The sequence below is a fragment of the Mycobacterium sp. 134 genome (assembly GCF_048282715.1).
GTDB lineage: Bacteria > Actinomycetota > Actinomycetes > Mycobacteriales > Mycobacteriaceae > Mycobacterium > Mycobacterium septicum.
The window spans coordinates 4819507-4875886 of sequence record NZ_JBLVUN010000008.1 but is presented as its reverse complement, the minus strand read 5'-3'; the positions used below and the strand labels follow the sequence as shown (position 1 = coordinate 4875886).

Sequence of the window (56380 nt, the reverse complement as noted above, 5' to 3'; positions counted from 1 at the left end):
ATCGGAGAGGTCGACGGCGGGGTCTCGATCGCGATGCACCTCCTGTACGACGACCAGCTGTTCGACCGCCCCGAGGCCGGGGGTGAACGCGAAGACGGCGCCACGCCCGGAGACCAGCACCGGATGGCAGTCCTGTGCTGTTCGCTCGATGTCGTTGGGGTAGTAGTTGCCGCCGCGGATGACGACGAGGTCCTTACAGCGTCCGGTGATGAACAGCTCGCCCGAGCGCAGGAAACCCAGATCGCCGGTACGCAGGAACGGACCGGCCGGGGTGTCCGGCAGCGCCGCCGCGAACGTCTCTTCGGTCTCCTCCGGCCTGGCCCAATATCCCCAGCCCACGCTGGGGCCCGCGATCCAGATTTCTCCCACCTCGTCGGTCCCGCATGGCCGGTGGGTGACCGGATCGACGATCACGATCTGTTGACCGCCCCTGGGCCGGCCGCACCCCACCAGCGCCACGGCGGAGGGATCTCCGGGTTCGGCGTCGACGACGCGGTCTGCTTGCAGCCCGGCGCGATCGATGCGCTCGACCACCGGCAGCGCCGAGTCCGAGCCGCCGGAGACCAGCAGGGTTGCTTCCGCGAGCCCGTACACCGGACAGAACGCCTCCGGCCGGAACCCGGCCGGGGCGAACGCGTCGGCGAAGCGTTCCAGCGTGGCGGCCTGTACCGGCTCGGCACCGTTCATGGCGGTGGCCAGGCTCGACAGATCGAGTGCCGCACGCTCCTGCGCGGTGCTGTCTTCCACGCAACGGTCGTAGGCGAAGTTCGGTGCGGCGGTGAAGGTCGCGCGATGCCGGGATATCGCCTCCAGCCATCCCATCGGGCGTTTGACGAAGGACGACGGCGACATGAGATGGGTGGTGCACCCGACGTGGAGCATCGAGAGGATCGCACCGATCAGACCCATGTCGTGATGGGACGGCAGCCAGAACACGCTGGTCGCGGTGTCGTCGCCGTGCCACACCTGACGGATCGACTCCATGTTGTGGAGCAGGTTCCGGTGCGTCAGTGCGACGCCCTTCGGCGTGGTGGTGGACCCGGACGTGTACTGCACCATGGCGATCGCGTCGGCGGACAGATCGGGTGCCGCCCAGCTCTCCGCCCGTCCGGCGCCTTCATCTTCTTCTCGGTCGGTGCGGATCCATCGCAGGTCGCGACCTTCGGCAAGCTCGTCGATCGCGGCCTTGATCTTCGACTGTGTCTCGGCGGTGGCCAGGGCGAAGCGGGCGTGCGCGTCGGGCACGACCGAGGACAGGCGCGGAGCCAGTCGCTCGTGTACCGGTATGGCGACAGCGCCCGCGTAGATGCAGCCGAAGAAACCGGCGATGGAGTCAAGGCCCGGCCGGCACAGCACCAGGACGCGTTCACCGGCGGCGCCCTGTTGGTACAGGTCCGACGCGATCGCCCGGGCCCGGGCGTCCAGCTCCCGGTAGGTCAGTTGCGTGAGGTTCTCGCCGTCGCCGTTGTAGGAGAAGCTGAACGCGACCTTGTCCCCGTAGGTCTCGGCTCGCTGCCGCAGCAGGTCCATCAAGGTGTACATCCCACTACCTCGTCCGTCGGCGATCTCGGGCACCGGGCGACGGTACCGGAAGAAAATGCTAAGCATGGCTATCTTTGCGGGAACGTACGCCGGCGTTAGGCTGCCCGCGTGCTCATAGCGATTGAGGGTGTCGACGGCGCAGGCAAACGTACGTTGACCAACGGACTCCGGGCGGCGTTCGAGGCCGACCACAAGTCCGTCGGCAGCCTGGCGTTCCCGCGCTATCACCACTCGGTGCCCGCCGATCTGGCCGCCGAGGCGCTGCACGGGTCGCACGGGGACCTGGCCGATTCGATCTACGCGATGGCCACCCTGTTCGCGCTCGACCGGGCCGGCGCGCGTGAGGAGATCGAACACCTGCAGGGCGCCTACGACGTCGTCATCCTGGACCGCTACGTCGCCTCGAATGCCGCCTACAGCGCGGCCCGGTCGCACCAGGGTGCCGACGGTGAGGTGGTTGCCTGGGTGCGCGAGCTCGAGTTCGACCGCCTCAAACTCCCCAGGCCGGATTGGCAGGTGCTGCTCGACGTCCCGACCGAGCTGGCCGCGCAGCGGGCCGAGCAGCGGGCCAACACCGAGGCCGATCGCGCCAGAGACGCGTACGAGCGCGACGGCGGGCTGCAACAGCGCACCGGTGAGGTCTACGCCGGGCTGGCCGCGGCCGACTGGTGCGGGCGATGGGCCATCGCGGGCCCGGATGTGGACCCGGACGCCCTCGCGGGTCGGCTAAGCAGCAGATAAAGCCGAGAAACCCGCGTGTGGTAGCCCGGTTTTGTCGCGATCGGGTGACACCATGGACACCATGAGGCAAAGGATCCTTGTCGTCGACGACGACCCATCGCTGGCCGAGATGCTCACCATCGTCTTGCGTGGTGAGGGATTCGACACGGCGGTCATCGGAGATGGCAGCCAGGCACTCACCGCGGTCCGCGAACTGCGGCCCGATCTGGTCCTGCTGGACCTGATGCTGCCCGGCATGAACGGGATCGACGTGTGCCGGGTGCTCCGTGCCGACTCGGGCGTGCCGATCGTGATGCTGACGGCGAAGACCGACACCGTCGACGTGGTGCTGGGCCTGGAATCCGGCGCCGACGACTACGTGATGAAGCCGTTCAAGCCGAAGGAGCTGGTCGCCCGCGTGCGTGCGCGGCTGCGCCGCAACGAGGACGAGCCTGCCGAGCTGCTGTCGATCAACGATGTCGAGATCGATGTGCCGGCCCACAAGGTGACCCGTCAGGGCGAGCAGATTTCGCTGACACCGCTGGAGTTCGACCTGCTCGTGGCGCTGGCACGCAAACCACGCCAGGTGTTTACTCGTGATGTGCTGCTCGAACAGGTGTGGGGATATCGCCACCCCGCTGACACCCGTTTGGTGAACGTGCATGTCCAGCGGTTGCGGGCCAAGGTTGAGAAAGACCCGGAGAACCCGCAGGTGGTGTTGACCGTTCGAGGAGTGGGATACAAGGCCGGACCCCCGTGATCTTCAGCTCCAGACGGCGCATCCGTGGTCGCTGGGGAGGATCCGGCCCACTGTTGCGCGGATTGGGGACGCTCGGCAGAGCGCTGAGCATGGTGTGGCGCCGTTCGCTGCAACTGCGGGTGGTCACCCTGACACTGGGGTTGTCGCTCGCCGTCATCCTGGTTCTCGGTTTCGTGCTGACCAGCCAGATCACCGACCGCATTCTCGAGGTGAAGGTCAAGGCTGCCACCGAGGAGGTCGAACGCGCCCGCATCACAGTCGGCGGCATCGTCGGCGGTGAGGAGAGCCGCTCGCTCGACAGCAGCCTGCAGTTGGCCCGCAACACCCTGATCGATCGCAAGGCCGACGCCCGTGCGGATGTGGCGGGGGCGTTCGACGCGGTGCTCATCGTTCCCGGCGACGGCCCGCGCGAAGCCGCCGCGGCCGGGCCGGTGCAGCAGGTGCCGAAGGCGTTGCGGGACTTCGTCAAAGCGGGGCAGGTCAGTTACCAGTACGCCACGGTGCACACCGATGCGTTCTCCGGACCGGCGTTGATCGTCGGCAGCCCGGCGTCCTCGTCGGTGCCCAATCTTGAGCTCTACCTGATCTTTCCGCTGAACAACGAGGAAAGCACCATCTCGCTGGTACGCGGCACCATGGCGACCGGCGGCGTGGTGCTGTTGGGTCTGCTGGCCGCCATCGCCCTGGTGGTGGCCCGGCAGATCGTGCAGCCGGTGCGCTCGGCCTCGCGGATCGCCGAGCGGTTCGCCGAAGGCCACCTGACCGAGCGGATGCCGGTGCGCGGTGAGGACGACATGGCCCGGCTGGCGGTGTCGTTCAACGACATGGCCGAGAGCCTGTCGCGCCAGATCCAGCAGCTCGAGGAATTCGGTAACCTGCAGCGCCGCTTCACCTCTGACGTCAGCCACGAACTGCGCACCCCGCTGACCACGGTGCGCATGGCGGCCGACCTGATCCACGACCACAGTGAGGATCTGGACCCCGCCTTGCGCCGGTCCACCGAACTGATGGTCAACGAACTGGACCGCTTCGAGACCCTGCTGGCCGATCTGCTGGAGATCTCCCGCCACGATGCCGGTGTCGCCGAGCTGTCGGTGGAGTCGGTCGATCTGCGCTCCACGGTGCAGAGCGCGCTGGACAACGTCGGGCACCTGGCGGCCGACGCCGAGGTCGAGCTCGACGTCAACATGCCCGAGGGCGAGGTGATCGCCGAGGTGGATCCTCGCCGGGTGGAACGGATCCTGCGCAACCTCATCGCCAACGCCATCGACCACGCCGAACGCAAACCGGTGCGAATCCGGATGGCCGCCGACGAGGACACCGTCGCGGTCACCGTCCGCGACTACGGCGTCGGCCTGCGTCCTGGCGAGGAGAAGCTGGTGTTCAGCCGCTTCTGGCGGTCGGATCCGTCGCGTGTCCGGCGCTCCGGTGGCACCGGGCTGGGCCTGGCCATCAGCATCGAGGATGCGCGCCTGCACCAGGGCCGGTTGGAGGCCTGGGGTGAGCCGGGCAAGGGCGCCTGCTTCCGCCTGACGCTTCCGCTGGTGCGTGGCCACAAGGTGACCACCAGCCCGCTGCCTCTCAAACCCGTTGCACCGCAGCAGAAGCAGCGGCAGCGTCCCAACCATGACCGGGAGCATGCGGAGGAGAACGTGTGAAGCGCCTGCTGACGGTGATGATCGTCGGTCTGGTAGTTCTGGTGTCCGGGTGTGCGGGAATTCCGAATTCGTCTTCCCCGCAGGCGATCGGCACGGTCGACAAGCCGGCACCACCGAATCTGCCCAAACCGGCGCCGGGGATGGACCCCGACGTGCTCCTGCGTGAATTCCTCAAGGCCACTGCCGATCCCGCGAACCGCCATCTGGCGGCCCGGCAGTTCCTCACCGAGTCGGCGTCCAGCTCATGGGACGACGCCGGCAGCGCGCTGCTGCTCGACCGGGTGGTGTTCGTCGAAACCCGTGGCTCAGACCGGGTTTCGGTGAACATGCGGGCGGACATCCTCGGGTCGCTGTCCGATATGGGAGTGTTCGAGACAGGGGAGGGGGCACTGCCCGACCCCGGTCCCATCGAGCTCGTCCAGACCCCGGGCGGCTGGCGCATCGACAAGCTGCCCAACGGAGTTTTCCTCGACTGGCAGCAGTTTCAGTCGACCTACAAGCGCAACACGCTCTACTTCGTCGACCCGACCGGAACCACCGTCGTGCCCGACCCGCGCTACGTCGCGGTGTCCGATCCCGACCAGTTGGCGACCGAGCTGATCTCCAAACTGGTGGCCGGGCCACGTCCGGAGATGTCCAGGGCGGTGCGCAACCTGCTCGAACCGCCGCTGCAGCTACGCGGTCCGGTAACCCGGGCCGACGGTGGCAAGACCGGGGTGGGCCGCGGTTACGGTGGTGCCCGGATCGATCTCCAGAACCTCTCGACCACCGATCCGCACAGTCGTCAACTGCTTGCCGCACAGGTCATCTGGACCCTGTCGCGGGCCGGGATCAGCGGGCCCTACGTGATCAACGCGGACGGCGCACCGCTGGACGACCGGTTCGCCGACGGATGGGAAACCTCCGACGTCGCGGCCACGGATCCGGGCGCGGTGCCCGGTGCCGCCGCGGGCCTGCATGCGCTGGTGGGCGGCTCACTGGTGGCGCTGGACGGGCAGAGCACCAGCCGGGTGCCCGGGGCCTTCGGTTCGGCGCCCAATCAGAAGTCGGCCGCGGTATCGCGCAACGGTCAGAACGCGGCGTCGGTGGTCGTGCTGCCCGATGCCCCGGAGGCGACCGCCGCCTCGCTGTGGATGGGACCGCTGGGCGGACCCACCGCCATGGCCATCGAGGGCCGCACCCTGACCCGGCCCAGTTGGTCGCTCGACGAAGCGGTATGGGTGGTGGTCGACGATGCCAACGTGGTGCGTGCCATCCGTGACGCATCCGGTGTGCCGGCCCGCATTCCGGTCGACGTGGCCGCGGTGGCCACCCGCTTTCCGGGCCCGATCACCGAACTGCAGCTCTCCCGCGACGGCACCCGTGCGGCGATGGTGATCGGCGGACAGGTGATCCTGGCCGGGGTCGAGCGGACCCCCGAGGGACAGTTCCTGCTGACCTACCCGCGGCGCCTCGGCTACGGCCTGGGCAACACCGTGGTGTCGCTGTCCTGGCGCACCGGCGATGACATCGTGGTCAGCCGGACCGATCCCGCGCACCCGGTGTCCTACGTCAATCTCGACGGGGTGAATTCGGACGGGCCCAGCCGCAATCTGGTGGCCCCGGTGGGCACGGTGGCCGCCAATCCGTCGACGGTGTACGTCGCCGACCAACGCGGTGTGATGCAGCTTTCCGCGTCGGTCAGTGAGGACAACCCCGGGTGGGTCGAGGTGCGCCCGCTGATGGTTCCCGGCTCGCTACCCGTGCTGCCGGGCTGAGGCGCCGGGCCAAATCGGCTGAGGCTCTGAGGCTCTGCACAAAAGAGGTGTCGCTACCCGCTCACGGTCGGACATAGGCTGGGGGTCGACCGAGGGGGGCGGCATGGCAGAAGATCGTGACGACGCGTATCCGGTGATGACGGCCGACGAGATGGCGCATGTTCGGCGCCTCACGCTGGAGGTGCTGGCGGCGCGCCGGGTCGAGGCGGTGTTCGACGCGGACGGTGCCACGGTGAAGTGTTCGGACGGGTCGAGTTACGGTCTCGACAACCTGGTCCGCTCGTGTCGCAATGCCGGGCAACAGGATTGGCCCGCACTGGTGGACAAGCACTTCGCGGACATGCTCGCCGCCCGGGACCGTCCCAGGGTCGAGGACATGGACTTCTCCGAACTGCTCGAACGGGTGCGGGCCAGGGTGCTGTCGACCGAACAGGTCGAGTCCTCACCAGGGGACATGCTGTCGTACGGGTGGCCTGTCGCCGACGGCCTGACCGAGGTGCTGTGCATCGACTACCCGGACGTCGTCGCCTATCTCAACACCGACCAGGTCTCGGCCCGGGACGCAGGCAGGTTGCGCGAGGCGGGTCGGCGCAACACCGTCGCCGAGCCGATCGACGAGGTCATCCGCCGCAGTGACGATGATGCGGAATTCTCGATCCTGGCCGGCGAATCGGTGTTCGTCGGCTCGAAGATCCTCGACATCGGGTCCTTGGTGCCCGATTACCTGCCGGTGACACCGCACGGGGTGATCGTCGGCGCGCCGTCGCGAAACCTGCTCATGGTCCATCCGATACACGCCGCGGGTCCGGTGCTCGCGGCAGTGAACGCCATGGCGCACCTGTGCCAGACGCTCAGTGCAGGCAACCCGGGCCCGATCAGCGGCGACCTCTATCACTGGAACGGTGACCTGCAACGGATCACCTCGCTGGACCCCCAGACCCGAACCATCTCGGTACTGGCCCAGGGGGCGTTCGGCGATGTGCTCACCGCACTGACGCGCTGAGCGCCGTGGCATGTTCGACCTCGTCCTGCCGCGGGAATGCGGCGGCTGTGGCGCGCCGTCGACCAGATGGTGCGCGTCGTGCGCCGGACAATTCCGGGTCGGCGACGACGAGCCGCACCTGTTCACCCCGCGAGCCGATCCGGGAGTCCCGGTGTTCGCGCTGGGGCGCCACGCCGGGGCCCGCAGGCGCGCCATCGTGGCGGTCAAGGAGCACGGTCGGACCGACCTCATCACCCCGCTGGCCTGCGCGCTGAGTACGGGCCTGCGGAACCTGCTGACCTGGGGGATCATCGGCACTCCGGTGACCGTCGTACCGGCTCCCACCCGGCGCGCCGCAGCACGTCGGCGCGGTGGTGATCCGGTCGGCCGGATCGCGACCTCGGCGGCGGCGGGGCTGCCCGGCGTTCACGTCGTGGCGGCCCTGCGCCTGCGGCCGTGGGTGCGTGATTCGGTGGGCCTGTCGGGCGCCGCACGCCAACGCAACATCTCCGGCCGGGTCCGCCTGATCAGACCGATCGCGGGCGAGGTGGTGTTGGTCGACGACATCGTCACCACCGGGGCGACGGCGGCCGAATCGGTGCGGATGCTCACCCGCGCCGGGGCGCAGGTGTCTGCTGTGCTGGCGATTTCGCACGCCTGACGCGTCTGTCATTTCGGTGGGATCAAACCCACATGAAGAACTGAAAACACGTATTTGAAATTGGTGGCACGAGTGGGTGAACACGGACTACCGTCGGCAGCAACCACCCGTGAATGACTCACGGCGGCGCTCCCGCAACGCTGCGCCACTTCACCGCCAAACGGTAGGAGGTGAGTACCCGACACCTTTCGCCGCTGGGTGGAGCAAATTATTCGGCCCATCGGCACCATCACGATTCGTTGAGAAGTAGGGCACGCGCAACGCGTGTGACAACTGAGAGAAACGAGTTGCCGAGTATGTCAACCCATTCCCCGGAAACAAGCGCCACCATGGTGGTCGACCCCGACGAGCAGGTCGGCGACGCCACCCCGGAGCCGAACGCAGAGGTTGTGGTCAAGGGTCGAAACGTCGAAGTCCCGGACCACTTCCGTATCTACGTCTCGGAGAAGTTGTCGCGCCTCGAGCGGTTCGACCGCACCATCTACCTGTTCGACGTCGAGCTCGACCACGAACGCAACCGCCGTCAGCGCAAGAACTGCCAGCACGTCGAGATCACGGCCCGCGGCCGCGGACCGGTGGTGCGCGGCGAGGCCTGCGCCGACAGCTTCTACGCCGCTTTGGAGTCAGCGGCCGGCAAACTCGAGAGCAGGCTGCGCAAGAGCAAGGACCGCCGCAAGATCCACTACGGCGACAAAACCCCGGTCTCGCTGGCCGAAGCGACGGCACACGAGACTCTTTTCGAGAACCAGCCGACGGCGACGGCCGACGCCGGACTGGCCGACGGCCTGGACGACCATGAGCCGGGCCGGATCGTGCGGACCAAGGAACACACGGCGAAGCCGATGACCGTCGACGACGCCCTCTACGAGATGGAGCTGGTGGGGCACGATTTCTTCCTGTTCCAGGACAAGGAGAGTGACCGGCCGTCGGTGGTGTATCGCCGCCACGCCTATGACTACGGGCTGATCCGCCTGGCTTAGCGCCTCTCGGCCAGAGACCAAGAAACAAAACCGCACCTCGGAGCATTCCGGGGTGCGTTTTTGTTTCTTCGCGCCAGCAGAACCAGCGACTTCGACCGGTCACCTACGATGGAGGCCAACAAGCCCGACCGATCCCACCCACGGGATCCATCGAACCCACAGGGGAAATAGCGTGCTGTCGAAGTTGCTCCGTCTCGGTGAAGGCCGCATGGTCAAGCGCCTCAAGAAGGTGGCCGACTATGTCGACACCTTGTCCGACGACATGGAGAAGCTCTCGGACGCCGAGCTGCGAGCCAAGACCGACGAGTTCAAGAAGCGGATCGCCGACGGTGAAGACCTCGATGACCTGCTGCCCGAAGCGTTCGCAGTCGCTCGTGAAGCCGCATGGCGGGTGCTGAGCCAGAAGCACTTCGAGGTCCAGATCATGGGTGGCGCGGCCCTGCACTTCGGCAACGTCGCCGAGATGAAGACCGGTGAGGGCAAGACCCTGACCGCGGTGCTGCCCGCCTACCTCAACGCGCTGGGCGGCGAGGGCGTGCACGTCGTCACGGTCAACGACTACCTGGCCAAACGCGACAGCGAGTGGATGGGCCGTGTGCACCGGTTCCTGGGCTTGGACGTGGGCGTCATCCTGTCCGGACTCACCCCCGAAGAGCGCCGCACGGCGTACGCCGCCGACATCACCTACGGCACCAACAACGAGTTCGGCTTCGACTATCTGCGTGACAACATGGCGCACTCGGTCGAGGACATGGTTCAGCGCGGCCACAACTTCGCGATCGTGGACGAGGTCGACTCGATCCTCATCGACGAGGCCCGTACCCCGTTGATCATCTCGGGCCCCGCCGACGGCGCGTCCAACTGGTACAGCGAGTTTGCCGGCTGGCCCCGCTGATGGAGAAGGACACCCACTACGAGGTCGACATCCGCAAGCGCACCATCGGTGTGCACGAGCTGGGTGTGGAGTTCGTCGAGGACCAGCTGGGCATCGAGAACCTCTACGAGGCCGCCAACTCGCCGCTGGTCAGCTACCTCAACAACGCCATCAAGGCCAAGGAGCTGTTCCAGCGCGACAAGGACTACATCGTCCGCGACGGCGAGGTGCTCATCGTCGACGAGTTCACCGGCCGCGTGCTGCTGGGCCGGCGCTACAACGAGGGCATGCACCAGGCCATCGAGGCCAAGGAGCACGTCGAGATCAAGGCCGAGAACCAGACTCTGGCCACCATCACGCTGCAGAACTACTTCCGCCTCTACAACAAGCTCTCGGGCATGACCGGTACGGCCGAGACCGAGGCCGCCGAGCTGCACGAGATCTACAAGCTGGGTGTGGTGCCGATCCCGACCAACCGGCCGATGGTCCGCCAGGATCAGTCCGACCTGATCTACAAGACCGAGGAAGCCAAGTACATCGCGGTCGTCGACGACGTGTCCGAGCGCTATGAAAAGGGGCAGCCGGTCCTGATCGGTACCACCAGCGTCGAGCGTTCGGAGTACCTGTCGCGCCAGTTCACCAAGCGCAAGATTCCGCACAACGTGCTCAACGCGAAGTACCACGAGCAAGAGGCGAACATCATCGCCGAGGCCGGCCGGCTCGGCGCCATCACCGTCGCCACCAACATGGCCGGTCGCGGTACGGACATCGTGCTCGGCGGCAACGCCGACTTCCTGGCCGACAAGCGGCTGCGCGAAAAGGGCCTGGATCCGGTGGAGACCCCCGAGGAGTACGAGGCCGCCTGGGACGACACCCTCACGACCATCAAGGACGAGGCAGAGAAGGAAGCCGAGAAGGTCGTCGACGCCGGTGGGCTGTACGTGCTGGGCACCGAGCGCCATGAGTCCCGGCGTATCGACAACCAGCTGCGCGGCCGCTCGGGCCGCCAGGGCGACCCGGGCGAGTCCCGGTTCTACCTGTCGCTGGGTGACGAGTTGATGCGACGGTTCAACGGCGCGACGCTTGAGTCGCTGCTGACCAGGCTCAACCTGCCCGATGATGTGCCGATCGAGGCCAAGATGGTCACCCGCGCCATCAAGAGCGCCCAGACGCAGGTCGAGCAGCAGAACTTCGAGGTCCGCAAGAACGTCCTCAAGTACGACGAGGTGATGAACCAGCAGCGCAAGGTCATCTACAAGGAGCGCCGGATGCTGTTGGAGGGTGAGAACCTCCAGGAGCAGGCCCACGACATGCTGGTCGACGTGATCACCGCGTACGTCGACGGTGCCACCGCTGAGGGCTACGCCGAGGACTGGGACCTGGCCAAGCTGTGGGAGGCGCTCAAGACGCTGTACCCGGTCGGTATCGATCACCATGACCTGGTCGACACCGATGCGGTGGGCGAGCCCGGCGAGCTGACGCGTGAGGAACTGCTCGACGCGTTGATCAAGGATGCCGACCGCGCCTACGCCGAGCGTGAGAAGCAGCTCGAAGAACTGGCAGGCGAGGGCGCCATGCGTCAGTTGGAGCGCAACGTCCTGCTCAACGTGATCGACCGCAAGTGGCGCGAGCACCTCTACGAGATGGACTACCTCAAGGAGGGCATCGGCCTGCGGGCGATGGCGCAGCGCGATCCGCTGGTCGAGTACCAGCGCGAGGGCTACGACATGTTCGTCGGCATGCTCGATGCGCTGAAGGAGGAGTCGGTCGGATTCCTGTTCAACGTTCAGGTCGAGGCCGCGCCGGCACCTGCTGTCGCACCGGTGGCCGCGCCCAGTGGTCTGGCCGAGTTCGCCGCGGCCGCCGCGGCGAAGGCCGGTGAGGCCACGGCAGCTGATGCGGATTCGGGTGCGGTGGCCACCAAGGAACGGCCGGCGCCTGCGTTGCGTGCCAAGGGCATCGAGAACGACGCACCCCCGCTGACCTACACCGGACCGTCCGAAGACGGCACCGCAGAGGTGCAGCGCTCGGGCGGAAGTGGACGGCATTCCGCTTCGTCAGGTGGCACCCGGCGCGAGCGTCGCGAAGCCGCCCGCAAGCAGGCCAAGACCGGTCGGCCGGCGAAATCGCACCGTAAGAGCTAGCCCAGCTGTAGCGCAGTGAGTTGCCAACGGCCACTGCGCAATTCGATACGCCCGGCGATGGCGCGCACCCGCGCCCCCCGGGTGTAGGTGGCGAACAGCTCGGCAGCCTCGGCCGAGGCTGCCGGGCGTAGCCCCACCCGGCGCAGGCTCGCCGTGGTCCGGTGGCGTGCCCCGGCAGCGGCGACGACCGCATCGACCAGCAGTTGGCTCATCAACGACCTCAGCTGGGCCGGAGGCCTGCGCCGGTCGACGACTTCGAGGACCCGGCGCAGTGCCATGTCGGCGAACTGCGCGGCACCGGGCTGCAGTTGCCGGTCCGGGTCGGGCACGACCAGGCGCAACCGGCGCGGGGTATGCCCGTGCAGAACGGTCGGTGCCTGGCAGGCGGCCGGCGGTGCTCCCAGCGGCAGCGCGGGCGGCTCGCAGTCGATGACCGGGGAGGTCAGCGCGGCGGGTTTCGGGATGGGCACAGGCAACCTCCAGCGGTCGGCATTGCGGACGACATCTGCTGGAGAGGTGCAGACCTCCTCATGATCGCACGGGTTCGGCGTGCCGGAAGCACGGATCATCGGGCACCCAGTTTCGCCGGTTAGCGTGGCGAGAGTCGTCGAACCAGGGGGACAGATGGTTCAGCCCAGCATCGATTGGCCGACGGAGCCGCTGCGCTCGCTGATGTGGACGTTGCAGGCCTGGGTGATCACGCTCGTGGTGTTCCTCGCCGTGGCGGTGTTCATCGCGAGGTTCACCCGGTGGGGACGGCAGTTCTGGCGGGTCAACGCACCGTTCTTCAGCGGCCGGGGCAGTTGGCGCACCTGGGTGCTGCTGGCATTCATGCTGTGGCACACCGTGTATGCGGCACGGGTGGTGGTGATCTTCACCTACCAATACGCGGATCTGATGAACGCGGTGCAGGCCGGTTCGGAGGCGCTGGCGACCCACGACCCGGCCAAACTGGATGCCGCGCGAAGCGCGTTCATGACGTCGTTCGCGATCAGCGGGATCCTGGTGGCGCTCACGGTGATCTATACGGTGGTCGACCTGTTCCTGCGCCGGGTCTTCTCGATCCGTTGGCGGGTCTGGCTCAACACCCGACTCGTCGACGACTGGATGGCCGGCGACGCGTTCTACCGCAACCGCTTTCTCGACCCACCGGTGGAGAACCCCGATCAGCGCATCCAGACCGACGTCGAGACTTTCACCACCAAGTCGGTCGACCTGAGCATCGGGGCAGTGAGCAAGTCACTGCTGATCGTGATGTTCACCGGCGTGCTGTGGCAACTTTCAGGCCCATTGCAGTTGGGCGGCTGGGTGATCCCGCGGGCGATGGTGTTCGTGGCGTTCATCTTCTCGATCACGGTGACCGTCATCGCCTTCTGGATCGGCCGCCCGCTCGTGCGGCTGAACTTCCTCAACGAACGGTTCAGCGCCAGTTTCCGCTATGCGCTGGTGCGGCTGCGGGACAACGCCGAACGGGTGGCCTTCTACCGGGGCTCCGAGCGGGAACGGCAACTGCTGCACTCCCGGTTCGCCGAGGTGATCGCCAACATGTGGCGCATCGTGTTCGCCCAGCTCCGGCTCAACGGCTGGAACCGCGGCGTCGGCGACGTGACGACCGGAATGATCCCCTACATCGTGCAGGCCCCCAGGTTCTTCACCGGCCAGATCACTCTCGGCGGTCTGCTGCAGACCGTCGCGGCGTTCGGAAATGTCTGTGCCGCAATGGCGTTCTTCCGTGACAGCTATGACGAGTTCACGGTGTACCGGGCCGCTCTGATGCGCATCGATCAGATGCTCGACAGCGATCACCGGGCCAGGGAACTGCCCCGCATCTCGGTGGACACCACGCGAGATTCGCTCGGGCTGACCGATGTGCACGTCGGTGACCTGCGGGGTCGCCCGCTGATCACCGACCTCACGATGATGCTGAACCCGGGGGACAGCGTGGTGGTGAAGGGTCCGTCGGGGTGCGGCAAGACCACCCTGTTGCGGAGCCTTGCCGAGTTGTGGCCGCGAACATCGGGACTGGTGGAGTATCCACCCGGATGGGCGACGCTGTTCCTGCCCCAGCTGCCGTACCTGCCGCTCGGCGATCTGCGCGCCGCGGTGGTGTACCCGCTTCCGATAGCCGACGTGAGCGACAGCGAACTCCGGGAAACGTTGCGCGCGGTGGCCCTCGGACATCTGACGCAACGGCTGGAGGAAGAGGCCGACTGGGCATCGGTGCTGTCGCTGGGCGAACAACAGCGCGTATCGATCGCGCGGGTGCTGCTGGTGCGTCCGCGGGTGGTGTTCCTCGACGAGTCGACGTCCGCGTTGGACGAGGGACTTGAGGACGCCATGTATGAGTTGATGCGTGAGCGGTTACCCGGGTGTGTGGTCGTCAGTGTGGGACACAGGTCCACGATCGATCGTCATCACCGGTCCCGGCTGAGCCTGGAGGGCGATGGGCGATGGGAGCTCTCGGCGATTTCGGCATGAACGATCGGGACCTCCGGCATGAACGCCTGCGGGAAATTGACGCGCGGTAGCACCCGTGATGCGCGGTGGCCGAATCGCCGGTTAACGTGACGGGGTTCAGGGGGAGTGAGAAGGGGAGGTTGGCGCCGCATGGTGAACAGACTGTCGGCGTCTGACGCAGCGTTCTACCACTTGGAGAACACTGCGACGCCGATGTACGTCGGGTCTTTGTCGATCCTGCGCAAGCCGCGTGCCGGTTTGAGCTACGAGAGCCTGCTGGAGACCGTCGAGCGCCGTCTGCCGCAGATTCCGCGTTACCGGCAGAAGGTGCGCGAGGTGACGCTGGGACTGGCTCGGCCGGTGTGGGTGGACGACCGGGATTTCGACATCACGTATCACATCCGGCGCTCGGCGCTGCCGTCTCCGGGCAGCGACGCTCAGCTGCACGACCTGATCGCCCGGCTCGGATCGCGGCCGTTGGACCGGACCCGGCCGCTGTGGGAGATGTACCTGGTCGAAGGGCTGACCAAGAACCGCCTCGCGATCTACACCAAGACGCACCAGGCCCTGGTCAACGGCATGACCGCACTCGAGATCGGGCATGTGATCGTCGACCGCGCGCAGAAGCCGCCGGAGTTCGGCGAGGACATCTGGATTCCGGCGCGCGAACCCAGCGACCGCCAGCTGGTGCTCGGCGCGATCGGCGAGTGGATCGCCCGGCCGACCAGCCAGCTGGCCGCCCTGCGGGACACGGTGACCGAGGTGGCCACCAGTGCCAGCGAACTGGCCGCGGTGGGCCGGCGGGTTGCCGATGTGGCCCGCACGGTGGCCCGTGGCACCGCGCCCAGCAGCCCGCTGAACACGACCGTCTCGCGCAACCGCAGATTCTCGGTGGACCAGCATCGGTTGGAGGACTACCGGCTGGTGCGGGCCCGCTACAACTGCGACATCAACGACGTCGTGCTGGCTGTGGTGGCCGGCGCGCTGCGCAACTGGCTGCTGTCACGTGGCGAGCCGGTGACCCCGACCACCACGGTGCGGGCGATGGCGCCGATGTCGGTGTATCCGGACGCCGAACTGGACTCGTCGGGCCCGGGGCAGGCCATCAGCGAGGTCTCGCCTTTCCTCGTGGATCTCCCGGTCGGTGAGGGCAATCCGGTGGTGCGGTTGTCGCAGATCGCCCATGCCACCGAATCGCATTCCACCGCGGCCAGCCTGGTCGACGCGCGCACGATCGTGACGCTGTCCGGATTCGCCCCGCCGACGTTGCACGCCATGGGTATTCGCGTCGCGACAGGTTTCTCGGCGCGGCTGTTCAACCTGTTGATCACCAACGTGCCCGGCGCCCAGAAGCAGATGTACATCGCGGGCACCAAGTTGCTGGAAACCTATGCGGTGCCGCCGCTGCTGCAGAACCAGGTTCTGGCCATCGGGGTCACCTCGTACGACGGCATGTTGTATTTCGGGATCAACGCCGACCGGGACGCGATGAGCGACGTCGACGTGCTGCCGAGCCTGTTCCGTGAATCTCTTGAGGAGTTGCTCGAGGCCGCCAGGTAACCCTGGCAAAACTCGTGACGTGTTTGACCTGAGCTGCAATTCGCGGTCTGATGAATTGATCATGCCAGCTGAGATACGAAAAAGTAGATCCGACGAGAACACGCAAGAAGCCGACGAAACCGCAGTAAAGAAAACACAACGCGCGCTCACGCCGCGCGTCACCGATGTCGTGCCCCACCATCCGGCGCTCGACATTCCGGTGGAGCAGAAGGCCTATACCCGCCGGGCAGGTGTGGACTGGGTGGTCTTCGGAGTCACCGCCGCCATCGCTCTGGCATTCCTGGTCTGGGGATTCGTCAGCACCGATTCGCTTGCCACGGCGTCGTCGAACGCACTCAGTTGGGTGATGGCCGACGTCGGTTGGCTGTTCGTCCTGACCGCGTCCGGGTTCGTGGTCTTCGTGATCTGGCTGGCCATGAGCCGTTACGGCAACATCCCCCTGGGCCGTGACGACGATGAGCCGGAGTTCCGCACCGTGTCCTGGGTGGCGATGATGTTCAGCGCCGGCATGGGCATCGGTCTGATGTTCTTCGGGGTCTCCGAGCCCCTGTCACATTTCGCCTCCCCGCCGCCGGGCACCGGCGAACCCGGCAATCCCGAGGCCGCGCAGACCGCGATGGCGACCACGATGTTCCACTGGACCCTGCACCCGTGGGCGATCTATGCCGTCGTCGGCCTGACCATCGCCTACGGGGTCTACCGCAAGGGCCGACTGCAGCTGGTCAGTGCGGCGTTCGAGCCCCTGCTGGGCAAGCATGCCAACGGGCCGTGGGGCAAGGTGATCGACATGCTGGCGATCTTCGCCACGCTGTTCGGGTCGGCCGCCTCGCTGGGGCTGGGCGCGCTGCAGATCCGCAGCGGGTTGCACATCGTCGCCGGGATCGGTGACACCGGCAATGCCATCTTGGTCGTCATCATCGCGGTCCTGACCGTCGCGTTCGTCGTATCGGCGGTGTCCGGGGTCGCGCGCGGAATCCAGTGGCTGTCCAACACCAACATGGTGCTGGCGGTCGGGATGGCCCTGTTCATCTTTCTGGTCGGACCGACGATGTTCATGCTGAACATGATCCCGACGGCGATCGGAAGCTACGTGGGAGACCTGCCGCAGATGGCGGCCCGGACCGGAGCCGAAGGCCCCGAGGTCAGCGCGTGGCTCCAGGACTGGACCATCTTCTACTGGGCGTGGTGGATCTCCTGGACCCCGTTCGTCGGCATGTTCATCGCCCGGATCTCGCGGGGCCGCACCATCCGGCAATTCGTCACCGGGGTGCTGCTGGTGCCCAGCGTGGTGTCAGTGGTCTGGTTCTGTGTGTTCGGCGGTGCGGCCATCTTCGAGCAGCAGAACGGTGTTGACCTCGCGGGAATGGGCAGCCAGGAACGGCAGCTGTTCAGCCTGCTCGGTGAATATCCGATCGCGACGGTCACCAGCGTCGTGGTGATGGTGCTGGTCGCCATCTTCTTCGTGTCGGGTGCCGACGCCGCGTCGATCGTGATGGGCTCGCTGTCCGAGCGCGGCACCATCAAACCGACGCGCCCGACGGTGATCTTCTGGGGTGTCGCCACCGGTGCGGTCGCGGCGGTGATGCTGCTGGTCGGTGGTGCAGACGCCCTCAACGGTCTGCAGTCGATCACCATCATTGTCGCGGTGCCGTTCGTGCTGGTGATGGTCGGTCTTGCGGTGGCCCTGGTCCGCGACCTCCGGCAGGATCCGTTGGTGGTCCGTCGGCAGTACGCGGTGGAGGCGGTGAGCAGCGCTGTGGTCAGCGGTGTCATCCAGCACGGCGACGACTTCGTGATCTCGGTGGAGAAAGACCCGCAAGCCGACGAGAAACAGGCCGACGCCGAAAAGGACGCCGAAGCCGATTAATGTCGCGGTGTGCGCGTCTACATCCCGACGACTCTGGTCGCCCTGCAGCAGCTTGTCGCCGACCGCCACCTGCTCGTCGTGAACGGGACCGCGTTCGCGGTCACCCCGACGCTGCGGGAGGCCTACGCCGAGGGCGACGACGACGAACTCGCCGAGGTGGCGTTGCGGGAGGCCGCGCTGGCCTCGCTGCGCTTGATCGGGGGTACGGATTTGCAGCCGGGTTCCGGCCTGCCGCCGCGCCGTGCCGTGGTGGTGGCCGATACGGGGGCCGATGTGGAGGTGACGGTCCGGCCCGACCTCGACGACTCCGTCGTGCGGTTGTCGGGGCCGTTGCCGATCGACACGGTCGTCGCGGTGTACGTCGACAACGCCGACGCGGAGCCGGCGGTCCTGGCCGCTGTCGACGCCATCGACGACGCGGATCTGGGGGACGAGGACGCCGAACTCACAGTGGGCGACGCCCAGGATCACGACCTCGCGTGGTACGCCCCGCAGGAGTTGCCGTTCCTACTCGAACTGCTCTGACCGACCGGACAAGGATCTTGATGCGCGCATTCGGGCTGTTGGCGTCGTTGGCCGTGATCCTGGCCAGTGTGTCGTGTTCGGCCGGTGACGGAGACACCTCATCGGCCGGATCGTCAGAGCCCGGCCGCCCCGCGGACTCCGCGCAGGCTCCGCCGCCTCCGGCGCCTCCCGCCGGCGCGGTGGCCACCACGGACTTCCGCAACGTCAAAATCTTTGACGGGCACAGCGATCGGCTGTCGGCGCCCTCGAACGTGCGGGTCAAGGGCAACCGGATCGAGCGGATCTCCACCGAGGCGTTGCCGGACGAGCCGGGGGCCACGGTGATCGACGGCGGCGGCCGGACGTTGATGCCGGGGCTGATCGACAACCACTGGCACACAATGCTGGTGAGGCCGCCGGTGACACAGTTGACGACCTTGGATCCGGGGTACCTCAACCTGTTGGCCGGCGCCGAGGCCGGCGACACCCTGATGCGCGGGTTCACCACGGTCCGCGATCTCGGCGGCCCGAGCTTCGGTCTCAAGCAGGCCATCGACGAAGGCGTCATCGACGGACCGCGCATCTACCCGTCCGGCGCGATCATCACGGTGACCAGCGGCCACGGTGACTTCCGCACGCCCGCGGACCTCCCGCGCAATCCGGGTGGCCCGCCGTCGCGCCAGGAGGAACTCGGCGCCGCCATGGTCGCCGACAGCCCCGACGAGGTGCGGATGCGCGCCCGCGAGCAGTTGTTCCAGGGCGCGTCGCAGATCAAGCTGACCGCCGGGGGCGGGGTGTCGTCCCCGCACAGCCCGCTCGACGTCACCACCTTCACCGAACCCGAATTGCGGGCGGCCACCGAGGCCGCGGGCAACTGGGGCACGTACGTGACGGTGCATGCCTACACCCCGCAGACCATCCAGCAGGCGATCCGCGCCGGCGTCACGTGTATCGAGCACGCTCATCTGATGGATGAGGCGACGGCAAAGGAGATGGCGGACAAGAACATCTGGCTGAGCACGCAGCCCATCCCAGCCGAGATGATCGGTGCGTTCCCGCCGGGCTCCGACGAGGCCGCCAAGGCCAAGGAGATCGTCGACGGTGTCGACAACGTCTACCGGTTGGCCCGCAAGTACAAGCTCAAGACGGCCTTCGGCACGGACATACTGTTCTCGCCGCAACTGGCGCCGAAACAGGGGGCGTTGCTGGCGGGGCTCGGCAAGTGGTTCTCGCCGGCCGAGACGTTGACGATGGCCACCGGAACCAATGCCGAACTGCTGGCGATGTCGGGCAAGCGCAACCCGTACGCCGGCAAGCTGGGTGTGGTTCAGGAGGGTGCTCTGGCGGATCTGCTGCTGGTCGACGGCGATCCGTTGGCACGGCTGGACCTGGTCGCCGATCCGGAACGAAACTTCAAAGTGATCATGAAGGACGGGAAAACTTTCAAGAACACTTTGGCTTCCTGACCTGCGATAGCGGTCCTGCGACTAGCTACGCGGCAGTAACCTACGGTACCGTAGGTTCATGGCCAAGAACTCGATCAAGGTCTCGGCCAATGTGGCCGACACGCTCCGTCCCGCCGTTGCCGGCGCCGAACGGCGTCCCGCGTGGAATGTGGTCCGCCGAATCGTCGGGCAGGTGACCACGCCGCTGCTGCCCGACGACTACCTCAAACTGGCCAACCCGTTGTGGTCGGCGCGGGAACTGCGTGGCCGGGTCGTCGAGGTGCGCCGCGAGACTGCCGATTCGGCGACTTTGGTGATCAAACCGGGCTGGGGATTCTCGTTCGACTACGAGCCCGGCCAGTACGTCGGCATCGGGGTGCTGATCGACGGGCGCTGGCGCTGGCGGTCGTACTCGCTGACATCGAGTCCGGTCACCGGAGCGGCGACAGGGCGGGGTGCGCGCACCATCGCGATCACGGTCAAGGCGATGCCCGAGGGGTTCTTGTCGACGCACCTGGTCGATGGTCTGCGGCCGGGCACCGTGGTGCGGCTGGCCGCCCCGCAGGGCAACTTCGTCATGCCCGATCCGGCGCCGGCCACGGTGTTGTTCGTGACGGCGGGTTCTGGCATCACCCCGGTGATGTCGATGCTGCGCACCCTGGTGCGCCGCGACCAGATCACCGACATCGTGCATGTGCATTCCGCGCCAACGGAATCCGACGTGATGTTCGGCCAGGAGCTGGCCGAGCTGCACGATGCGCATCCCGGCTACCGGCTGCTGTTGCGCAGTACCCGGACCGAAGGCAGGCTGGATCTGGCGCACATCGGCGACGTCGTCCCGGACTGGCGTGACCGTCAAACCTGGGCGTGCGGGCCGGAAGGCATGCTCGATGACGCCGAACGGGTGTGGGCGGGCGCGGGTATCGCCGACAGCCTGCACCTGGAACGGTTCGCGGTGTCGCGGGCTGCCCCGCACGGTGCCGGGGGCACGGTGACATTCGAGCGCAGTGGCAAGGAGGTCACTATCGACGGCGCGACGCCGTTGATGGACGCGGGCGAGCAGGCCGGGATCCAGATGCCGTTCGGTTGCCGGATGGGGATCTGTCAGTCGTGTGTGGTGGGCCTGGTCGAAGGGCACGTGCGGGACTTGCGCACCGGCGTCGAACACGACCCCGGCACCCGGATCCAGACGTGTGTCTCGGCAGCTTCCGGCGACTGTGTCCTGGACGTATAGACTTTACTGGCTAGTAACCTACGGGATCGTAGGTTACGCTACCGTAGGTAATTGAGAGGAGGCTGACGATGGCAGTAACCGACGTGCCCGCATTCGCGCATCTGACCGATGCCGACATCGAGAACCTGGGCATAGAACTCGACGCGATCCGGCAGGACATCGAAGACTCCCGCGGTGAGCGCGATGCGCGCTACATCCGCCGCACCATCGCGGCACAGCGTGCGCTCGACGTCGCCGGCCGCGTCATGCTCGCGGCGAGCTCCAAGCGTTCCGCGTGGTGGGCAGGCACCGTAACCCTGGGCGTGGCCAAGATCATCGAGAACATGGAGATCGGCCACAACGTCATGCACGGCCAGTGGGACTGGATGAACGATCCCGAGATTCACTCCTCGTCGTGGGAGTGGGACATGAGCGGGGCGTCCAAGCACTGGCGGTTCACCCACAACTTCATGCACCACAAGTACACGAACATCCTCGGCATGGACGACGACGTGGGCTACGGCGTCATCCGCGTGACCCGGGATGCCAGGTGGAAGCCGTTCAACCTCTACGGCAACCTGCTGTTCAACACCCTCCTCGCGATCGGCTTCGAGTGGGGCGTGGGACTGCAGCACCTGGAGCTCGGCAAGATCTTCAAGGGCCGCGACAACCGCAACGCCACCCTCGTCCGCGTCCGCGAGTTCGGTGTCAAAGCCGGGCATCAGCTGGCCAAGGACTACGTGGTGTGGCCGGCGCTGACTTCGCTGTCGCCCGGTGCGACCTTCAAGTCCACCTTGAAGGCCAATGCGGTGGCCAACGTCATCCGCAACGTCTGGGCCAACGCGGTGATCTTCTGCGGCCACTTCCCCGATGGCGCAGAGAAATTCACCAAGACCGACATGGTCGGTGAGAGCCGCGGGCAGTGGTACCTACGGCAGATGCTGGGCAGCGCGAACTTCAACTCGGGTCCGGCGCTGGCCTTCATGAGCGGCAACCTGAGCTACCAGATCGAGCATCACCTGTTCCCGGATCTGCCGAGCAATCGGTACGCCGATATCGCGGTCCGGGTGCGGGCGCTGTGCGACAAGTACGACCTGCCCTACACCACGGGACCGTTCCTGGTGCAGTACGGCAAGACGTGGCGCACCATCGCCAAGCTGTCGCTGCCTGACAAGTTCCTGAAGGACACGGCCGACAACGCACCCGAGACCCGCAGCGAGCGGATGTTCACCGAGCTCGAAGGGTACGGGGTCACCGATCCCGCGACCGGGCGTCGTCGTGGCCTGAAGACGGCCATCGAGACGGTGCGGGGCTGGCGCCGCAAGTAGTTTCATCTGGCTTTTCATCGAATGTGGGCTTGTGTCCGAGGATCCGCCGAGATCTGAGGACACAAGCCCACATTCGTTCGTGGGCCGATTGCCCAAACTCCAAGCAACCACCCGCCGTACTCCCAGGGTCCTCGCAGACGCTGCCAATAACCTTCTGCCTCACAGGGCGGGGACAGGCGAATCGGAGGTTGTTATGAGGATGCTGCTCGCGGCTGCCATGGTGCTCGGCGCTTCCGCCGTCCCGGTCGGTGCGCTGGCCACCGGGGTCGCCGCGGCCGACGACTACGCCGGCCAGAAGTACTCCGATGCGCAATCGGCACTGGCCGACGCCGGGATGACGGGTGTGGTCGCGACCCGCTCAGGTGACTCGGAGGCCGACGACGACTGCGTCGTCACCAGTTCCGAGAAGGCGCCGTGGCTCAAGGGTGACAACTTCTCGCCGGTCACCGACACCGTGCTGCTCAACCTCAACTGCAGCGCGGGTGTGGCGTCGGCGAAGACGCCGGGCAATTCGGCGGCCAGCCCTGAGGGCCGCGCCGCCATCGCGGCGGCCAAGCAGCAGGCCGAGGAAGAGCAACAGCAGGCGGAGGCCGATCAAGCCAAGGCCAAGCACTGACGCGAAGCGTCACATGTTCAGCTCCCAGACCTTCGGCCAGTCCCTGCCGCGGACCGCGGCGTCGATGCCGCCGTCGACGAAGATGACCGACCCGACGAAATAGCTCGCCTCGGGACCCAGCAGGAACGCCACCAGTGCGGACACCTCTTCGGGCCGCCCGCCGCGCCCGGCCGGAATGGTCTTGAGGAATTGCTCCATCCCCGCACCGGTCAACGGATCCTTGCGGCCCTCCTGGGTCATCGGGGTATCGATGAGCCCCGGTGCGATCGCGTTGAGCCGGATGCCCTCGGCGATGTACTCCGCGGACTTCGTGCGCGCGTAGTACGCCAGCGCCGCCTTGGTCGCCGGGTAGGCCTGCAGAGCCGCGTAATCGCCGTAGGTGGAGGCGACGGTGTTGGCGCCCACCTCGTCGCCGGCCAGGCACGCGTCCGCCAGCTCGACCGGCCAATTGGGCTGAGTGGTGGTCGAATTCGAGCTGATCAGAACCACCGACGCGTTCTCGCGGTTGGCCAGCAGCGGGCGCAGGCCCTCCAGCAGCTCGATCGCGGCGAAGTAGTTGACGGCGATCAGCAGATGCGCGGGACGGCCGGTCGCGGCGGCCAGCCCGGCGAACGGGACGAAACCGTCGATGCCACCGTCGGCCAGCTCGGTGACCTTCGCGATCGCCTCGGCCCGCCCGTCCGGGGTGCTCAGGTCCACGTTCACGTCGGCATCGCGCAGGTCGACGCCGATAACCCGATGTCCGTCGGACTCCAGCCGTTTCTTGGTCGCAGCACCGAGTCCCGAGGCGCTGCCGGTGAGAACATACGTAGCCATAATCAGCGACCCTAGTGCCGCGCGGTCACCGATCGACGCGATGTGCCGCCCAGCGGTACGCGGGATACGGTCAGCCCTCGTTCAGGACCGCCAACAGGTGCCGAGCCGCGCCGACACGGCCGGCCGCCGGGCCGGACAACCTGTCCAGGGCGCACTCCGGGTCGGCGGGCGGGCCCATGTGGCCGCAGCCGCGCGGACAGTCGTCGATGGTCTCCGCGAGATCCGAGAACGCCAGGATCACGTCGTCCGGTTGGATATGGGCCAGGCCGAACGAGCGGATCCCGGGAGTGTCGATCACCCAGCCGGTTCCGTCGAGCGGCAGCGCCACCGACTGGGTGGAGGTGTGCTTGCCCTTGCCCACCCCGGAGACCTCACCTGTTGCCCGGTCCGCCTCTGGGACAAGACGATTCACCAGGGTGGACTTGCCGACTCCGGAATGGCCGAGGAAAACGGTGACCTGATCGCTCAGCATGGGTGCGACCACGTCGAGCGGATCCTCGCGGCCGGCGGTCACGATGGTCAGGTCGAGATCCGCGAACTGTGCGGCGAACGGCTCGGGGTCGGCCAGATCGGATTTCGTCAGGCACAGCACCGGTTTCAGCCCGCCGGCGTACGCGGCGATCAGTGCGCGTTCGACGAACCCGGTGCGCGGGGGCGGGTCGGCCAGCGCCACCACGATCAACAGCTGATCGGCGTTGGCGACCACGACGCGTTCGGTCGGATCGGTGTCGTCGGCGGTGCGGCGCAACACGGTTCGGCGATCGCCCCGGCGCACGATGCGGGCCAGGGTGTCGGGCCGCCCGGAAAGGTCGCCGACGATGTCGACGTCGTCGCCGACCACGATCGGGGTGCGGCCCAGTTCGCGGGCCCGCATCGCGACCACGCGGTGATGCGGGTCGCGGTCGAGCGCACAGCCCCAGCGGCCGCGGTCGACGGTCACCACCATCGCCGACTGGGCGTCGGCGTGGTCGGGGCGGGTCTTGGTGCGCGGACGCGAGCCTTTGCCCGGCCTGATCCGGACGTCGGACTCGTCGTACTCCCGCGCTCCCAAGGTGGTTTACTTCCCCCTCGCCTGGGCGTCGCCCGCCAGCATCTGCACCCACATCAGCGGGAAATCGGGCAGGGTCTTGGCGGTGGTCTCGATGTTCTCCACCTCCACACCGGGCACTCGCAGACCGATGATCGCCCCGGCCGTGGCCATCCGATGATCGGCGTACGAGCGCCAGGTCCCGCCGTGCAGCGGCCGCGCCGTGATGAGCAGGCCGTCCTCGGTTTCGGCGCAATCGCCGCCGAGCCCGTTGATCTCGGTGGTCAGCGCCGCCAGCCGGTCGGTCTCGTGCCCGCGCAGATGCGCGATGCCCCGCAGCCGCGATGTCGCGCCGTCGCGAGCCAGCGCGGCCAGCGCCGCGACCGTGGGGGCCAGCTCGCCCACATCGTGCAGGTCGGCGTCAAACCCGTCGTAGCCTTCGGCGCCACTGACTTCCAGATGTGAATCACGCTGGTGGACAGTCGCATTCACCTTCGCGAGCAGGTCGAGGATGGTGTCGGCCGGTTGGATGCTCACGGTCGGCCAGCCGGCGATCCGCACCGTTCCGCCGGTGACGATCGCGGCGGCCAGAAACGGCGTGGAGTTGGACAGGTCCGGTTCGATGTCCCAGTCCCGTGCGGCGACCGGGCCGGGGGACACCCGCCAGCGATTGGGGACCGAGTCGTCCACCTGCACGCCGGCGTCCCGCAACATCGCCACCGTCATCGCCACGTGCGGGGCCGAGGGTACCGAGGTGCCGGCGTGCACGATGGTGAGCCCGTCGGCGAATGTCGCACCGGACAGCAGCAGCCCGGAGACGAACTGCGAGGAACCCGACGCGTCGATCTCGACCGTGCCGCCGGCCACGGCGCCGCGGCCGCGCACCGCGAACGGCAGCGCGTCACCGTCGACATCCACGCCCAGACCGCGCAGCCCGTCGAGCAGCGGGGCGATGGGCCGGGACCGGGCCTGCTCGTCCCCGTCGAACGTCACCGAGGTGGTACTCAGCGCGGCGACCGGCGGTACGAACCGCAGCACAGTGCCTGCCAGTCCGCAATCGATCCGGGCATCGGGGGCCGGAGCGACGGCGCCGCTGACCGTCAACTCGGTGTCGTCGTGTTCGGCCGGTTGCACGGTGACGCCCAGGGTGCGGATCGCGTCGATCATCAGATCGGTGTCGCGGCTGCGCAACGCACCGCGGACAGTCGAGGTGCCTTGCGGGGTGGCCAGCGCGGCCAGCACGAGCGCGCGGTTGGTCAGAGACTTCGAACCGGGCACCGTCACCGTGGCATCGACCGGGGTTGTCGCCGACGGCGCCGGCCAGTGCTCCATTTGCTCCTGACGTCCGCTCACGCTGTACATCCTGCCTTGTCCGCGGACTCTGCAACCATGGGCACTATGTGTGGACGTTTCGCGGTGACCACCGATCCGGCGCTGCTGGCGCAGAAAATCCAGGCCATTGACGAGAGCGCGTCGAGCACGGCGAGCTCAGGGGACAAGGATGTCGCGGGCGGTAACTCCGCCGCGAACTACAACGTGGCTCCCACCACGACCATCAGCAGCGTGGTCAAACGGCACACCGACCCCGAGGACGAGTCGACGCGCCGGGTCCGATCGATGCGCTGGGGACTGATCCCGCCGTGGGTGAAAACCGCCGAGGGCGGCGGCCCTGACACCAAGGGCCCGCTGTTGATCAATGCGCGCGCCGAAAAGGTCACCACCTCGCCGGCATTCCGCAACTCCGCCAAGAACAAGCGCTGCCTGATCCCGATGGACGGCTGGTACGAGTGGAAGCCGAACCCCGGTGGCGACGGAAAGAAGACTGCCAAGACCCCGTTCTACATGTACGGCGCCGACGGTGAGCTGCTGTTCATGGCCGGATTGTGGACCACGTGGCGCCCCCAGGGCGCGCCGAAGGACGCCGCGCCGCTGCTCAGTTGCACCATCATCACCACCGACGCGGCCGGTCCACTCGCCGACATCCACGACCGGATGCCGCTGACCATCAGCGCGCCGGACTGGGACCGCTGGATGGATCCCGACGCCCCGATGGACGAGGGCCTGCTGCGCGGTCACGGCGATCTGGACCGGATCGCGGTTCGCGAGGTGTCGCGTTTGGTCAACAGCGTCCGCAACAACGGCCCGGAGCTCATCGAGCCGGCCGAACCCGAAGAGATGGGGCTGTTTTGAGCGGGATCGACGGAGCCGTCGGCGCTGTCGATGACGACGTCGTCGACGCGATCGGTGCCGACCTTCGTTCGGCCGGATTCACCACCGACGGCGTGGCCGAACTCCTGGGCGCCGATGCCGACGCCGCGCTGAGCCGGGGTGTGTGGTGGCCGGCCCTGCGGGCGACCCACGCCGCGCAGGCCGATCGTCAGCGGCTGGGCGTGCTGGTGCGTCTGCTGCTGTTGGGTACCGAGGAGACGGCGGAGTCGGTCGAGGCGGCGTTCCCGTCGGTCGGCCTGCAGACCCTGGCCGCCAACGGGGTTCTCGAATCCACCGGGGACCGGGTGCGTGCTGCCCTGGACATCCGTCCGCACAGTGACGGGGTCCGGGAGTTCTACGTGGTGTCCGATCAGGACGCCGCGGTGCGGCGTGGGCCGTTGCGCCCCGATCACGTGCTGGGCATCGGCGGGGCGTCGGTGTCGCTGGCCCGCGCGGTCACGCGCAACCCGGTCGGCCGCGCCCTGGACCTCGGTACCGGATGCGGTATCCAGGCACTGCACCTGAACGCGCACTGCGACGAGATCGTCGCGACCGACACCAACGAGCGGGCGCTGGCACTGGCCGCCATGACCGCGCGGCTCAACGGCATGTCGTGGGATCTGCGGTACGGCAGCCTGTTCGAGCCGGTGGCCGGTGAACGTTTCGACCTGATCGTGTCGAACCCGCCCTTCGTGGTGGGATCGGGTGCCCGTGACTACATCTACCGCGACTCGGGTCTTGCCGGAGATGCGTTGTGCCAGAGCCTCATCGAGCAGGTCGGCGATCACCTGCTGCCGGGCGGCACCGCGCACATCATGGCCAACTGGATCGTGCGGGGCGGCCCAGAAGGCGAGGTCTGGCGGCAACGCGTTTCGGGCTGGCTGGCCGGCACCGGTCTGCACGCCTGGGTGGTGCAGCGCGAACTGGCCGACCCGGTCAGCTATGTGTCGCTGTGGCTGGCCGATGCGGGCGAGGATCTCGAACGGCAGGCGCAGCGGGGCGGGCAATGGCTCGACTGGTTCACCGAGGAGGGCATCGCCGGTATCGGCATGGGCATGATCTCGCTGCGGGTCCCGCGCGACGGGGAACCGCCCGAGCAGATCCTCGAGGAGATCACCGGCGCCGACGAGGCGCTCACCGGCTCGGAAGTGGACGCCTTCTTCGCCCGGCGGGCCTACCTGCGCAACACTTCCGACGACGCACTGCTGGCGGCCCGGCTGTCCACGGCGCCGGTTTTCCTGGAGGAGCAGTCGCTGCCCGGACCAGAGGGCTGGCAGGAGGTCGGGGCCGCGGTGCGCCGCCCGGGCGGCCCGGCCGCGGTGATCGGAGTCGACGAGGTGCTGCGGGCGCTGCTGGCCGGTTGTCGCGGTGAGGTGCCGCTGGGCACGTTGATCCAGCTGCTCGCCGCCCACCACGGGGTGGATTCCGATGCCCTGGCGCAGGCCGCGCTGCCAGAGGTCCGTGAGGCGATCGGTCGCGGAATCCTCTATCAGGCGGAGTGACAGGCCCTAGAGGATTCCTCGGTTCTGCTAGAGTAATTCTCGTGCCACCGTCCAGGGCAAGAGGTGCGCGAGACCGGTTGATATCGGTTGCGCGTCGTCGTTTCGCGGCCGAGGGGACCATCGCTCCGACGCTGGACCAGGTGCGGCGCGAGGCCGAGGTGAGCGTCGGATCGCTCTACCATCACTTCCCCGACAAACCCGCGCTGGCGGCGGCGGTCTACGCGCAGCTCATGGCGGAATACCAGGCAGGTTTCCTGGCCATGCTGCGCGAACAGGCCACCGCCGAAGACGGGATCCGTGGCGGTGTCCGCAACCACCTGAACTGGGTTGCGGCCCACCGCGGTGAGGCGGCACTTCTGCTGGGCGATCGGCTGGACAGCCCGGAGCTGCGTGCTGCCAACCAGAACTTCTTCGCGACCATCCGGGACTGGTGGCGCCCGCACCACACCTACGGGGCACTGGTGGACATGCGGCCGGGTATCACGGCCGCACTGTGGCTCGGTCCCGCGCAGGAGTACGCCCGCTACTGGGTAGCCGGCGATACCGCCGACATGGACAGCGATGTCATCGAGACATTCGCCGATGCGGCATGGAAAGCACTGCAGGCCAGACCAGTTGAGGAGGTCTCGTGATGGACAAGCCCTTGTATCGCCGCATGGTGGCCGACGGGGACGACCCGGACGCTCCACAACGGATTCTCGTAGACCGCCGCGGTGATCGCGCCGTGGTGACTCTTGATGAACCCGACCGGCTGAACGTACTGTCCGCACCACTGGTCCGGCAGTTGCGCCGGGCTCTGGAAGATCTGGCTGCCGACAACGACATTCGCGCCGTGGTGCTGACCGGCGCCGATCCGGGCTTCAGCGCGGGCGGCGATCTGCGCATGATGCGGGCAGCCATCGAGAGCCGGTACGAGGGCGAGGGCACCGCGGACGTATGGCGCTGGATACGGCGCGAATTCGGTGGTATCGCCCGGCTAATCGCTGGTTCGGACACCATCTTCGTTGCCGCCCTCAACGGGCCCGCGGCAGGCGTCGGGCTGGCCTGGGCGCTCACCTGTGATCTGGCCATCGCTAGTGAGAAGGCCGTCATCGTGCCCGCTTTCGCGCGCCTCGGATTGATCCCGGAGGTCGGCACCAGCTGGGCGCTGACCCGGCGGCTCGGCTATCAGGGTGCGCTTGCCTACTACCTCAAGGGCGAGCACATCGACGCCGAAACCGCGCAGCGGCTGGGGCTGGTGCACGAGGTCGTCGCCCACGAGAAGCTGCTCGAAACCGCGGATGCGTGGTGCTCGCGTGTCGCCGCGCTGCCGCCGCATGCGGTCGCGATGGCCAAACCCCTTTTGCGCGCCGCGGCCGACGCCAGTTGGAACGATGCGCTCACGCTCGAGGAGTTCGCCGAACCGACCTGCTTCACCACCGCGGCCTTCGCCGACAGTGTCGAGACCATGCTGTCCGGCGGGACGCGTCCGAGCTAGCCAGGCGTCTCGGACGAAAGCTGTTGCAGGACAGCGTAGGCCGCGGTGATGCGGGCGGGTATCGGATAGTTCTTGTTCGCGAGCATCACCAGGCCGATCCGTTTGTCCGGTACGAACACGGCATAGGCGCCGAAACCATCTGTAGAGCCGGTCTTGTTGAACAGCTTCGGAGTTGGGGTCGGTTGGGGAGTGACCGGCGTAACCGGGTTCGGCTCCATGGCCATGGTGGTCGAGTTGCCGGCCAACAGCCGGTCGAGGCTGACCGGGTAGGAATACTGTTCCCAGCCGAGCCCTTGGGTCATGTCCCCGGTTCTGAAATATCCGACGTGCGTTCCCTGGACAGCATCGCGCATCGGTGCCTCAAGGTCATTCGGCGCGATGTTGGTCTCGACGAAACGCAGTAAGTCAGCCGCAGAGGATTTGACGCCGTAGGCTTCGGCATCGAAAACGCCTGGGTTCACCCGGATCGGCTCGTTGTCGGCGTTGTAGCCCCACGCGTAATCGCCCATCTGGGATTGCGGCACTCGGATGTAGCTGTGGTGGAGCTGCAGCTTCGGGAAGATCTCCCCTTCGATCAGGTCGCCGAAGTCACGGTTCATCGCCAGCGAGGTGAGGTGGCCGAGCAGGCCGATGCTGGGGTTGGAGTATCGCCGCTGCCTGCCGGGTGCGGCATCGGGTTCCCACTGCTGAAAGTAGGTGAGCATCTGGGCGTCATCTGTGACATCCGGCGGAAACTGAAGGGGCAATCCACCCGCGGTGAACGTGCCGAGGTTGAGCAGGTCGGCCTTGTCGATGGCACTGCCCGTCAACTGCGGCATGTAGGTGCTGGGGTGATCAGTCAGGGAGATCCGCCCGAGTCCGTGTGCGTAGGACGCCAGTGTCCCGGTGAACGTCTTACTGACCGAACCGATCTCGAAGAGCGTGTCCCGGGTAACCGGGGTGCCGATTTGTCTGTCTGCGACGCCGAAATCGAAGTAGTGCTGTTGGCCGTTGGCGGTCACCGCTATGGACATGCCCGGTATGTCGTACTGGGCCATGAGCGGTCGAAACGCCCGGTCCACTGTGGCCGCGAGCGCATCGGGGCTTCCGGAAGCGGTCGCGTTGGTGAACGCACAGAGCAAGACGACGACGGCGAGTAATCGCGAGACGGCTTTGGTGCTGTTCCTCATGTCATGCAGCATGTTTCATGCCCTGCGGCGAGCGGTCACAACCGCATAGGGTGCGTCGAAGGCGACCCGGCCCTCATCGTCGGCCTGTGCGTCCAGCGCGGCCGTGAACGCGTCGAGCAGGCGGCCCCGCATCGGCTCGTCCAGCCGGCTCAGCAGGTCGACATGCATCGGTGATTCGTCTGCGATGAAGCGCACCGCGGACTCGACCGAGTCGAATTGCCAGGTATGCGAACCGGTTCCGAACTGCACCTCGTCGAACCCGGCGGCCAGCCGGGACCGCACCACGTCGAGGTCGCCCCACTGATCGGGCGAATACACCGAGGCCGGCGGTTGGCCCAGGGTTTCGACGATCGGGGTGAAGAACGGGCTGCCCGCCTCATCGCGGACCCAGGTGGAGAACGCGAACACCCCGCCGGGGGTCAGCAGCCGGGTGACCTCGGCGACCAGGCTGGTGGGCTCGACGAAGATGATGCCCATATTCGACACCACGGTGCCGAATCCTCCCTCGGGCAGGCCGGTGTGTGCGGCGTCCGCGATCACCCACTGCACCGCATCCGCACCGGGCCGCTCGGCGGCGATGGCGATCAACTCGGCGGTGAGATCCACGCCGGTGACCCGGGCCCCGGCTTCGGCGGCGGCCAACGCCGCACTTCCGGTACCGCAGGCCAGGTCGACGAGCGCGGTGTCACGTAGGGGCTGCAGGCCGTCGGCCGCGGCGACGACCTCACCGGCGATGACGGCAATGCGCTCGGCGACGGCCTGGTAGCGGCCGGCGGCCCAGTTGGTGGGTTGTGGGTCAGGCATGCAGACGAGCCTAGATGGGGTATGCGGATACGCGGTCGCTCCCCGGGGCGATCAGACCAACGACGCGATGACCGCAGTGATCGAGTTCGACTAGTACGGCGGGGGTTTGTCGAGCTCGGTGTTGAGCCGGCGTTCGGTGTTGATGCGTTGGGTGCGGGATTGTTGACGGGTTTGTTGGCGGACCGGCATTTTCATGTGCCGGTCGGCGGAGGTTGTCGGGGCTGGTGGTGTGGGTGGGGCTGGGGTGTGGTTGGCCCAGTCGGGAAACAGGACCTGGCTGAAGGGCGTGGTGCGGTAGGTGTGGCCGGTGGGTGAGGTCCAGGTGTGGCTGCCGTCGGGGTGTTGGAGGTCGGTCCAGCCATTCGCGCCGGCCTGAAACGTCTTGATCAGGTGGTGGGTTCGGCACTTGGGGCCGAGGTTGCCGGGGTGGGTGGCTCCGGCCGGCCACGGGTCGGTGTGGTCGAGGTCGCAGTGGTGAGCTGATACCCCGCAGCCGGGGAACATGCACACGAGGTCGCGCATCCGGACGAATGTGGCCAGCATCGTCGAGGGCCGGTAATGCGGTTGGGCGGTGAGGTCATCGGGGTGGGCGACGTGTTTGACGGTCGCTCCAGTGGCGATCAGTTCGGCCAGCAGCGGCGCGGGTACGACCCCGCCGCCGAGAATGACTGCGGGACTGCCGGATACGGCTGGCGTGCGATCGGCGGGGTAGTCGCTGAGGTCGGGTTTGCCGTGGATGCGTGGGTCCCGGGGTGGTTGCGCCGGGGCTTGGGCATCGTCGCTGTGGGCGCTGGTGGCGGACTCGGGCAGGGTTTGCGCGAGGAGGTGGATCACCACGGCGCGAGAGCGGGGATCAATGCCGGTGGCTTCGCAGTCCGGGCTGCCGCACTGGCAGGTGAGGTGGTCGGCTCCGGCGCCGATGGCGCCGAGCGCATCGGAGCGGCGCTGCCCGATGGTGCGCGGGTCGTTGTCGCAGACCCCTTGGGTCATGGTGTTGAGCAGATTCTTGAGCAGGGCTGCGTCGGTGGCCAGCAGCCGTCCCCAGATGGAGACGGTGCCGTTGGGATCGTCGGGGTCGCCGAAGTGGATGTCGCGGTCTCGGGCAGCGGTGCGGGTCTTTCGCACTGCGGCGGGATCGAACTTCTCCACCCAGACATCTATGGCTTGTTCTGTCTTGTTCGCGGTCAATGCGCCGTAGGTGATGGCGGCGCCCGCCAGGGCGGTGTCGATCAGTCTCAGTGCGTCTTCGTCGATGACGAGTTGCGTTCGCCAGGTGATGGTGGAGATTACTTTCGCCGAGATGTCTCCGCGGGCGAAGACGGCGCCGACTTTGGGGAGTCGTTCGCGCAAGGCCTGGGCGATGCGCATCTGGGTGGAGGCGGCACGGCGACTGAGGTTGCAGGCGGCGCTTATCGCGGCCGTGGCGGTTTCCCAGCCGTCGATCGCGCAGTAGGCGGAAGCGTCGTCCTCGTCGTCGCAGTGCCGCGCGACGATCTCGGCGATGACAGCCAGGCGCGCGGCGGCCTCTACGGCTTCGGTGCGGGTGTGGTGTTCGAGGGTGTCGATCAGCGCGGCGTCGGTGAGTTCACCGAGCACCGGCCGATCGAGCAATTCGAACACATGTTCGATAGTAGTCGAGAAATGGCACTCCGGCAACGTTTTTCAGGTTGTCGCTGAAGGTCGCCGCGCCAGGCTAGGGCTGGACGTATCCCGGCGGGTTGGGAGTGTCCACCCACAGGTCCACGCCGAGGTCCGATCCGGGTACGCAGTCGTACACCGACAGATCGGTCACGCCGTTGTCGAGCAGCACGTCCTCACACAGCAGGCTCTGCCCGGTGTACTCCCGCGCGGGCTTGTTGAACACCGTGTAGGCGGCGTCGGCGTAGACGTCGGGCTTGCGGGCCCGGCCCATCGCCTCGTCGCCGCCGAGCAGGTTCTGCACCGCTGCGGTGGCCACCAGGGTCCGCGGCCACAGCGTGTTCGAAGCGATGCCTGCTTCACGCATCTCTTCGGCGATACCCAACGCACACAACGTCATTCCGAACTTCGCCATCATGTAGGCGGTCGGCTTGAGCCACTCGGACTCCAGCCGGATCGGCGGGGACAGGGTGAGGATGTGCGGGTTCTCGCGGCCCTTCATGTGCGGGATACACGCCTGCGACACCGCATAGGTGCCGCGGATCTGGATGCCGTTCATCAGGTCGAAGCGCTTGAGCGGCACTTCCTCGATCGAGCCGAGGTTGATGGCCGATGCGTTGTTGACGCAGATGTCGATGCCGCCGAACTGCTCGACGGCCTTGGCGACCGCGGCTGCCACCGAGTCGCCGTCGCGGACGTCACCGACGATCGGCAGGGCCTGCCCGCCGGCCTCCTCGATCTCCTTGGCGGCGGTGTAAACGGTGCCTTCGAGCTTGGGATGGGGTTCGGCCGTCTTGGCGACCAGCGCGATGTTGGCGCCGTCGGCAGCGGCTTTCTTGGCGATGGCCAGGCCGATACCGCGGCTGGCGCCGGAGATGAACATGGTCTTCCCGGACAGAGTCATAGACACACGATATGCGACCGATTTGTATTGATTTCGCGGGTTCAGTGCATGGAAAGCGAGGACGATGGGACCAGCCCGCCGGCCGCAGACAAATTGGAGGAGACATGAGCGTTGTCCCGGCAGGGACGGTGCTGACCTGCGCTCACCAGGGGTGTGGGTGCCGGATCCGCGTCGAGACCGAGTGCCATTGCGAAGGCCCGGAAAGCAACTACAAGTGCACGTGCGGCGCCGATATGGTGCCGGTCACCGAATAGGTCAGCCCGCGGCGTTGGGCTGCAGCGGGGGACAGTTGCCCGCCGGGTCGGCGACGAGTTCGAAGTGCCACAACTCGTTGGCATAGATCTGGCACAGCCCGAAGCGCGCGCCGTTGGCGATCAACCAGTGATCGGCCTGCGGACCGCCGACGTCGACAGCCTCACCGGTCACATGCCGGGACGCGGTCGGCGTCTGGACGTACTGGCGTGCGGCCGCGAGGCTGCCGTACGTCTGCACCGCCTGGTCGAGTAGCGACTGCTGGAATTCGGCCGACCGCCACCCCGAGTTGATCGTCATGGTCACGCCGTCGGCGGCCGCGGCATTGGCGGCGTTCTGGATGGCGGCCAGCAGCCGTGGATCCAGCCGGCCGATCGCCGGGTTCTGCACGTCGAACGGGGTCAGGACCTGCCCGTCGGCCAGTGAGCCGTCACCTTGGGTCATCGGGACGGTGTCGTCGACGAGACGGACCTGCGGTGCGGGTGCCGACGTGCCGAGCAGGGCCGCCAGTGCGGCGACGCTCGAGACCACACTTGCCCCCACCATCATCGGCATCACCGGGACCACATTACTGGGCCCGCGCGCGGGCCAATACCACCGCCAATTCAGCCACTATCGCCTCGATCTCCGCCGGGTTCTTCAGCCGATCGGGCACCCAGGCCAACGCGATCCGGGCCGGTGACCAGGTGCTCTCGTCGATGGGCACCAGCGTGAAATCCGGCGGGGAGAAGATCTTGCCGATCAGCGATTCGGGTGCGTAGGGCACCAGCGCGACGAGGTGCCGGTTGGACACCTGGGCGGCCATCTCCAGTTCGCCGGCGAACTGGTTGGTGGTGCGCACGATGCGGGTCACCCCACGAGCGTTGAGCGCACGGGTCAGGCCGGCAAGCATGACGGGATTGGGCCGGGCGAAGTCGATGACGACGTCGCGATCACGCAGCTCCTCGATCGACACCAGATCCTTGGCGGCCAGCGGATCGTCGAAACGCACCGCCACCGCGCCCTGGAAGGTGGCCACCACGCGGTATTGCAGCCGTTTGTCGGAGGTGGGCAGGTGGATCAGCCCGAGGTCGAGGTGACCGGACACCAGCTTGGCCGTCACCTCCGCGGCCGAGCCGGGAACGCTGAATTCGGTCGGCGCTGCGAGGCCGGCGACGGCGGTCTCGACCTGTGCCACGAAATCCGACGGCGCGTAGGCGGTCGCCCCCACCCGGATCGTCGTGGCTCCCTCGGTGAGCTGGACGGCGGTGGCCTTCAATTCGTCGACCTGGCGCAGGATCTCGCGGGCGGGACCGAGCAGTTTGGCCCCCAACGGCGTCAGGCGGACCTCGTGGTAATTGCGCTCGAAGAGCTGTCCGCCGAGTTCTTTCTCCAGCAGCTTGATCTGCTTGCTCAGCGGCGGCGGTGTGATCATCAGCCGGTCGGCGGCGCGCTTGAAGTGCAGTTCCTCGGCGACCGCCACGAAGTAGGAGAGTCTGGTGAAGTCCATGCGGTCATTTCCGGCTGTGCGAGGGCGGTGTTCAACGGGGTGTGATCCCCGAATCGTACGAGACGCGTGATCAGCGTCCCGCCGCTTGCGCGGTCTGTGGAACTTCGAGGACCCCCGCGGCGATCAGTTCATCGACCGCGGCGTCGTCCATATCGAGCAATTCGGCGGCGATCTCGCGGGTCTGCTCGCCGAGCAGCGGTGCCTGCAGCAGTGGCGGATCGGCTATGCGATCAGAATGGATCTGCACGTTCTCCATCGTGAACGGCTCGTCGGCGTGCGGGTGCAGTTCCTCCCGGAAGGCGCGGCGCTGCACGTAGTAGTCCCAGTCGGCGACCTCGGCGGCATGCAGCGCGGCGCCGGCCGGAACACCGGCCGCCTGCAGCAGATCCATCGCCTCGGTCGCCGGGCGCTGTGACGTCCAGGCACGCACGGCCTCGTCGATGCGGCCGCGCTGGGCATCCCGTCCGGTCCGGGTCGCCAGCTGCGCGTCGGCGCCCAGATCAGGACGGTCGATCGCCTCGCACAGCGCGTGCCAATCGGCGTCGTCGCGCACCGTCACGGCGAGCCACCGGTCCTCGCCGGCGGCCGGGAACAGGCCCCACGGCGCATCGTGGACCGGGCGGATCGAGGCTTCGTGCCCGCGCCTCACCAGAACCTCGGCCGCGATCTCGCCGGCCAGGTGGCTGAGCATCACCTCCGATTGCGCGACGCTGACCGAGCCGCCGGCACCCGTGCGCTCGCGGCGCAGCAGCACAGCCAGCGCGCCCAGTGCACCGATCCGGGCGGCCACGTGATCGGGGTAGACGGTGACCGTGTCGCAGAACGATTCCGGTTCGCCCGGGTATACCCACAGGTCCGTGAACCCCGCGGCCGCACGCACCAGCGGGCCGTAGCCCATCCGCTTCGCCCACGGCCCGGTGGGCCCGAACGCCGAACTGTCGACCACCACGATGCCCGGGTTCACCTCTCGCAAGCTCCGGTAGTCCATTCCCAGCGTTTCGGCCACGCCCGGTTTGAAGTTGGTCAGCACGACATCGGACTGGGCGACCAGCCGGTGCGCCAGTGCCCGGCCCCGCGGTGTCCGCAGGTCGATGCCGATCGAGCGCTTGTTGCGGTGGCCGGCGGCGTAGGTCTGCGACATCGAGACCAGATTTCCGCGCAGACCGTCCGGGAACGCCGAGTTCTCGATCTTGATGACGTCGGCGCCGAGGTCGCCGAACAGCCGTCCGGTGTCGGACCCGACGACGATCACGCCGAGGTCCAGCACGCGCACACCTTCCAGCGGAAGGCCCTCGTCGCGGCGTGGGCGACCGCCGAGCAGCGGAGCGACATCGATGCGGCGCGGGTGGCCGGCACTTGGATGTCCGCACACGTTCAGCGGGTTGGCCCGGTGCCCGTCGATCTCGACGACACCCGCAGGCGCCGGTGCCGACATTCCGGGAGACAGGTCGACCTCGTGGAAGTACCCGCGGCTCTCGACCTGTTCGGTGCCCAGGGTTTCGGCCAGGGTCAGCACCGCCGCCGTCGGCACCCCGTGCCGCTGGCCGGCGACCTCCAGCTCGGCCCGGGTCTGCCCGGCGCAGAAGCGCCCGATCTCAGACATCAGCTCCGGCGAGCTGAACCGCACCCGCAGCCGGTCGAACGACGGATCGGCGAACTGAACGGGGCGGCCCATCCACTCGAACATGCCGTGCCACTGGCGTTTTGCCAGCAGACAGATCCGCACGTGCCCGTCCTTGCACGCGATGATCGGGTACCGCAGGCGCTCGGCGTTCCAGTCGCGTCTCTGCGCGCTCAATGCCACGCCGGCCGAGGCCGTGCCTGCCGTCCCGTATGACGGATCGAGAGTCTGCATGGCCCCGTCGAGGATCGAGAAGTCGATGAAATCGCCTTCACCGGTGCGCAATCGGTCCAGGTACACGCTCATGGTCATCACCGCGGCCTGCGCCGCCGCGACGTGGTACGGCAGTTGTGCGGCGGGCGGCACCAGGGGCTCACGTCCCGGGATGCCCGAGCGGGACAGCTCACTGGTGAGCGCGTGTAGCACCGGGGTGGTGGCGTGCCAGCCGCGGTAGCTGGTGTCCCGGCCGAAATCGCTGATGGACAGGATCACCAGGCCCGGGTGTTCAGCGTGAATGTTGCGCGCAGCAAGGGCTTTTTCGGCATCCGAGCCGGGTCGGGTGTCCTCGATCAGGATGTCGGCCCCGGCCAGCAATTGCACCCATCGGTGTTGGTCGTCGGGGGTCGCAAGATCGACGTCGACGGTGTCCACTCCGTGTCGGTTGATCGCGATGCCCACCGATTCGGGATCGACTCCGGCGCCCTCGGCGATGGGACCCGCGGATTCTTCGGTGACACCGGGCAGGTGCACCTGGGTCACCGCGGCTCCGAGGTCGGCCAGCAGGCGTCCCACCGCCGTCATCGGGCCGCGCGACAGGTCGAGGACGCGGACCTCGGCCAATGGTGGGTCGTAGCCGTCCGGGTTGGCCATCGGTGTCAGCTCCGGCGCGCCTGGCGGAACGGGATGTCGCGATCGACCTCGGGTTCCTTGGCCAGTCCCAGGACCCGCTCGCCGATGATGTTGCGCTGGATCTGGTCGGTGCCGCCTCCGATCGACGTGAAGAACGCGTTGAGGGTCAGGAAGTTGATGTCGTCGGCCTCGGGGTTGTCGGGGCCCGCCAAAAGTGCTTCCGCACCGATGATCTCGGTCTTGAGACGTGCCTCCGCATGCAGGATGTGCGACATCGCCAGCTTGCCCAGCGACATGATCGAGCTGGATGTACCTTGTGCCGCTGCGGCTTTGGCGCGGGCGTTGTTGAGGGAGTTGAGTTCACGCAACGCCAGCACGTTCGCCAGTTCCTTGCGGACAGCCGGATCCTCCAGGCGCCCATGCTCGCGGGCCAGGCCGATGAGATCGTCGGCCCGGGTCCGATTGCGCGAGCCGCGTCCGCCGTCGCCCATGATGGACCGCTCGTAGGCCAGCGCGGTCTGCAGCACCCGCCATCCGTTGCCCTCGCCGCCCAGGAGGTAGGCATCGGACACCCGCGCGTCGGTGATGAACACCTCGTTGAAGTGCGATTCGCCGGTGATCTGGACCAGCGGACGGACATCGATGCCGGGCTGACGCATCGGAATCATGAAGAAGCTCAAGCCTTTGTGTTTGGGAACGTCCCAGTCGGTACGCGCGATCAGCAGCGCGTACTCCGACGTGGTGGCACCCGACGTCCACACCTTCTGGCCGTTGACCACCCACTCGTCACCGTCGCGGACCGCGGTGGTGCGCACCGCCGCGAGGTCCGATCCGGCGCCCGGTTCGCTGTAGAGCAGACAGGTGCGGGCCTGTTCGGTCAGGAAGTCGCGCAGCAGGTCGTTCTTGAGCTGTTCGGTGCCGAACTTGAGCGCGGTGTTGGCCGGGATGCTGTATTTGTCCTGGCGCGCACCGGGCGCCTTGACCGCCCGGAATTCCTGTTCGATGACCGCGGCCAGTGGACTCGGGTATTCCCGCCCGAACCACTGGGTGGGGTACGTCGGCACGGCGTAGCCCGCGTCGAGCACCGTCTGCAGCCAGGCCACCCGCTCAGGGGAGCTGACCCACGGATTGGTGGATTTCGGTAGCCCGGACCAGTTCTGGGCGAGCCATTCGCGCACCTCGGTGCGCAGTTGATCGGCGCTGGGCAGGTCGTTGGCAGTCATCTTCAGGCGCCTTTCGACGAGAGGTAGCGCTCTCGGTGCAGTCCCGAGCCGCCGAGCAGTTGCAGGCCGGTGCGGGCGCGCCGCAGGAACAGGTGTGCCGGGTGCTCCCAGGTGAAGGCGATACCGCCGTGCATCTGGATCGCCGACAACGCCGTCGTGTGGTAGGCCTCTGCGCACGCGAATCCGGCCAGAGCGATTGCACCGCCGGCCTTTTCGCTACCGGACGCCTGCTCGGCCGCGGCGTGCTGGGCGGCCGAGGTGGCCGATTCCACCTGCACCAGCAGGTCGGCCGCCATGTGCTTGAGGGCCTGGAAGCTGCCGATGGGGCGGCCGAACTGGATCCGGGTCTTGAGGTATTCCACGGTGATGTCGAAGATCCGCCGTGCCCCGCCTACCTGTTCGCCGGCCAGTGCGATCACCGCGAGATCGAGGGCCTGCTGCACCGCGTCCCACCCGGTGGTGCCGATCCGGCGGGCCGGGGTGCCGTCGAACGTGTACGTCGACAGGGGGACGGTCGGGTCGAAGACCGTTGCGGCCGTGCGCTCGAAGCCCTCGGCATCGGGAGCGATCTGAAAGACGCCGAAGTCTCCGTTGACGCGGGCCACCACCAGGATCACGTCGGATACCTGCCCGTGGATGACGTAGTGCGCGTTGCCGGTCAGCGTGTAGCCGGCGTCCCCCGGGGCATCCGCGACCGCGGCGCGTACCGCGACGCCCTCCCGTGCCCAGGTGCCGCGGGCACCGGTCACCGCGACGGTCCCCACCGAGGTTCCGGCCACCAGGTCGGGCAGCAGACGCTGCTTGTCGGCGTCGGTGCCCGCCGCCTCGATCAGTGCCGACGCCAGGACCGCGCTGGACAGGAACGGTGCCGGCAGCAGCGCAGCCCCGGTCGCCTCGGCGACGGCCTCTAGCTCGAGGGCGCCGAGACCGACCCCGCCGTACTCGCTGTCGACCAGCAGGCCGGTGACGCCCTGGGCGGCGAGCTTGCGCCACAGATCGCGGTCGAACCCGTCGTCGGTGTCGATCACCCGGCGCACGTCCTGCTCGGTGCATTCGCCGTGCAACAGCTCGGAGACCGCGGCGGCCAGTTCCGCCCGTTCGGCCACGCTGATCGTCATGTGCACCCGCCTTCCTCGTCGGGTCCATGCAATCCGGCCGGAGTCGTGGTGTAAATCACTGATCGGCACACCGACAGGTTTCCGATTGCGACATGCCGATGTCGCGGTCTCACCGGTTCAGGCGGGAACGCCGATATCGGCTGTCACCGCCGATGTCGCGCGGATCAGGTCCTCGGGTGACAGCGCGACGTCCAGGCCGCGTTTACCGGCGCTGCAGAGCACCTTGTCGAAGGCCAGCGCCGACGTGTCGACGACTGTCGGCAGGCGCTTGCGCTGGCCCAGCGGGGAGATGCCGCCCACGACGTACCCGGTGGACCGCTGAGCGGCGACCGGGTCCGCCATTTCTGCCTTCGGAACGCCCAGCGCGGCCGCCGCGGCCTTGAGGGACAGCTTCCGGGGCACGGGCAGTACCGCCACCGCCAACCCTTTGGGCAGTGCGATGACAAGCGTCTTGAACACCTGCTCTGCGACTATGCCGTCGGCCGTCAACTGGGCCACGGCCTCGTCGCCGAACGACTCGTTGCGAGGGTCGTGCTGGTAGGCCACCACTTCGTGGTCGATGCCTGCCGCCACCAGAGCGGCGATCGCGGGTGTCGCTGCACGTGCCACGGCGCTCAGCGTAGTCGGGAACATCATGGCCCTCGCATGCTGTTATTGCTCTCGACACCTGCTCAGCGCTACTTGTCCGTAGCACGCTCTAGGATCTGTAAGGAGGATTCTGGTGCCAACCGTATGCCTGGAACGGTCGCCGGATACCCAGTGGTATTCCGGAGCTCTTGGTGGCGCCGTTACAGAAGGGAAGGTGTTTCCCACGATGACTGACGTCGAGCAGGCTGAGCCTGATACGCCGCAGCCTGCCGAAACCGATGCCGAGCTGACCGCCCGGTTCGAACGCGATGCCATCCCGCTGCTGGACCAGCTCTACGGTGGCGCCCTGCGGATGACCCGCAACCCCGCCGACGCGGAGGACCTGCTGCAGGAAACCATGGTCAAGGCCTACGCCGGCTTCCGGTCATTCCGCGAGGGCACCAACCTCAAGGCATGGCTGTACCGCATCCTGACCAACACCTACATCAACAGCTACCGCAAGAAGCAGCGCCAACCCGCCGAGTACCCGACCGACGAGATCACCGACTGGCAGCTGGCGGCCAACGCCGAGCACTCGTCGACCGGTCTGCGATCGGCGGAGGTCGAGGCACTCGAGGCGCTGCCCGACACCGAGATCAAGGCAGCGCTGCAGGCATTGCCCGAGGAATTCCGGATGGCGGTGTACTACGCCGACGTCGAGGGTTTCCCCTACAAGGAGATCGCCGAGATCATGGATACTCCCATCGGGACCGTGATGTCCCGACTGCACCGCGGCCGCAAGCAGCTGCGCGAACTGCTGGCGGACGTGGCCAGGGATCGCGGCTTCATCCGAGGTCAGCAGGTTGGTGCGCCGGAGGAGGTGTCGTCATGAGCGAGAAGCACGATGAGGACGAACGCTGGACCCCGCCGATCGGTCCCGTTGATCCCGAGCACCCGGACTGTGCCGCGGTGATCGCCGAGGTATGGACGCTGCTCGACGGTGAATGCACCGCGGAGAGCCGCGACAAGCTCAAGCATCACCTCGAAGAATGCCCGGCCTGCCTCCGTCATTACGGGGTAGAGGAGCGGGTGAAGCGGCTGATCGCGTCCAAGTGCAGCGGTGAGAAGGCCCCTGACGGGCTGCGGGAGCGGCTGCGCATCCAGATCAGCCAGACCACGATCATCCGGGGCTGACGGGGCGCTTAGCCCCTTGCGGCCAGACGACAAACCGCCCGATCTCCGAAGGGAGTCGGGCGGTCACAGTCAGCCTGAGTGGCTAGCGCACTGACTTCGAACCGGCGTTGGGGCGCTTGCCGTGGTTCGCCTTCGAGTGCTTGCGGTCCCGCTTCTTGCGGCCACGCTTCGCCATGATGATCCTCCAGATGGTGTAAGAGCTTGCTCCCTAGTGTCTCATGACCCGGGGGCGGCGCTGACCACCCGGGGTTGTGGTTCGATATAGGCCGCAGAAGTAGTCGGGTTAGCAGCCGTAGTGAAGTGGGGTGAAGATGGCCGAGGACGTTCGCGCCGAAATCGTGGCCAGTGTGCTCGAGGTCGTGGTTCACGAGGGCGATCAGATCGGTGCGGGGGACACCCTGGTGCTGCTCGAGTCGATGAAGATGGAGATCCCGGTCCTCGCCGAGGTCGCGGGCACTGTGACCAAGGTCAACGTCGCCGAGGGTGACGTGATCCAGGCCGGCGATCTCATCGCGGTGATCGACTGACCTGCGAGACGGCTGATGTCCACCCTCGGTGACCTGCTCGCCGAGCACACCGTGCTGCCCGGCAGCGCGGTGGACCACCTGCACGCGGTGGTCGGGGAGTGGCAGCTGTTGGCCGACCTTTCGTTCGCCGACTACCTGATGTGGGTGCGTCGCGACGACGGCGTCCTGGTGTGCGTCGCGCAGGTGCGCCCCAACACCGCCCCCACCGTATTGCTGGCCGACTCGGTCGGCACACTGGCGGCGGCCGCAGACCTCCCCGTCGTCACCACGGCTTTCGAGTCCGGGGCGATCGGGCGGGGAAACGGTGGTACGCAACGACATTCGCCCGATCTGCCCGGCCTGAACGTGGAAGCGGTGCCGGTGCGGCACCGCGATCACGTGGTGGCGGTGCTGACCCACCAGACCGCGCTGGCCACCCGCCGGATGGCCAGCCCCCTGGAGGGCGCCTACCTGGACTGTGCGAGCGACCTGTTGCACATGCTGTCCGAGGGCACCTTCCCCAATGTCGGCGACCTGGCCATGTCGCGTTCCAGCCCGCGGGTGGGCGACGGGTTCATCCGCCTCGACGGGGTCGGCGACGTGGTGTTCGCCAGCCCCAACGCCATCTCGGCCTATCACCGAATGGGGCTGGCCTCCGAACTCGACGGGCACAATCTTGTGACCGTCACCCGTCCGTTGATCTCCGACCCGTTCGAGGCCCAGGAACTGGCCAACCACGTGCGTGACTCGCTGGCCGGCGGTTCCAGCATGCGGATGGAGGTCGACGCCGGTGGTGCCGCGGTGTTGTTGCGGACCCTGCCGCTGGTCGTGCACGGCGATGCGGTCGGTGCCGCTGTCCTGATCCGCGACGTCACAGAGGTCAAACGCCGTGACCGCGCCTTGCTGAGCAAGGACGCCACCATCCGGGAGATCCATCACCGGGTGAAGAACAATCTGCAGACCGTGGCGGCCCTGCTGCGCCTGCAGGCGCGCCGGACCAACAATCTGGAGGCCCGCGAGGCACTGATCGAATCGGTGCGGCGGGTGTCCTCCATCGCGCTGGTGCACGACGCGTTGTCGATGTCGGTCGACGAGGAGGTCAACCTCGACGAGGTGATCGACCGGATCCTGCCGATCATGAACGATGTCGCCTCGGTGGACACCCCGATCCGGATCAACCGCGACGGTGCCCTCGGTGTGCTCGACGCCGATCGCGCGACTGCGCTGATCATGGTGATCACCGAATTGGTGCAGAACGCCATCGAGCACGCCTTCGACGCGAACACGCCGCAGGGGTGCGTGACGATCCGGTCCGAGCGGTCGGCCCGCTGGCTCGATGTCGTGGTGCACGACGACGGGCGGGGAATGCCCGACGGGTTCAGTCTGGAGAAGTCCGACCGGTTGGGTCTGCAGATCGTCCGCACGTTGGTGACCGCGGAATTGGACGGCTCGCTGGGTATGCACGACGTCGATTCGGGAGGAACCGATGTGGTGCTGCGGGTGCCCATCGGGCGGCGCGGTCGCGGGATCCAGTGAGGCCGGCCGGCGGGTTCACAGGACCTCCACAGTGGGACGCCAGTGCCACTGAAGGAATTACGCAGTTGCGTCAATACGAAATGTGACGACAATTACGCAATTTGCTACGGAAATTGGCACAAAAATAAGCTATGGCCCCGACATTCGTCGGGGCCATAGCTTGCGTCGGATCTGGACCGAAGGGTCAGACTCCGGTGCGGGCCTTGGTGCGGGCGTTGCGACGCTTGAGCGCACGACGCTCGTCCTCGCTCATCCCACCCCACACGCCGGCGTCCTGGCCGGAGTCCAAGGCCCAGGTGAGGCACTCAGTGGTTACGGGGCAACGGTTGCACACCAGCTTCGCGTCAGCGATCTGAGCGAGCGCCGGGCCACTGTTTCCCACGGGGAAGAACAGCTCCGGATCTTCGTCGCGACAGACGGCCTTGTGGCGCCAATCCATAATGATCAAACTCCTCGTTAGACATGTCATGCGTGCGCGGCGAAGCGCACTAGATTTTCTTCGGCTGTTAACGCGTGCACACGAATGTTTCTGCACTGTTGCATTGATGCTTTCACAGGCTGAACAGATGTCAATAGCATTGAGTTAACACGTGGGCAAAGTCACTGGCGGGGTCGGTGTCCCAGCCCCTCGCTCCTGTGTACTACACTTCCAATCTAGCTGCGCCCTAATTCCACCTTAAGCGGTGTGTTTGCGCAGGTCAATCAGTTTTCTTCGTCGGTGCGACGACGCTCAGCGCCTCGGGAACCGACGTGAACGTCATGGTTTCGCGCTCGCCGATGTAATCTCCGTCAATCTGGCACGCGGCAGGCGTGTTACTCGTCACGGTGACCGACGAGACGTTGTCCTCACGGATCAGGTGCTTGGCCTCCAGGCGCGGATTGCGTGCCACCATCTGCCGGACCAGGCGCAGATTCGCCCAGACGTTCATGCTCGTGGTGGCGAACACGCCAAGGCCGGTGTCGAACGTCGTGTCGGGGTTCGTCCACACCGGGCGGCTGTTCGCATACGTCCACGGACTGGAGTTCGACACGAACGCGAAATGCACCCCGCCGACCGGGTCGGCGCCCGGCAGCTGCAGCGTCAGGGTCGGTTCCTTGCGTGCGCTGGCCAGGAACTCGCGGATGGCCACCCGGATGTAGCGCGATGCGGTGACCTTGCGTCCCTTTTCGCGCTGGGCCTCGACGGCCGCCACCACGTCACCGTCCACGCCCATGCCCGCGGTGAACACGCCCCAGCGCTCGCCGCAGTCCATCAGGCCGATCCGGCGCCACGGACGTCCCATCCGATAGCCGCCGAGCAGGTCGACGAGCTGGTTGGTGGCCTCGATGGGATCGGGGCTGATGCCCAGCGCCCGGGCGAAGACGTTGGCCGAACCTCCCGGGACGACTGCCACCGCGGGGGCCAAGCCAGCATCGGGGCGCGTTCCGCAGTCCCCGAGCACGCCGTTGACCACCTCGTTGACCGTGCCGTCGCCGCCGTGCACGATCAGCACATCCACCCCGTCACGGGCGGCGTCACTGGCGATCTCGATGGCGTGACCTCGGTGGTTGGTGTGTTCGACGGTCAGCGTCACCCGGCTTTCCAGCGCATGGGCGAGCAGGTCACGACCCGCCGGGGTGGTCGAGGTGGCGTTCGGGTTGACGATCAGCACGGCACGCACGGGGCATGAGCCTAACCGGGCGAGGTGTCCCGCCGTTATTCGTAGATCTCCCCGTCCACGTAGCGCCACTCACCCTTCACCCGCTGGAAACGACTGCGTTCATGAAGGATGTGCCTGCTGCCGCCGTGGACGTATTGGGCGCGGAACTCGACCACACCGGTGGCGTCGGCCTCACCGCCAGCGTCGGTGTCGACGATCTGTAACCGCCGCCAGGTGATGGTCTCGTCGAGGGTCAGATCGGCCGGGCGGGTGTCGGGATGCCATGAGGTCAGCAGATAGGCGGCGTCGCCAACGGCGAAGGCGCTGAACCGTGACCGCATCAGTGCGACGGCGGTCGGGGCCGGGCGGGCGCCGGCGTGCAGCGGCCCGCAGCAGTCGGTGTAGGCGCGGCCGGTACCGCACGGGCAGAGGTTGACGCTCGACACGCGGTCAGTGTGGCAGGCGTGCGTCTTGCCTGCGGGGACCCCTGCGCCGGTACCGTACGGAGGTGACCGAACGCCCTGTGAAGCCTTGTCTGTTGCTCGTCAACGGGCCGAATCTCAACATGCTCGGCACCCGGCAGCCCGAAATCTACGGGTCCACCACCCTGGCTCAGATCGAGCAGCGGGTGACCGAGTTGGCCGCCGGGTTCGGCTTCGAGGTCCGCGCCGTGCAGAGCAACCACGAGGGCGTGCTCGTCGACGCGATCCAGGCGGCCCGTGGCGAGTGCGCGGGCATCATCATCAATCCCGCTGCCTACAGCCACACCTCGGTGGCGATCCGCGACGCACTGAGTGCCGCCGAACTGCCGGTCGTGGAGGTGCACCTGAGCAATATCCACACCAGGGAACCGTTCCGGCACCACTCGTACGTGTCGGCCGTCGCGCAGGTGGTGATCGCCGGAGCGGGTCCGGCCGGATACGAGTACGCGGTGCGCTACCTCGCGGAGCGGCAGTCGTGATCCAGCCTCCCTCCATCCGGTACGCAGGATTTCTGACCGCCGCCGAAGGGATCGCCGCGCTGATCATGGCGATCGTGCTCCTGGTGCGCGCGGTCGCCGGTGCCGACCAGCACATCGTCAGCGGTTACGGCACCGCGATCTGGTTCGTGCTGATCGGTGCCGGGGTGCTCGCCGGCGGTTGGGCGCTGATCACCGCTCGGCGCTGGGGCCGTGGGATCGCGGTGCTGACCAACCTGCTGTTGCTGCCCGTGGCCTGGTACGTGATCACCTCGCACCACGTCGTGTACGGCGTCCTGGTCGGATTGCTCGCCCTGGTGACGCTGGGTCTGCTGTTCAGCCCGTCCTCGGTGGACTGGATCACCCGGCGCGGTTAACCGCGGCGCTCGGCGGCCAGGGTCGAAAGCTCGGGTTCGGAGACCCGGTAGGTGGTCCACTCGGTCTGCGGCTTGCCGCCGACGGCGTCGTACAGCGCGATGGCGTTGACATTCCAGTTCAGTACCGCCCAGGTCATCCGGGTGTAGCCCTGCTCGATGCATTCACCGGCCAACGTGGACAACAGTTTCCGGGCCAGCCCGCGACGCCGGAATGCCGGACGCACATAGAGGTCCTCCAGGTAGAGCCCGGCGACGCCGTCCCAGGTGGAGAAGTTCAGGAACCACACCGCGGTCGCGGCAACCTGCCCGTCGACCTCCACCATGTGCGCGTACGCCACCGGGCGGTCGCCGAAAAGCGCCGTGTGCATCTGCTTTTCGGTCACCGTGCACTCGTCTGCGGCCCGTTCGAACTCGGCCAACTCGCGAATCATCGCGGTGATCTCGACCTCGTCGCCGGGCCGTCCCGGCGGATCAACTCGCTCATGTTGCCCCTAGTCCAGTCAGGATGGTTCGGAATTTCGTTGTGGTCTCGTCGACTTCGTCATCTGGATCGGATTCGGCGACGATACCGCCGCCCGCACTGGCCAGTGCCGTGTATCGGTCCGCGGACAACACCGCGCAGCGGATCGAGACCACCCAGCGTCCGTCACCTCGGCTGTCGCACCACCCGACGGCACCGGCGTAGAACCCGCGATCGCCCTCCAGTTCGCCGATCAAGGCCGCGGCGCGGTCGGCCGGAACCCCGCCGACTGCGGGAGTGGGATGCAGCGCGAGAGCCAGATCGATTGCCGTGGTGCGCTTTTCGCGCAGCGTGCCCACCACCGGGGTGCTCAGGTGCCACAGCGCGTCGGTGCCGTGCAGCTGGGGCTCTTCGGCGATCTGCAGATCCACGCACAACGGATCGAGAGCCTGGCGCAGGACGTCGACCACCAGCTGATGTTCGTGACGGTTCTTGGCCGAAGCGGCCAGTGAGGCGGCGTTGGCCGCATCGATCTGCGGATCTGCCGACCGCGGTGCCGACCCGGCGAACGGCTGGCAGATCACCGTCTCGCCCTCGCGCGCCACCAACAGCTCGGGGCTCGCACCCACCAGGGCGGTGCCGGCGTGGGAGCCGCCGGCCGCGGACAGGTCGGCCAGGTAGACGGTGGCGGCCGGGTCGGCGTCGGCCAGCCTGCGCAGCACACTGCGCACGTCCCACGGGGAATCCGCGGTCAGCCGCAGCGCTCGGGCCAGCACCACCTTGTCGATCGGGATCTGCGGGTCGCGCAGCTGACGGATCGCCTCGGCCACCCGTGCGCGGTGCACCGGACCGGGCGGCAGGGTGTCGCGGTCCACCACTGCCGGAGGCGGGCTCGCGGGCCAGTCCGGCAGTGCATCGGTGAACCGAACCGTCTCGGGTTCGTAGAGAGAAGCGGGTGACGTCAGGTCGAATGGCAACGCGCCCAGCACAATCGGTGTTCCGTCGCGTAGTGCTGTCTGGGCGTCGGCGATGTCGGCGAATCCGGCGCGCACACCTTCGGCGAGGACGGCGCCGGAGGGACCGGCCAGTACGAACGACGGATTCACTGCGACAGGCACGGGTTGGGGTGACCGGTCAGACCCAGCGCGGTGATCTGGCGTACACCGTGCTCGAAACCGCATACCGCGAGAGAAGCGGGGACCATCGATACCCGGATGCCTTCGGCCACCGGCAGTTCCGTCCAGCGGGTCAACATCGCGCGGGAGAAATGCCCGTGCCCGACGAACACCACGTCCCGGGTGGGTACATGCGCCAGCGCCAACGCCACGGCGCGGTCGGCCCGGTCACTGACCTGCGCGACGGTCTCCCCGCCGGGGCAACCATGCGTCCACACCAGCCAATCGGGCACGGTCTGGCGGATCTGCGGGGTGGTCAGTCCCTCGTAGTCGCCGTAATCCCACTCGGACAGCACCGGGTTGACCTCGTCGACGTGCAGGCCCGCCAGCTCGGCGGTGTCCAGCGCGCGGCGCCGGGGGCTGCTGATCACCAGCGGGTCGCTCAACTGCAGCTCGGCAAGTGCGGGGCGGGCCAGCACGGCCTGTTCGCGTCCGGTCTCGGTGAGTTCCAGCTCGGTGCGGCCGGTATGCCTGCCGGTCGCCGACCACTCGGTCTCGCCGTGGCGGAGCAGGATCAGGCGGTGCAGGCGGTCGCTCACAACGGCGATTCTGCCGCACGTTCCGGCAATGCCGCCGAGAGCGTGCTTGGATGAAGGTGTGACGCGAGTATTAGCGGTCGCCAATCAAAAGGGTGGGGTAGCCAAGACGACTACGGTGGCGTCGCTGGGTGCGGCGATGTCCGAGCAGGGGCGGCGGGTGCTGCTGGTCGATCTGGATCCGCAAGGCTGTCTGACGTTTTCATTGGGACACGACCCGGACAAACTGCCGGTATCGGTACATGAGGTATTGCTCGGCGACGTCGAGCCGGGGGCGGCCCTGGTCGAGACGGCCGAGGGGATGACGCTGCTGCCTGCCAACATCGACCTGGCGGGCTCCGAGGCCATGCTGTTGATGCGGGCCGGGCGCGAGTATGCGCTCAAGCGGGCCCTGGCCAAGGTCGCATCCGATTTCGACGTGGTGATCATCGACTGTCCGCCGTCGCTGGGGGTGCTGACGCTCAACGGCCTGACCGCCGCGGACGAGGTGATCGTGCCGCTGCAGTGCGAGACCCTGGCGCACCGCGGTGTCGGCCAGTTCCTGCGCACCATCTCCGACGTGCAGCAGATCACCAATCCCGAGCTGGCGCTGCTGGGGGCGCTGCCGACGCTCTACGATTCCCGCACCACACACAGCCGTGACGTGCTGCTGGATGTCGCCGACCGGTACGAGCTGCCGGTCTTGGCTCCGCCGATTCCGCGTACGGTCCGGTTCGCCGAGGCCAGCGCGTCGGGGTCCTCGGTGCTGGCCGGCCGTAAGAGCAAGGGCGGGCTGGCCTACCGCGAGCTGGCCCAGGCCCTGCTCAAGCACTGGAAGTCCGGCAAGAAGCTGCCGACTTTCACGCCTGAGGTGGTCTAGGTGTTCTTCACGGGTAGGTTGTGAACGCGTAGGCGCTCGATTGGTGTCATTCCGCCGATGCCGGTGTGGGGTCGGTGGTGATTGTAGTGATGCAGCCAGTGCTGGTAGGTTCCGGCGCGTTCGGCCTCAGAGCGGTAGGTCTGCGCATAGGCCCATTCGGTGGTCAGGGTGCGGTTGAATCGCTCGACTTTGCCGTTGGTCTGTGGCCGGTAGGGCCGGGTCCTCTTGTGGGTGATGTCGGGGCCGAGCGCTTCAGCGAAATTCTTTGACCGGTAACAGGATCCATTGTCGGTCAACACTCGTTTGACGGTGATGCCGTGGTCGGCGAAGAACGCGTTGGCGCGTTTCCAGAATCCCGCGGCGGTTTCTTTGCGTTCGTCGGTGAGGTCCTCGGAGTAGGCCAGCCGGGAGTGGTCATCAACGGCGTGGTGCAAGAACGTGTATCCCATGCCGCAGCGGTTGCGCCGGCCGGCTTGGCGACCCAGCTTGCGATGGCCGCCCCCGTCGGGGATGCGGCCCAGTTTCTTGACGTCGACATGGACCAAGTCGCCGGGAGCCGGGTGCTCATAGCGGCGGGGTTTGGGCCGGCGTACCGGTAACCCGGTGTTTTGGTCCAGGTGCCGCAGCAATGGCATCCGGTAGCGGCGCAGCACCGCCTCAACGGTCGAGCGTGGCAGGTGCAGGTAAGCGGCGATGCGATGTGGGCCCCAGCGCCGGGTGAAGCGCAGGTTGACGATGCGCCGCTCACGTCGTTTCGGCAACCGCAACGGACTGCGATGCGGCCGGCTGGGCCGGTCTACCATCGCTGCTTCGCCACCGTCGCGATAACGGTCGGGGCGTGTCAAATGGTCTGTGTAAGTCCTGTTAACGGAAGGATCGCAGGACGTGACAACAGGCAAGGACATGGATGGGGTGCTGGTTGAGGCGGTCTCCACGGTGGAGATGGCCGAGGCGCTTCGGGCGTCGGGCGCGGTCGATGATCTGCTGGCGCAGATCGATACCGGCGAGGTGGCGCTGACCGGCGAAGGCGGGCTGCTGCCCGGGCTGATCAAGCTCGCTCTCGAACGCGGCCTGGCCGCCGAGCTGACCGATCATCTGGGGTATGAGAAGGGCGACCCGGCCGGCCGGGTGCTGCCCAACGCCCGCAACGGCAGCTCACCCAAGACTGTGCTCACCGAGGCCGGCCCGGTGCCCCTGGATGTGCCGCGGGACCGCGATGGCTCGTTCACCCCGACGCTGGTGCCCAAAGGCACCCGCCGTATCGGTGGTCTCGATGACATGATCGTTTCACTGTATGCGGGTGGAATGACGTTGCGGGACATACAATTTCATCTTCAATCGACGATCGGGACCGAGGTGTCGCACGAGACGATCTCCAAGATCGTCGACGAGATCTCCGATGAGGTGCTGGCTTGGCAGCGCCGGCCGTTGGAGCCGCTGTATCCGGTGATCTACCTCGACGCGATGATCGTGAAGGTCAAAGACGGCGGCCACACCCGCAACAAGGCCGCGCACATCGCTGTGGGCGTCGACATGGCCGGGGTCAAGCACGTCCTGGGCATCTGGGTCCAGCCCAACGAAGGCGCATCGTTCTGGGCGTCGGTGTGCGCGGACCTGGCCAACCGGGGTGTCAAGGACGTGCTGATCGTGTGCTGCGACGGGCTCACGGGCTTCCCGGAGGCGATCGCCGCGACCTGGTCGCAGGCCGCGGTGCAGACCTGCGTGGTGCATCTGATCCGCAACGCGCTGCGGTTCGTGTCCTATGCCGACCGCAAGGCCGTGGCCGCGGCGCTCAAGCCGATCTACACCGCACCCGATGCCGACGCTGCCCGCGTCGAGTTGGACGCGTTCGCCGCCTCGGAGCTGGGGAAGAAAAATCCCACGGTGACAATGGTTTTCGAACGCGCGTGGGAGCAGTTCATCCCGTTTTTGGCGTTCCCGCCTGAGCTGCGCCGGGTGATCTACACGACCAACTCGATCGAGTCGTTGAACTATCAGCTGCGCAAGATCATCAAGAACCGCGGACAGTTTCCCAACGATGCCTCGGCGGTGAAATTGCTGTGGCTGGCGATCTGCAACATCGAAGACAAACGCGCTGCACAGCGGGCCAAGGAACGCGGCCAGAAACAGGGCCGCACAGCCCCCGGACGCCTCGTGGAAGGACAGGTGGTCACCAACTGGAAGAAGGCACTCGAGCAACTCGCACTGGTCTACCCAGAGCGCATCGAACGTTATCTGTAAGCACCACAACAACTCACATACGGACAATCAGACAGGCGATTTACACAGAAAACTTGACAGGCTCAACGGTCGGCCCATTTCTTGGCTGTGGCCACCGAACATTGGAACCGCTCAGCCGCGCGCCGCAAACTCCAGCCCTGATCAACAACCGCCTGCGCAAGCCGCAACCGCCCACGAGGAGTCAACGAAGCATTAGCGTGGACCATGAGGACCTCTCGGTAATCGGATGTGCGTATTTGGTAACCACACCGATACCGGAGGTCCTCACCTACTTCCGCTCACCACGCCGTTCACAACCTGTCTGGGAGTTACATCTAGGGCGCCCTTGACCTTGCCCCACGGGCAGACCCGATGCTGACGACATGAACGAAGAACTGCTGAGCATCGGGGAGTTCGCGGCCCTGACCGGGTTGTCGGCGAAGATGTTGCGTTCGTATGCGGCGTCGGGGGCATTGGTGCCGGCCGCAGTCGATGAACTCACGGGATATCGGTACTACTCGCGGGGCCAGATTGCTCAGGCTCGGACGGTGGGGTTGCTCCGTGGAGCCCGGATACCGGTCGCCGAGATCGCCGAATTCCTGCGCGACCCCACCGAGCAGCAACTGGCTGCCTGGCGGACGGCGCTCGATGATGAATATGCGCACCGCCGCGAGGCCCTCGTGATGGCCCGCGGCGCGCTGCTCGCTCACACTTCTCCGGTGGCAGGGGGTCACCGGAGTGACGAGAGGACGATCTGGATGGCTTCGGTGTTACGGTCCGCGACGGCCACCGATCAGGGCCCGGTACGGGAGAGCAACCAGGATTCACTGCTCGCCGACGGCATCCTGTACGCGGTCGCCGACGGTTTCGGGCCCGCAGGCGAGCACGCGAGCCGGATCGCGATCGAGGTACTGGCCGCCGGATTCGCCGCCGCACCTGACCGCGACGGGCTCATCGGCGCGGTGCAGCGGGCCAACGAGCAGGTCTTCGCACACGTCAGCGCGTCGGGCACCAGCTCGGGCGCCACGCTCACGGTGGTGGCGATTTTCGGCGACGAGCAGGGCGGACCGATGGCCGTCAACATCGGGGATTCGCCGTTGAACCGGATTCGCGACGGGGTGATGTGTCAGCTCACCGACGATCACAGCGTCTCGGGGGAGCTGGTGCGGGCCGGTGAGATCACCCGGGAGGAGGCCCGTTTCCACCCGCACCGTCACCTGCTGACCCGGGCGCTGGGCATCGGCCCCTTCATCCGGCCCGATCTGTTCGATCTCGACTGCCGTCCCGGCGACCGGTTCCTGATCAGTAGTGACGGATTGTTCGCCGGAGCCGAGGACGCCGACATCGCAGGTGCCGCGACGGATGACGAACCCGAGGTTGCGGTGCGGCGGTTGGTTCAGGTGGCCAACGATGCCGGCGGCAGTGACAACACGACCGTGATCGTGATCGACATCGGCTGAGCCGCGGCCAGGCTGCGTCTCAGGCGGGGCCCAGCGCCGCCAGCTGCGCGCCCCGCTGTTCGAGCACGGTGTCTCCGGCCACGACCGGTACCACGGGCGAAACACTGGGCGTACGCGGCAGTGCGATGTGGCGCTGCCCGGTACCGGTCTGCTGATCGAAGACGTCATAACCGTCGTTGACCGGAACCAGGAGCTGCCCGGCCATCACCGTGGCAGGCCCGACCGGGAAATGCGGTCCCGACGGCGTCACGGTGAACTTGTACTGAAGGCCGGCCGTCCCGGTGGTACTGAAGACCAGCACCGAGTCGCCGGTCCACCAGCTGATCAGGTCCCCGGCACGGGTGGTGGTCGACTGCGGCGCGGCCGGTTTGGCCAGCGGCAGGCTGGCCAGCGTCTTGCCGGTTTCGTCGATGACGTTCACCATCGGCTTCGGGGTGGGCAGGTACACCGCGGTGGTGGTGCCCGATACCGCAACCACCTGGGCCCCGGATTCGTCGGTGATGTCCTGCAACTCGACGTAGCGCACGTCGGGGGTGTCTTCTTCGTCGGCCGGGCGCAGCAGCGTGAGCCGGATGAACTTGCTCTTCGGGCAGGATTCCAGCACCGACACCGCTGAGGAACTCGCCGCCGCCGACAACTGGCGGCACACCGGTGATGCCGGTACGTCGGGTTTGATGCGTGCGTCCAGCGCGCCGTAGGACAGCATCCGGACCATGTCGGATCGCCACAGCTCGAGGCGACTGTCCCCGGCAGAGAGCACCGTGGAGCCGTCGGAGGACAGCCGGACCTCGGGGTCGGCGTAGGCGGTGCGTGCCGGCCCGCGCGTGCCGGTCTTGCCGTCGACGGTGCTGACCTGTCCGCAGCCGCGGACATCCGGATACACCGCGACGGCGTACTGGTACACCGCCGTCACACCGCACAGTTCGAGGTCGCGGGCATAGCTCCACAACACCGCTCCGGAGACCGGGTCGCGGCCTTCGACCGTGGATCCGTCGCCGGTGACCACCGACCCGCCGGCGAGGACGGGTTCGGTGGTCTTCGGGCTTTCGGTGGTCCACAGCTCCTGCAGACCGGCAGGCACTTCGCGCGCCGGAGTCAGGTACGGAACCGGTGATGCCGCGGGCCGGCTGATGGTGGCCCGTGCATCACTGGTCCACCAGATCAGGCCGGCCGCCAGTGCGACGATCGCGACGATTGCCGCCGCGGCGGCCATGTCGCCGCGGGTGCGGCGTTCGGGTTTGACCATGGACTGGTGCCGTCAGGTCTTCCTTCCGGCGTCAGCCGGCCGTGGCGGTCTCGGTCTTCCGGGGACGGCGCCGCCGGCGGCGCCGGGCCGCAGGTGCCGCGTCGCCCGCGGAGTCGTCCGATTCGGTCGCGGGCGCGGCATCGGCGCTCTCCACTGCCGGCACCGAGGTGCCTTCGGGATGTCCGGTGACCGACTCGCCGCCGCGGGTACGCCGACGGCTGCGGTTCCTGGTCTTGGCCGGACGATCCTCGTCCGCCGACGAGATGCGCTTCTCGTCGCTGCTGCGCTTGGGGGCCGCCTTGCGCGGCGTGCCGATGCTCCCGGTGGCGTCGGCCGGGATGCCCAGCTCCTCATAGATATGCGGTGAGCTGGAATAGGTTTCGGCCGGATCGGGGCAGCCGAGGTTCAGCGCCTTGTCGATCATCTCCCAGCGGGCCAGTTCGTCCCAGTCGACCAGGGTGATCGCCACACCGGTCTTGCC

53 protein-coding genes and 3 pseudogenes (2 of these 56 running past the window's edge) are annotated in these 56380 nt (G+C 67.2%); 30 read left to right on the top strand and 26 right to left on the bottom strand.

Annotated elements, in window-relative coordinates:
* Positions 1-1542: the 5' portion of a fatty acyl-AMP ligase gene (locus ACNQVK_RS27995; protein ID WP_418034386.1), read on the bottom strand. 285 nt of this gene lie to the left of the window's left edge; 1542 of the gene's 1827 nt are visible here — the first part of the coding sequence; it begins with the start codon at positions 1540-1542; the stop codon falls past the left edge of the window.
* Positions 1543-1650: 108 nt separating this feature from the next.
* On the opposite strand from ACNQVK_RS27995, the gene ACNQVK_RS27990 reads away from it, so the two are divergent.
* The 8 genes and pseudogenes from ACNQVK_RS27990 to secA all read left to right on the top strand — a co-directional run bounded on the left by ACNQVK_RS27990 (position 1651) and on the right by secA (position 12078).
* Positions 1651-2283, top strand: a complete 633-nt coding sequence (locus tag ACNQVK_RS27990) for a dTMP kinase (RefSeq protein WP_418032129.1) — start codon at positions 1651-1653, stop codon at positions 2281-2283.
* A gap of 52 nt (positions 2284-2335) precedes the next feature.
* Complete coding sequence (gene mtrA / locus ACNQVK_RS27985; RefSeq protein ID WP_019343547.1) at positions 2336-3022, top strand: two-component system response regulator MtrA; 687 nt, start codon at positions 2336-2338, stop codon at positions 3020-3022.
* The gene (gene mtrB, locus ACNQVK_RS27980) at positions 3019-4680 is read left to right on the top strand and encodes an MtrAB system histidine kinase MtrB (protein ID WP_418032128.1); all 1662 of its coding nucleotides are present in this window, start codon (positions 3019-3021) and stop codon (positions 4678-4680) included. The genes mtrA and mtrB overlap by 4 nt, the downstream gene beginning before the upstream one ends.
* A 17-nt stretch (positions 4681-4697) precedes the next feature.
* Complete coding sequence (gene lpqB / locus ACNQVK_RS27975; RefSeq protein ID WP_418034384.1) at positions 4698-6437, top strand: MtrAB system accessory lipoprotein LpqB; 1740 nt, start codon at positions 4698-4700, stop codon at positions 6435-6437.
* A 103-nt stretch (positions 6438-6540) separates the two neighbouring features.
* A complete protein-coding gene (locus ACNQVK_RS27970; RefSeq protein WP_418032127.1) occupies positions 6541-7440 on the top strand; it encodes a hypothetical protein in 900 nt (299 codons plus the stop codon).
* A 10-nt stretch (positions 7441-7450) separates the two neighbouring features.
* Complete coding sequence (locus ACNQVK_RS27965) at positions 7451-8080, top strand: ComF family protein (RefSeq protein ID WP_418032126.1); 630 nt, start codon at positions 7451-7453, stop codon at positions 8078-8080.
* A 329-nt stretch (positions 8081-8409) separates the two neighbouring features.
* Positions 8410-9060 (top strand): ribosome hibernation-promoting factor, HPF/YfiA family, encoded by a 651-nt coding sequence (hpf, locus tag ACNQVK_RS27960; RefSeq protein WP_418034382.1) that lies wholly within the window; start codon positions 8410-8412, stop codon positions 9058-9060.
* Positions 9061-9232: 172 nt separating this feature from the next.
* Positions 9233-12078: pseudogene (gene secA, locus ACNQVK_RS27955) on the top strand (preprotein translocase subunit SecA).
* Here secA and ACNQVK_RS27950 read toward each other — a convergent pair.
* A complete protein-coding gene (locus tag ACNQVK_RS27950) occupies positions 12075-12548 on the bottom strand; it encodes an Rv3235 family protein (protein ID WP_418032125.1) in 474 nt (157 codons plus the stop codon). The pseudogene secA and the gene ACNQVK_RS27950 overlap by 4 nt on opposite strands.
* 154 nt (positions 12549-12702) lie before the next feature.
* Between ACNQVK_RS27950 and ACNQVK_RS27945 the strand changes: the two genes are divergently transcribed.
* The 8 genes from ACNQVK_RS27945 to ACNQVK_RS27910 all read left to right on the top strand — a co-directional run bounded on the left by ACNQVK_RS27945 (position 12703) and on the right by ACNQVK_RS27910 (position 23068).
* On the top strand, positions 12703-14556 hold the full coding sequence (locus tag ACNQVK_RS27945; protein ID WP_418032124.1) for an ABC transporter ATP-binding protein/permease: 1854 nt from the start codon (positions 12703-12705) through the stop codon (positions 14554-14556).
* A 129-nt stretch (positions 14557-14685) separates the two neighbouring features.
* Entirely contained in the window at positions 14686-16095 is a 1410-nt protein-coding gene (locus ACNQVK_RS27940; RefSeq protein WP_418032123.1) for a WS/DGAT/MGAT family O-acyltransferase, read from the top strand.
* Positions 16096-16156: 61 nt separating this feature from the next.
* Positions 16157-17962, top strand: a complete 1806-nt coding sequence (locus tag ACNQVK_RS27935) for a BCCT family transporter (protein WP_418032122.1) — start codon at positions 16157-16159, stop codon at positions 17960-17962.
* 9 nt (positions 17963-17971) lie between these two features.
* Positions 17972-18487 carry a DUF6912 family protein gene (locus tag ACNQVK_RS27930; protein WP_418032121.1) on the top strand — a complete coding sequence of 172 codons (516 nt, stop codon included), beginning with the start codon at positions 17972-17974 and terminating at the stop codon, positions 18485-18487.
* Between the two features lie 20 nt (positions 18488-18507).
* On the top strand, positions 18508-19932 hold the full coding sequence (locus ACNQVK_RS27925; RefSeq protein ID WP_418032120.1) for an amidohydrolase family protein: 1425 nt from the start codon (positions 18508-18510) through the stop codon (positions 19930-19932).
* Between the two features lie 58 nt (positions 19933-19990).
* Positions 19991-21145: a ferredoxin reductase gene (locus ACNQVK_RS27920; RefSeq protein ID WP_418032119.1), complete on the top strand. Its 1155-nt coding sequence runs from the start codon at positions 19991-19993 to the stop codon at positions 21143-21145.
* A gap of 68 nt (positions 21146-21213) precedes the next feature.
* A complete protein-coding gene (locus ACNQVK_RS27915) occupies positions 21214-22452 on the top strand; it encodes a fatty acid desaturase family protein (RefSeq protein ID WP_418032118.1) in 1239 nt (412 codons plus the stop codon).
* A 193-nt stretch (positions 22453-22645) separates the two neighbouring features.
* A complete protein-coding gene (locus ACNQVK_RS27910) occupies positions 22646-23068 on the top strand; it encodes a hypothetical protein (RefSeq protein ID WP_418032117.1) in 423 nt (140 codons plus the stop codon).
* Positions 23069-23077: 9 nt separating this feature from the next.
* Here the strand turns inward: ACNQVK_RS27910 and ACNQVK_RS27905 are convergent, their stop codons facing one another.
* The 3 genes from ACNQVK_RS27905 to aroA form a co-directional block, all read right to left on the bottom strand.
* On the bottom strand, positions 23078-23884 hold the full coding sequence (locus ACNQVK_RS27905; RefSeq protein WP_418032116.1) for an SDR family oxidoreductase: 807 nt from the start codon (positions 23882-23884) through the stop codon (positions 23078-23080).
* 70 nt (positions 23885-23954) lie between these two features.
* On the bottom strand, positions 23955-24935 hold the full coding sequence (gene rsgA / locus ACNQVK_RS27900; protein ID WP_418032115.1) for a ribosome small subunit-dependent GTPase A: 981 nt from the start codon (positions 24933-24935) through the stop codon (positions 23955-23957).
* A 6-nt stretch (positions 24936-24941) separates the two neighbouring features.
* Complete coding sequence (aroA, locus tag ACNQVK_RS27895; protein WP_418034380.1) at positions 24942-26243, bottom strand: 3-phosphoshikimate 1-carboxyvinyltransferase; 1302 nt, start codon at positions 26241-26243, stop codon at positions 24942-24944.
* A gap of 66 nt (positions 26244-26309) precedes the next feature.
* Between aroA and ACNQVK_RS27890 the strand changes: the two genes are divergently transcribed.
* The 4 genes from ACNQVK_RS27890 to ACNQVK_RS27875 are packed head-to-tail and all read left to right on the top strand — an operon-like array spanning position 26310 to position 30098.
* Positions 26310-27101, top strand: a complete 792-nt coding sequence (locus ACNQVK_RS27890; RefSeq protein WP_418032114.1) for an SOS response-associated peptidase — start codon at positions 26310-26312, stop codon at positions 27099-27101.
* Positions 27102-27106: 5 nt separating this feature from the next.
* Positions 27107-28621, top strand: coding sequence for a methyltransferase (locus ACNQVK_RS27885; protein WP_418034378.1), 1515 nt, complete (start codon positions 27107-27109; stop codon positions 28619-28621).
* A gap of 41 nt (positions 28622-28662) precedes the next feature.
* Positions 28663-29253 carry a TetR/AcrR family transcriptional regulator gene (locus ACNQVK_RS27880; protein WP_418032113.1) on the top strand — a complete coding sequence of 197 codons (591 nt, stop codon included), beginning with the start codon at positions 28663-28665 and terminating at the stop codon, positions 29251-29253.
* Positions 29253-30098: an enoyl-CoA hydratase/isomerase family protein gene (locus ACNQVK_RS27875; RefSeq protein WP_418032112.1), complete on the top strand. Its 846-nt coding sequence runs from the start codon at positions 29253-29255 to the stop codon at positions 30096-30098. Before ACNQVK_RS27880 ends, ACNQVK_RS27875 begins: the two co-directional genes overlap by 1 nt.
* Here the strand turns inward: ACNQVK_RS27875 and ampC are convergent.
* From ampC to ACNQVK_RS27855, 4 genes are all read right to left on the bottom strand, one after another.
* Positions 30095-31267 (bottom strand): class C beta-lactamase, encoded by a 1173-nt coding sequence (ampC, locus tag ACNQVK_RS27870; RefSeq protein ID WP_418032111.1) that lies wholly within the window; start codon positions 31265-31267, stop codon positions 30095-30097. The genes ACNQVK_RS27875 and ampC overlap by 4 nt on opposite strands.
* Positions 31268-31282: 15 nt before the next feature.
* On the bottom strand, positions 31283-32071 hold the full coding sequence (locus tag ACNQVK_RS27865; RefSeq protein WP_418032110.1) for a class I SAM-dependent methyltransferase: 789 nt from the start codon (positions 32069-32071) through the stop codon (positions 31283-31285).
* A 90-nt stretch (positions 32072-32161) separates the two neighbouring features.
* The gene (locus ACNQVK_RS27860) at positions 32162-33691 is read right to left on the bottom strand and encodes a DUF222 domain-containing protein (RefSeq protein WP_418032109.1); all 1530 of its coding nucleotides are present in this window, start codon (positions 33689-33691) and stop codon (positions 32162-32164) included.
* A gap of 73 nt (positions 33692-33764) precedes the next feature.
* Positions 33765-34613 (bottom strand): SDR family oxidoreductase, encoded by an 849-nt coding sequence (locus tag ACNQVK_RS27855; RefSeq protein ID WP_418032108.1) that lies wholly within the window; start codon positions 34611-34613, stop codon positions 33765-33767.
* A 104-nt stretch (positions 34614-34717) separates the two neighbouring features.
* Between ACNQVK_RS27855 and ACNQVK_RS27850 the strand changes: the two genes are divergently transcribed.
* A complete protein-coding gene (locus tag ACNQVK_RS27850) occupies positions 34718-34867 on the top strand; it encodes a metallothionein (protein ID WP_409549498.1) in 150 nt (49 codons plus the stop codon).
* Between the two features lies 1 nt (position 34868).
* Here the strand turns inward: ACNQVK_RS27850 and ACNQVK_RS27845 are convergent, their stop codons facing one another.
* From ACNQVK_RS27845 to ybaK, 6 genes are all read right to left on the bottom strand, one after another.
* The gene (locus ACNQVK_RS27845; RefSeq protein WP_418034376.1) at positions 34869-35414 is read right to left on the bottom strand and encodes a M15 family metallopeptidase; all 546 of its coding nucleotides are present in this window, start codon (positions 35412-35414) and stop codon (positions 34869-34871) included.
* A 19-nt stretch (positions 35415-35433) separates the two neighbouring features.
* Positions 35434-36354, bottom strand: coding sequence for a LysR family transcriptional regulator (locus ACNQVK_RS27840; RefSeq protein WP_418032107.1), 921 nt, complete (start codon positions 36352-36354; stop codon positions 35434-35436).
* Between the two features lie 70 nt (positions 36355-36424).
* Positions 36425-38845, bottom strand: a complete 2421-nt coding sequence (locus ACNQVK_RS27835) for a CoA transferase (RefSeq protein WP_418032106.1) — start codon at positions 38843-38845, stop codon at positions 36425-36427.
* A 5-nt stretch (positions 38846-38850) separates the two neighbouring features.
* Positions 38851-40047 (bottom strand): acyl-CoA dehydrogenase family protein, encoded by a 1197-nt coding sequence (locus ACNQVK_RS27830; RefSeq protein WP_418032105.1) that lies wholly within the window; start codon positions 40045-40047, stop codon positions 38851-38853.
* A gap of 2 nt (positions 40048-40049) precedes the next feature.
* Entirely contained in the window at positions 40050-41165 is a 1116-nt protein-coding gene (locus ACNQVK_RS27825) for an acyl-CoA dehydrogenase family protein (RefSeq protein ID WP_418032104.1), read from the bottom strand.
* A gap of 117 nt (positions 41166-41282) precedes the next feature.
* On the bottom strand, positions 41283-41774 hold the full coding sequence (gene ybaK / locus ACNQVK_RS27820) for a Cys-tRNA(Pro) deacylase (RefSeq protein WP_418032103.1): 492 nt from the start codon (positions 41772-41774) through the stop codon (positions 41283-41285).
* Positions 41775-41979: 205 nt separating this feature from the next.
* Here ybaK and ACNQVK_RS27815 point away from each other — a divergent pair, with 205 nt between their 5' ends.
* Both ACNQVK_RS27815 and rsrA read left to right on the top strand, forming a co-directional pair.
* On the top strand, positions 41980-42624 hold the full coding sequence (locus tag ACNQVK_RS27815; RefSeq protein ID WP_164480985.1) for a sigma-70 family RNA polymerase sigma factor: 645 nt from the start codon (positions 41980-41982) through the stop codon (positions 42622-42624).
* The gene (gene rsrA, locus ACNQVK_RS27810) at positions 42621-42926 is read left to right on the top strand and encodes a mycothiol system anti-sigma-R factor (RefSeq protein ID WP_211158068.1); all 306 of its coding nucleotides are present in this window, start codon (positions 42621-42623) and stop codon (positions 42924-42926) included. The genes ACNQVK_RS27815 and rsrA overlap by 4 nt, the downstream gene beginning before the upstream one ends.
* An 82-nt stretch (positions 42927-43008) precedes the next feature.
* Here rsrA and ACNQVK_RS27805 read toward each other — a convergent pair whose 3' ends face one another.
* Positions 43009-43101 (bottom strand): 50S ribosomal protein bL37, encoded by a 93-nt coding sequence (locus ACNQVK_RS27805; RefSeq protein ID WP_003882799.1) that lies wholly within the window; start codon positions 43099-43101, stop codon positions 43009-43011.
* Positions 43102-43237: 136 nt separating this feature from the next.
* Here ACNQVK_RS27805 and ACNQVK_RS27800 point away from each other — a divergent pair, with 136 nt between their 5' ends.
* Together ACNQVK_RS27800 and ACNQVK_RS27795 are read left to right on the top strand one after the other, a co-directional pair.
* Positions 43238-43453, top strand: coding sequence for a biotin/lipoyl-binding carrier protein (locus ACNQVK_RS27800; RefSeq protein WP_003882798.1), 216 nt, complete (start codon positions 43238-43240; stop codon positions 43451-43453).
* Between the two features lie 15 nt (positions 43454-43468).
* Complete coding sequence (locus ACNQVK_RS27795; protein ID WP_044516751.1) at positions 43469-44968, top strand: sensor histidine kinase; 1500 nt, start codon at positions 43469-43471, stop codon at positions 44966-44968.
* A gap of 184 nt (positions 44969-45152) precedes the next feature.
* Here the strand turns inward: ACNQVK_RS27795 and whiB1 are convergent, their stop codons facing one another.
* From whiB1 to ACNQVK_RS27780, 3 genes are all read right to left on the bottom strand, one after another.
* The gene (gene whiB1 / locus ACNQVK_RS27790) at positions 45153-45407 is read right to left on the bottom strand and encodes a transcriptional regulator WhiB1 (protein ID WP_003882795.1); all 255 of its coding nucleotides are present in this window, start codon (positions 45405-45407) and stop codon (positions 45153-45155) included.
* A gap of 259 nt (positions 45408-45666) precedes the next feature.
* Entirely contained in the window at positions 45667-46629 is a 963-nt protein-coding gene (locus ACNQVK_RS27785; protein ID WP_418032102.1) for a diacylglycerol/lipid kinase family protein, read from the bottom strand.
* A 35-nt stretch (positions 46630-46664) separates the two neighbouring features.
* Positions 46665-47054 (bottom strand): YchJ family protein, encoded by a 390-nt coding sequence (locus ACNQVK_RS27780; RefSeq protein WP_418032101.1) that lies wholly within the window; start codon positions 47052-47054, stop codon positions 46665-46667.
* Between the two features lie 62 nt (positions 47055-47116).
* Between ACNQVK_RS27780 and aroQ the strand changes: the two genes are divergently transcribed.
* A complete protein-coding gene (gene aroQ, locus ACNQVK_RS27775) occupies positions 47117-47569 on the top strand; it encodes a type II 3-dehydroquinate dehydratase (RefSeq protein WP_418032100.1) in 453 nt (150 codons plus the stop codon).
* Positions 47566-47943: a hypothetical protein gene (locus tag ACNQVK_RS27770; protein WP_418032099.1), complete on the top strand. Its 378-nt coding sequence runs from the start codon at positions 47566-47568 to the stop codon at positions 47941-47943. Before aroQ ends, ACNQVK_RS27770 begins: the two co-directional genes overlap by 4 nt.
* Here ACNQVK_RS27770 and ACNQVK_RS27765 read toward each other — a convergent pair.
* The 3 genes and pseudogenes from ACNQVK_RS27765 to ACNQVK_RS27755 form a co-directional block, all read right to left on the bottom strand.
* A pseudogene (locus ACNQVK_RS27765) lies at positions 47940-48427 on the bottom strand (GNAT family N-acetyltransferase). The gene ACNQVK_RS27770 and the pseudogene ACNQVK_RS27765 sit on opposite strands and share 4 nt — an antisense overlap.
* The gene (locus ACNQVK_RS27760; RefSeq protein WP_418032098.1) at positions 48424-49521 is read right to left on the bottom strand and encodes an isochorismate synthase; all 1098 of its coding nucleotides are present in this window, start codon (positions 49519-49521) and stop codon (positions 48424-48426) included. The pseudogene ACNQVK_RS27765 and the gene ACNQVK_RS27760 overlap by 4 nt, the downstream one beginning before the upstream one ends.
* Complete coding sequence (locus ACNQVK_RS27755; RefSeq protein ID WP_418032097.1) at positions 49506-50117, bottom strand: acid phosphatase; 612 nt, start codon at positions 50115-50117, stop codon at positions 49506-49508. The genes ACNQVK_RS27760 and ACNQVK_RS27755 overlap by 16 nt, the downstream gene beginning before the upstream one ends.
* Positions 50118-50145: 28 nt before the next feature.
* On the opposite strand from ACNQVK_RS27755, the gene ACNQVK_RS27750 reads away from it, so the two are divergent.
* Entirely contained in the window at positions 50146-50973 is an 828-nt protein-coding gene (locus tag ACNQVK_RS27750; RefSeq protein ID WP_409549486.1) for a ParA family protein, read from the top strand.
* Here ACNQVK_RS27750 and ACNQVK_RS27745 read toward each other — a convergent pair.
* Positions 50970-51968 carry an IS481 family transposase gene (locus ACNQVK_RS27745; RefSeq protein ID WP_418034374.1) on the bottom strand — a complete coding sequence of 333 codons (999 nt, stop codon included), beginning with the start codon at positions 51966-51968 and terminating at the stop codon, positions 50970-50972. The two genes, ACNQVK_RS27750 and ACNQVK_RS27745, sit on opposite strands and share 4 nt — an antisense overlap.
* Between ACNQVK_RS27745 and ACNQVK_RS27740 the strand changes: the two genes are divergently transcribed.
* On the top strand, positions 51859-53214 hold the full coding sequence (locus ACNQVK_RS27740) for an IS256 family transposase (RefSeq protein ID WP_079890061.1): 1356 nt from the start codon (positions 51859-51861) through the stop codon (positions 53212-53214). The two genes, ACNQVK_RS27745 and ACNQVK_RS27740, sit on opposite strands and share 110 nt — an antisense overlap.
* Positions 53215-53279: 65 nt before the next feature.
* Here the strand turns inward: ACNQVK_RS27740 and ACNQVK_RS27735 are convergent.
* Positions 53280-53420 (bottom strand): annotated as a pseudogene (locus tag ACNQVK_RS27735) (helix-turn-helix domain-containing protein); the annotation flags it as partial.
* A gap of 156 nt (positions 53421-53576) precedes the next feature.
* Between ACNQVK_RS27735 and ACNQVK_RS27730 the strand changes: the two are divergent.
* Positions 53577-54653: a MerR family transcriptional regulator gene (locus ACNQVK_RS27730; protein ID WP_418032096.1), complete on the top strand. Its 1077-nt coding sequence runs from the start codon at positions 53577-53579 to the stop codon at positions 54651-54653.
* A gap of 19 nt (positions 54654-54672) precedes the next feature.
* On the opposite strand, the gene ACNQVK_RS27725 is transcribed toward ACNQVK_RS27730, so the two are convergent.
* Positions 54673-55899 carry a hypothetical protein gene (locus tag ACNQVK_RS27725; protein WP_418032095.1) on the bottom strand — a complete coding sequence of 409 codons (1227 nt, stop codon included), beginning with the start codon at positions 55897-55899 and terminating at the stop codon, positions 54673-54675.
* Between the two features lie 31 nt (positions 55900-55930).
* On the bottom strand, positions 55931-56380 hold the 3' end of the coding sequence (locus ACNQVK_RS27720) for a DEAD/DEAH box helicase (protein WP_418032094.1). Its footprint extends 1050 nt past the window's final position; the window shows 450 of its 1500 coding nt (coding positions 1051-1500); its start codon lies beyond the right edge, outside the window; its stop codon occupies positions 55931-55933.

Bases quoted from the DNA above. Each gene is read 5' to 3' on its own strand.
- ACNQVK_RS27825 (WP_418032104.1), bottom strand. From the start codon at position 41,165: ATGACGATCAGCGTGGCCGAACGGGCGGAACTGGCCGCCGCGGTCTCC.
- ACNQVK_RS27850 (WP_409549498.1), top strand. From the start codon at position 34,718: ATGAGCGTTGTCCCGGCAGGGACGGTGCTGACCTGCGCTCACCAGGGG.
- ACNQVK_RS27945 (WP_418032124.1), top strand. From the start codon at position 12,703: ATGGTTCAGCCCAGCATCGATTGGCCGACGGAGCCGCTGCGCTCGCTG.
- ACNQVK_RS27890 (WP_418032114.1), top strand. From the start codon at position 26,310: ATGTGTGGACGTTTCGCGGTGACCACCGATCCGGCGCTGCTGGCGCAG.
- ACNQVK_RS27750 (WP_409549486.1), top strand. From the start codon at position 50,146: ATGCCGCCGAGAGCGTGCTTGGATGAAGGTGTGACGCGAGTATTAGCG.
- ACNQVK_RS27925 (WP_418032120.1), top strand. From the start codon at position 18,508: ATGCGCGCATTCGGGCTGTTGGCGTCGTTGGCCGTGATCCTGGCCAGT.
- hpf (WP_418034382.1), top strand. From the start codon at position 8,410: ATGGTGGTCGACCCCGACGAGCAGGTCGGCGACGCCACCCCGGAGCCG.
- ACNQVK_RS27940 (WP_418032123.1), top strand. From the start codon at position 14,686: ATGGTGAACAGACTGTCGGCGTCTGACGCAGCGTTCTACCACTTGGAG.
- ACNQVK_RS27875 (WP_418032112.1), top strand. From the start codon at position 29,253: ATGGACAAGCCCTTGTATCGCCGCATGGTGGCCGACGGGGACGACCCG.
- ACNQVK_RS27835 (WP_418032106.1), bottom strand. From the start codon at position 38,845: ATGGCCAACCCGGACGGCTACGACCCACCATTGGCCGAGGTCCGCGTC.
- ACNQVK_RS27865 (WP_418032110.1), bottom strand. From the start codon at position 32,071: ATGCCTGACCCACAACCCACCAACTGGGCCGCCGGCCGCTACCAGGCC.
- ACNQVK_RS27815 (WP_164480985.1), top strand. From the start codon at position 41,980: ATGACTGACGTCGAGCAGGCTGAGCCTGATACGCCGCAGCCTGCCGAA.
- ACNQVK_RS27805 (WP_003882799.1), bottom strand. From the start codon at position 43,101: ATGGCGAAGCGTGGCCGCAAGAAGCGGGACCGCAAGCACTCGAAGGCG.
- ampC (WP_418032111.1), bottom strand. From the start codon at position 31,267: ATGAGGAACAGCACCAAAGCCGTCTCGCGATTACTCGCCGTCGTCGTC.
- ACNQVK_RS27910 (WP_418032117.1), top strand. From the start codon at position 22,646: ATGAGGATGCTGCTCGCGGCTGCCATGGTGCTCGGCGCTTCCGCCGTC.
- ACNQVK_RS27800 (WP_003882798.1), top strand. From the start codon at position 43,238: ATGGCCGAGGACGTTCGCGCCGAAATCGTGGCCAGTGTGCTCGAGGTC.
- ACNQVK_RS27845 (WP_418034376.1), bottom strand. From the start codon at position 35,414: ATGATGGTGGGGGCAAGTGTGGTCTCGAGCGTCGCCGCACTGGCGGCC.
- lpqB (WP_418034384.1), top strand. From the start codon at position 4,698: ATGATCGTCGGTCTGGTAGTTCTGGTGTCCGGGTGTGCGGGAATTCCG.
- ACNQVK_RS27840 (WP_418032107.1), bottom strand. From the start codon at position 36,354: ATGGACTTCACCAGACTCTCCTACTTCGTGGCGGTCGCCGAGGAACTG.
- ACNQVK_RS27935 (WP_418032122.1), top strand. From the start codon at position 16,157: ATGCCAGCTGAGATACGAAAAAGTAGATCCGACGAGAACACGCAAGAA.
- ACNQVK_RS27795 (WP_044516751.1), top strand. From the start codon at position 43,469: ATGTCCACCCTCGGTGACCTGCTCGCCGAGCACACCGTGCTGCCCGGC.
- ACNQVK_RS27905 (WP_418032116.1), bottom strand. From the start codon at position 23,884: ATGGCTACGTATGTTCTCACCGGCAGCGCCTCGGGACTCGGTGCTGCG.
- ACNQVK_RS27970 (WP_418032127.1), top strand. From the start codon at position 6,541: ATGGCAGAAGATCGTGACGACGCGTATCCGGTGATGACGGCCGACGAG.
- mtrA (WP_019343547.1), top strand. From the start codon at position 2,336: ATGGACACCATGAGGCAAAGGATCCTTGTCGTCGACGACGACCCATCG.
- ACNQVK_RS27725 (WP_418032095.1), bottom strand. From the start codon at position 55,899: ATGGTCAAACCCGAACGCCGCACCCGCGGCGACATGGCCGCCGCGGCG.
- whiB1 (WP_003882795.1), bottom strand. From the start codon at position 45,407: ATGGATTGGCGCCACAAGGCCGTCTGTCGCGACGAAGATCCGGAGCTG.
- rsrA (WP_211158068.1), top strand. From the start codon at position 42,621: ATGAGCGAGAAGCACGATGAGGACGAACGCTGGACCCCGCCGATCGGT.
- aroA (WP_418034380.1), bottom strand. From the start codon at position 26,243: ATGGAGCACTGGCCGGCGCCGTCGGCGACAACCCCGGTCGATGCCACG.
- ACNQVK_RS27915 (WP_418032118.1), top strand. From the start codon at position 21,214: ATGGCAGTAACCGACGTGCCCGCATTCGCGCATCTGACCGATGCCGAC.
- ACNQVK_RS27965 (WP_418032126.1), top strand. From the start codon at position 7,451: ATGTTCGACCTCGTCCTGCCGCGGGAATGCGGCGGCTGTGGCGCGCCG.
- ACNQVK_RS27920 (WP_418032119.1), top strand. From the start codon at position 19,991: ATGGCCAAGAACTCGATCAAGGTCTCGGCCAATGTGGCCGACACGCTC.
- ACNQVK_RS27830 (WP_418032105.1), bottom strand. From the start codon at position 40,047: ATGACTGCCAACGACCTGCCCAGCGCCGATCAACTGCGCACCGAGGTG.
- ACNQVK_RS27730 (WP_418032096.1), top strand. From the start codon at position 53,577: ATGAACGAAGAACTGCTGAGCATCGGGGAGTTCGCGGCCCTGACCGGG.
- ACNQVK_RS27855 (WP_418032108.1), bottom strand. From the start codon at position 34,613: ATGACTCTGTCCGGGAAGACCATGTTCATCTCCGGCGCCAGCCGCGGT.